Origin of the sequence: Halomonas sp. ISL-56 (genome assembly GCF_018612805.1) — a bacterium.
Taxonomy (GTDB): domain Bacteria; phylum Pseudomonadota; class Gammaproteobacteria; order Pseudomonadales; family Halomonadaceae; genus Vreelandella.
The window spans coordinates 229039-284924 of the sequence record NZ_JAGGRO010000011.1 but is presented as its reverse complement, the minus strand read 5'-3'; the positions used below and the strand labels follow the sequence as shown (position 1 = coordinate 284924).

54 protein-coding genes (2 of these 54 only partly in view) are annotated in these 55886 nt (G+C 55.9%); 32 read left to right on the top strand and 22 right to left on the bottom strand.

The window, feature by feature from the left end:
* Positions 1–610, bottom strand: partial view of a 2-isopropylmalate synthase gene (locus J7J49_RS09195; protein WP_064234316.1) — the beginning only. The gene continues 1076 nt to the left of window position 1, outside the view; 610 of the gene's 1686 nt are visible here — the first part of the coding sequence; its start codon is at positions 608–610; its stop codon lies off the left edge, out of view.
* Between the two features lie 212 nt (positions 611–822).
* On the opposite strand from J7J49_RS09195, the gene J7J49_RS09190 reads away from it, so the two are divergent.
* The gene (locus J7J49_RS09190; RefSeq protein ID WP_064234317.1) at positions 823–1308 is read left to right on the top strand and encodes an Lrp/AsnC family transcriptional regulator; all 486 of its coding nucleotides are present in this window, start codon (positions 823–825) and stop codon (positions 1306–1308) included.
* Positions 1309–1380: 72 nt separating this feature from the next.
* Positions 1381–1737 carry a RidA family protein gene (locus J7J49_RS09185; protein WP_215091961.1) on the top strand — a complete coding sequence of 119 codons (357 nt, stop codon included), beginning with the start codon at positions 1381–1383 and terminating at the stop codon, positions 1735–1737.
* Positions 1738–1769: 32 nt separating this feature from the next.
* On the opposite strand, the gene J7J49_RS09180 is transcribed toward J7J49_RS09185, so the two are convergent.
* From J7J49_RS09180 to J7J49_RS09165, 4 genes are all read right to left on the bottom strand, one after another.
* Positions 1770–2633 carry a MurR/RpiR family transcriptional regulator gene (locus tag J7J49_RS09180; protein ID WP_064234319.1) on the bottom strand — a complete coding sequence of 288 codons (864 nt, stop codon included), beginning with the start codon at positions 2631–2633 and terminating at the stop codon, positions 1770–1772.
* Positions 2633–4405, bottom strand: coding sequence for an EAL domain-containing response regulator (locus J7J49_RS09175; protein WP_215091959.1), 1773 nt, complete (start codon positions 4403–4405; stop codon positions 2633–2635). The genes J7J49_RS09180 and J7J49_RS09175 overlap by 1 nt, the downstream gene beginning before the upstream one ends.
* Positions 4402–6651, bottom strand: coding sequence for an ATP-binding protein (locus J7J49_RS09170; protein ID WP_215091957.1), 2250 nt, complete (start codon positions 6649–6651; stop codon positions 4402–4404). Before J7J49_RS09170 ends, J7J49_RS09175 begins: the two co-directional genes overlap by 4 nt.
* Before the next feature lie 88 nt (positions 6652–6739).
* The gene (locus J7J49_RS09165) at positions 6740–8095 is read right to left on the bottom strand and encodes an aldehyde dehydrogenase family protein (RefSeq protein WP_215091955.1); all 1356 of its coding nucleotides are present in this window, start codon (positions 8093–8095) and stop codon (positions 6740–6742) included.
* A gap of 212 nt (positions 8096–8307) precedes the next feature.
* Between J7J49_RS09165 and J7J49_RS09160 the strand changes: the two genes are divergently transcribed.
* The 12 genes from J7J49_RS09160 (at position 8308) to lpxL (ending at position 18990) form a co-directional block, all read left to right on the top strand.
* Positions 8308–9480 (top strand): GNAT family N-acetyltransferase, encoded by a 1173-nt coding sequence (locus tag J7J49_RS09160; protein ID WP_215091953.1) that lies wholly within the window; start codon positions 8308–8310, stop codon positions 9478–9480.
* A 158-nt stretch (positions 9481–9638) separates the two neighbouring features.
* On the top strand, positions 9639–9977 hold the full coding sequence (gene ftsB / locus J7J49_RS09155) for a cell division protein FtsB (protein ID WP_064234324.1): 339 nt from the start codon (positions 9639–9641) through the stop codon (positions 9975–9977).
* Positions 9974–10681, top strand: a complete 708-nt coding sequence (ispD, locus tag J7J49_RS09150) for a 2-C-methyl-D-erythritol 4-phosphate cytidylyltransferase (RefSeq protein WP_064234325.1) — start codon at positions 9974–9976, stop codon at positions 10679–10681. The genes ftsB and ispD overlap by 4 nt, the downstream gene beginning before the upstream one ends.
* Before the next feature lie 17 nt (positions 10682–10698).
* Complete coding sequence (gene ispF, locus J7J49_RS09145) at positions 10699–11187, top strand: 2-C-methyl-D-erythritol 2,4-cyclodiphosphate synthase (RefSeq protein ID WP_064234326.1); 489 nt, start codon at positions 10699–10701, stop codon at positions 11185–11187.
* Positions 11180–12211: a tRNA pseudouridine(13) synthase TruD gene (gene truD / locus J7J49_RS09140; RefSeq protein WP_215091951.1), complete on the top strand. Its 1032-nt coding sequence runs from the start codon at positions 11180–11182 to the stop codon at positions 12209–12211. The genes ispF and truD overlap by 8 nt, the downstream gene beginning before the upstream one ends.
* A 141-nt stretch (positions 12212–12352) precedes the next feature.
* Positions 12353–13099, top strand: a complete 747-nt coding sequence (gene surE / locus J7J49_RS09135) for a 5'/3'-nucleotidase SurE (protein ID WP_215091949.1) — start codon at positions 12353–12355, stop codon at positions 13097–13099.
* Positions 13086–13763, top strand: coding sequence for a protein-L-isoaspartate(D-aspartate) O-methyltransferase (locus tag J7J49_RS09130; protein ID WP_064234329.1), 678 nt, complete (start codon positions 13086–13088; stop codon positions 13761–13763). The genes surE and J7J49_RS09130 overlap by 14 nt, the downstream gene beginning before the upstream one ends.
* The gene (locus J7J49_RS09125; RefSeq protein WP_215091947.1) at positions 13760–14719 is read left to right on the top strand and encodes a DUF368 domain-containing protein; all 960 of its coding nucleotides are present in this window, start codon (positions 13760–13762) and stop codon (positions 14717–14719) included. Before J7J49_RS09130 ends, J7J49_RS09125 begins: the two co-directional genes overlap by 4 nt.
* A 7-nt stretch (positions 14720–14726) precedes the next feature.
* Complete coding sequence (locus J7J49_RS09120; RefSeq protein WP_215091945.1) at positions 14727–15800, top strand: peptidoglycan DD-metalloendopeptidase family protein; 1074 nt, start codon at positions 14727–14729, stop codon at positions 15798–15800.
* Positions 15801–15965: 165 nt separating this feature from the next.
* Positions 15966–16940, top strand: a complete 975-nt coding sequence (rpoS, locus tag J7J49_RS09115) for an RNA polymerase sigma factor RpoS (RefSeq protein WP_064234332.1) — start codon at positions 15966–15968, stop codon at positions 16938–16940.
* 22 nt (positions 16941–16962) lie between these two features.
* Positions 16963–18063 (top strand): alanine racemase, encoded by a 1101-nt coding sequence (gene alr / locus J7J49_RS09110; protein ID WP_215091942.1) that lies wholly within the window; start codon positions 16963–16965, stop codon positions 18061–18063.
* Between the two features lie 12 nt (positions 18064–18075).
* Positions 18076–18990, top strand: coding sequence for an LpxL/LpxP family Kdo(2)-lipid IV(A) lauroyl/palmitoleoyl acyltransferase (gene lpxL / locus J7J49_RS09105; RefSeq protein WP_215091940.1), 915 nt, complete (start codon positions 18076–18078; stop codon positions 18988–18990).
* A gap of 76 nt (positions 18991–19066) precedes the next feature.
* Here lpxL and speD read toward each other — a convergent pair whose 3' ends face one another.
* The 4 genes from speD to J7J49_RS09085 form a co-directional block, all read right to left on the bottom strand.
* On the bottom strand, positions 19067–19861 hold the full coding sequence (speD, locus tag J7J49_RS09100) for an adenosylmethionine decarboxylase (RefSeq protein WP_064234335.1): 795 nt from the start codon (positions 19859–19861) through the stop codon (positions 19067–19069).
* On the bottom strand, positions 19858–20286 hold the full coding sequence (locus J7J49_RS09095) for an OsmC family protein (protein WP_064234336.1): 429 nt from the start codon (positions 20284–20286) through the stop codon (positions 19858–19860). The genes speD and J7J49_RS09095 overlap by 4 nt, the downstream gene beginning before the upstream one ends.
* 77 nt (positions 20287–20363) lie before the next feature.
* Positions 20364–21023, bottom strand: coding sequence for an N-acetylmuramate alpha-1-phosphate uridylyltransferase MurU (murU, locus tag J7J49_RS09090; protein ID WP_215091938.1), 660 nt, complete (start codon positions 21021–21023; stop codon positions 20364–20366).
* Entirely contained in the window at positions 21020–22030 is a 1011-nt protein-coding gene (locus tag J7J49_RS09085) for an aminoglycoside phosphotransferase family protein (RefSeq protein WP_215091936.1), read from the bottom strand. Before J7J49_RS09085 ends, murU begins: the two co-directional genes overlap by 4 nt.
* Positions 22031–22100: 70 nt before the next feature.
* Between J7J49_RS09085 and J7J49_RS09080 the strand changes: the two genes are divergently transcribed.
* The 5 genes from J7J49_RS09080 to apaG are packed head-to-tail and all read left to right on the top strand — an operon-like array spanning position 22101 to position 27953.
* Entirely contained in the window at positions 22101–24551 is a 2451-nt protein-coding gene (locus J7J49_RS09080; protein ID WP_215091934.1) for an LPS-assembly protein LptD, read from the top strand.
* A 48-nt stretch (positions 24552–24599) separates the two neighbouring features.
* Complete coding sequence (locus J7J49_RS09075; RefSeq protein WP_064234448.1) at positions 24600–25625, top strand: peptidylprolyl isomerase; 1026 nt, start codon at positions 24600–24602, stop codon at positions 25623–25625.
* On the top strand, positions 25625–26725 hold the full coding sequence (gene pdxA, locus J7J49_RS09070) for a 4-hydroxythreonine-4-phosphate dehydrogenase PdxA (protein ID WP_215091932.1): 1101 nt from the start codon (positions 25625–25627) through the stop codon (positions 26723–26725). Before J7J49_RS09075 ends, pdxA begins: the two co-directional genes overlap by 1 nt.
* A gap of 26 nt (positions 26726–26751) precedes the next feature.
* A complete protein-coding gene (rsmA, locus tag J7J49_RS09065) occupies positions 26752–27579 on the top strand; it encodes a 16S rRNA (adenine(1518)-N(6)/adenine(1519)-N(6))-dimethyltransferase RsmA (RefSeq protein WP_064234340.1) in 828 nt (275 codons plus the stop codon).
* Complete coding sequence (apaG, locus tag J7J49_RS09060) at positions 27576–27953, top strand: Co2+/Mg2+ efflux facilitator ApaG/CorD (RefSeq protein ID WP_064234341.1); 378 nt, start codon at positions 27576–27578, stop codon at positions 27951–27953. The genes rsmA and apaG overlap by 4 nt, the downstream gene beginning before the upstream one ends.
* Here apaG and J7J49_RS09055 read toward each other — a convergent pair.
* Positions 27950–29398 carry an FAD-dependent oxidoreductase gene (locus J7J49_RS09055; RefSeq protein WP_215091929.1) on the bottom strand — a complete coding sequence of 483 codons (1449 nt, stop codon included), beginning with the start codon at positions 29396–29398 and terminating at the stop codon, positions 27950–27952. The genes apaG and J7J49_RS09055 overlap by 4 nt on opposite strands.
* Complete coding sequence (locus J7J49_RS09050) at positions 29398–29577, bottom strand: hypothetical protein (RefSeq protein WP_064234343.1); 180 nt, start codon at positions 29575–29577, stop codon at positions 29398–29400. Before J7J49_RS09050 ends, J7J49_RS09055 begins: the two co-directional genes overlap by 1 nt.
* 202 nt (positions 29578–29779) lie before the next feature.
* On the opposite strand from J7J49_RS09050, the gene J7J49_RS09045 reads away from it, so the two are divergent.
* Positions 29780–30592, top strand: a complete 813-nt coding sequence (locus J7J49_RS09045) for a symmetrical bis(5'-nucleosyl)-tetraphosphatase (protein ID WP_215091927.1) — start codon at positions 29780–29782, stop codon at positions 30590–30592.
* Positions 30593–30599: 7 nt separating this feature from the next.
* The gene (locus tag J7J49_RS09040) at positions 30600–31739 is read left to right on the top strand and encodes a tRNA nucleotidyltransferase/poly(A) polymerase-related protein (protein ID WP_215091926.1); all 1140 of its coding nucleotides are present in this window, start codon (positions 30600–30602) and stop codon (positions 31737–31739) included.
* A 12-nt stretch (positions 31740–31751) separates the two neighbouring features.
* Here the strand turns inward: J7J49_RS09040 and folK are convergent, their stop codons facing one another.
* The gene (folK, locus tag J7J49_RS09035) at positions 31752–32300 is read right to left on the bottom strand and encodes a 2-amino-4-hydroxy-6-hydroxymethyldihydropteridine diphosphokinase (protein WP_215091924.1); all 549 of its coding nucleotides are present in this window, start codon (positions 32298–32300) and stop codon (positions 31752–31754) included.
* Positions 32297–32677 (bottom strand): dihydroneopterin aldolase, encoded by a 381-nt coding sequence (gene folB / locus J7J49_RS09030; protein WP_064234347.1) that lies wholly within the window; start codon positions 32675–32677, stop codon positions 32297–32299. Before folB ends, folK begins: the two co-directional genes overlap by 4 nt.
* Before the next feature lie 103 nt (positions 32678–32780).
* Here folB and plsY point away from each other — a divergent pair, with 103 nt between their 5' ends.
* A complete protein-coding gene (gene plsY, locus J7J49_RS09025; RefSeq protein WP_215091922.1) occupies positions 32781–33353 on the top strand; it encodes a glycerol-3-phosphate 1-O-acyltransferase PlsY in 573 nt (190 codons plus the stop codon).
* A 38-nt stretch (positions 33354–33391) separates the two neighbouring features.
* Here the strand turns inward: plsY and tsaD are convergent, their stop codons facing one another.
* Entirely contained in the window at positions 33392–34435 is a 1044-nt protein-coding gene (gene tsaD / locus J7J49_RS09020) for a tRNA (adenosine(37)-N6)-threonylcarbamoyltransferase complex transferase subunit TsaD (RefSeq protein ID WP_215091919.1), read from the bottom strand.
* Between the two features lie 237 nt (positions 34436–34672).
* Between tsaD and rpsU the strand changes: the two genes are divergently transcribed.
* The 3 genes from rpsU (at position 34673) to rpoD (ending at position 39081) form a co-directional block, all read left to right on the top strand.
* Positions 34673–34888: a 30S ribosomal protein S21 gene (rpsU, locus tag J7J49_RS09015; RefSeq protein ID WP_008956349.1), complete on the top strand. Its 216-nt coding sequence runs from the start codon at positions 34673–34675 to the stop codon at positions 34886–34888.
* Positions 34889–35135: 247 nt separating this feature from the next.
* A complete protein-coding gene (gene dnaG / locus J7J49_RS09010) occupies positions 35136–37004 on the top strand; it encodes a DNA primase (RefSeq protein WP_215091918.1) in 1869 nt (622 codons plus the stop codon).
* Between the two features lie 226 nt (positions 37005–37230).
* A complete protein-coding gene (rpoD, locus tag J7J49_RS09005; protein ID WP_215091916.1) occupies positions 37231–39081 on the top strand; it encodes an RNA polymerase sigma factor RpoD in 1851 nt (616 codons plus the stop codon).
* 120 nt (positions 39082–39201) lie between these two features.
* Here the strand turns inward: rpoD and J7J49_RS09000 are convergent, their stop codons facing one another.
* Both J7J49_RS09000 and J7J49_RS08995 read right to left on the bottom strand, forming a co-directional pair.
* Complete coding sequence (locus tag J7J49_RS09000; protein ID WP_215091914.1) at positions 39202–40773, bottom strand: AbgT family transporter; 1572 nt, start codon at positions 40771–40773, stop codon at positions 39202–39204.
* A gap of 204 nt (positions 40774–40977) precedes the next feature.
* Entirely contained in the window at positions 40978–41625 is a 648-nt protein-coding gene (locus tag J7J49_RS08995) for a hypothetical protein (RefSeq protein ID WP_215091911.1), read from the bottom strand.
* A 188-nt stretch (positions 41626–41813) separates the two neighbouring features.
* Between J7J49_RS08995 and J7J49_RS08990 the strand changes: the two genes are divergently transcribed.
* Positions 41814–43181, top strand: a complete 1368-nt coding sequence (locus tag J7J49_RS08990; protein WP_215091909.1) for an L-serine ammonia-lyase — start codon at positions 41814–41816, stop codon at positions 43179–43181.
* Here J7J49_RS08990 and J7J49_RS08985 read toward each other — a convergent pair.
* A complete protein-coding gene (locus tag J7J49_RS08985; RefSeq protein ID WP_064234355.1) occupies positions 43178–44074 on the bottom strand; it encodes a LysR family transcriptional regulator in 897 nt (298 codons plus the stop codon). The two genes, J7J49_RS08990 and J7J49_RS08985, sit on opposite strands and share 4 nt — an antisense overlap.
* A 163-nt stretch (positions 44075–44237) precedes the next feature.
* Between J7J49_RS08985 and J7J49_RS08980 the strand changes: the two genes are divergently transcribed.
* The 3 genes from J7J49_RS08980 to mtgA all read left to right on the top strand — a co-directional run bounded on the left by J7J49_RS08980 (position 44238) and on the right by mtgA (position 47093).
* Entirely contained in the window at positions 44238–45347 is a 1110-nt protein-coding gene (locus J7J49_RS08980; RefSeq protein WP_064234356.1) for an S-(hydroxymethyl)glutathione dehydrogenase/class III alcohol dehydrogenase, read from the top strand.
* Positions 45348–45511: 164 nt separating this feature from the next.
* Positions 45512–46366: an S-formylglutathione hydrolase gene (gene fghA / locus J7J49_RS08975; RefSeq protein WP_064234357.1), complete on the top strand. Its 855-nt coding sequence runs from the start codon at positions 45512–45514 to the stop codon at positions 46364–46366.
* 10 nt (positions 46367–46376) lie between these two features.
* Complete coding sequence (gene mtgA / locus J7J49_RS08970; protein WP_064234358.1) at positions 46377–47093, top strand: monofunctional biosynthetic peptidoglycan transglycosylase; 717 nt, start codon at positions 46377–46379, stop codon at positions 47091–47093.
* A gap of 15 nt (positions 47094–47108) precedes the next feature.
* Here mtgA and J7J49_RS08965 read toward each other — a convergent pair whose 3' ends face one another.
* Together J7J49_RS08965 and J7J49_RS08960 are read right to left on the bottom strand one after the other, a co-directional pair.
* Positions 47109–47876: an EAL domain-containing protein gene (locus J7J49_RS08965; RefSeq protein ID WP_502793508.1), complete on the bottom strand. Its 768-nt coding sequence runs from the start codon at positions 47874–47876 to the stop codon at positions 47109–47111.
* A 49-nt stretch (positions 47877–47925) separates the two neighbouring features.
* The gene (locus J7J49_RS08960) at positions 47926–48846 is read right to left on the bottom strand and encodes a DMT family transporter (RefSeq protein ID WP_064234359.1); all 921 of its coding nucleotides are present in this window, start codon (positions 48844–48846) and stop codon (positions 47926–47928) included.
* 145 nt (positions 48847–48991) lie between these two features.
* Here J7J49_RS08960 and J7J49_RS08955 point away from each other — a divergent pair, with 145 nt between their 5' ends.
* The 3 genes from J7J49_RS08955 to J7J49_RS08945 all read left to right on the top strand — a co-directional run bounded on the left by J7J49_RS08955 (position 48992) and on the right by J7J49_RS08945 (position 52250).
* Positions 48992–49381, top strand: a complete 390-nt coding sequence (locus J7J49_RS08955) for a DUF4168 domain-containing protein (RefSeq protein WP_040480826.1) — start codon at positions 48992–48994, stop codon at positions 49379–49381.
* Between the two features lie 231 nt (positions 49382–49612).
* A complete protein-coding gene (locus tag J7J49_RS08950; RefSeq protein ID WP_215091907.1) occupies positions 49613–51523 on the top strand; it encodes a DUF294 nucleotidyltransferase-like domain-containing protein in 1911 nt (636 codons plus the stop codon).
* A 1-nt stretch (position 51524) separates the two neighbouring features.
* Positions 51525–52250: a 3'-5' exonuclease gene (locus J7J49_RS08945; protein WP_215091905.1), complete on the top strand. Its 726-nt coding sequence runs from the start codon at positions 51525–51527 to the stop codon at positions 52248–52250.
* Between the two features lie 90 nt (positions 52251–52340).
* Here the strand turns inward: J7J49_RS08945 and J7J49_RS08940 are convergent, their stop codons facing one another.
* The 3 genes from J7J49_RS08940 to J7J49_RS08930 form a co-directional block, all read right to left on the bottom strand.
* Positions 52341–53981: a BCCT family transporter gene (locus J7J49_RS08940; RefSeq protein ID WP_215091903.1), complete on the bottom strand. Its 1641-nt coding sequence runs from the start codon at positions 53979–53981 to the stop codon at positions 52341–52343.
* Positions 53982–54202: 221 nt separating this feature from the next.
* Positions 54203–55078, bottom strand: coding sequence for a glycine betaine ABC transporter substrate-binding protein (locus J7J49_RS08935; protein WP_215091901.1), 876 nt, complete (start codon positions 55076–55078; stop codon positions 54203–54205).
* Between the two features lie 121 nt (positions 55079–55199).
* Positions 55200–55886, bottom strand: partial view of an ABC transporter permease gene (locus tag J7J49_RS08930; protein WP_215091899.1) — the 3' portion only. Its footprint extends 144 nt past the window's final position; the window shows 687 of its 831 coding nt (coding positions 145–831); the start codon falls outside the window, past its right edge; it ends in the stop codon at positions 55200–55202.

Genomic DNA, 55886 nt, shown 5'->3' with positions numbered 1-55886 from the left:
TATCCGGCGTTGGCTGCCAGACATCCATCACCGCTTCGCATATCTCCAGCGAGAAATCGATCTCTGTACTGGAAAAACTCTCTGGGGTGTATTCGAAACACCATTCAATGTCTGGGTACTGATCGGCGTAGGTTTTGACCCAGGTGGCCCCTTGCACCGCGATATCGACAATCCCGGCGCGATCCATCTCAAACACCCGCTCGCGCTGAATGGTCGAGGTAGAGTTATACAAGTGAACAATGGCGCGCTTGGCGCCGACCAAGGAGGCAAAGGTCTTTTCGATCAGGTGTTCACGGCACTGCACCAGTACCGCAATGGTGACGTCATCGGGAATTTGATTCTCTTCGATCAGCCAGCGCACAAAGTCGTAGTCGGGCTGGCTGGCGGAAGGAAAGCCGACCATGACTTCTTTGATACCCACTTTAACGATCTGCTGCCAGAAGCGCTGCTTCTGCTCAACGGTCATCGGCTCAAGCAGCGCCTGATTGCCGTCGCGTAGGTCTTCGCTCACCCAGATCGGGGCGTGATCTAGATCACGATCCGGCCATTGGCGATTGAAGGCAGGCACACGGGGCGCAGGACGATATTTGCGATGATCGAAAGCAGACATTGTGAACTTCCTGAAAGTAGTGGTCTTCCTGAAATAACCGTTTTATGGATCGCGGCTGCTTGTGGCGGCCGTACTGAGTGATTGGCTGCTTTTGGCAACGGGTACAGTGTAAAGGGTTTGCTGCGCTAGGTTCTTGCGAAGATAGGGTGTGTAAGGCAATATTTGGCAGGAAGTTTCTTCTATATTTTATTTTTTGGCAGGAGATGCCTTTTATGTCGATATCGCCACTGGTGTTGGATCGTTTTGATCGCCATATCTTGGATATTCTCCAGCAAGAGGGGCGCATCAGTAACCAGGAGCTGGCTGATCGAATCGGGCTTTCGCCTTCGCCCTGTTTGCGCCGGGTGCGGGCCTTGGAGGAACACGGTTTAATACTGCGCTACCGCGCGGAGGTCGATACCCGCCAACTGGGCTACCAGCTAATGGCGCTTCTGCATATTTCCATGGACCAACACACGCCGGAGCGCTTCGATAATTTTGAACGCCATATTCGCGAGATACCTAACGTTGTCGAGTGCCTGATCATTACCGGCCAGGCGGCTGATTTTCAGCTCAAAATCCTGGTGCGCGATATGGACGACTATCAACATCTGCTTCTACATGTGATTAATCGTATCGAGGGCGTGACCGGCGCCCATACCAGTTTTGTATTGCGGCGGGTATTTGAACATCGTCCGGTACCGACGGATCGGGTTTGAAAAACGTGCCATAGCCAACCACCGGTGTGGCGGTTTAGACTGCTTTTTTTCAACCTGTTAGGAGTTTGCACTATGACTATTCAACGTCACGATACAAAAGCCCGCATGAGTCGTGCGGTAATTCACCAGGGCGTGGCTTATCTGTGTGGCCAAGTGACTGGCCCTGAGGCCCGTGACGGTGATATCACGGCCCAAACCGAAAGCATGCTGGCGCGGGTTGATGCGCTGCTGAAAGAGATCGGTTCAAGCCGTGAGCAGCTGCTTAGCGCGACGATTTATCTTAAGCATGGCAGCGACTTTGCCGCGATGAATGAGGTATGGGACAACTGGGTGCCAGAAGGCTACGCCCCAGCGCGCACTTGCGTATGCGCGCCACTGCCCGCTGAGGAGCTTAAAGTAGAAATTACCGTGACTGCCGCAGTGAGCTAGCCCCTCACTCCTCACCCCTCACTATTTTTCATTCACTTCCCAGGCTTTTCCACCGGAAAGCGGGTATCGCGCAGGCTGTCTTTGATTTTCTTGAGGTGGGGTAAAAAGTCTTCACCGCGCCTCAAGGTCACCCCAGTAGCCAGCGCATCAATCAGGGTTAGCTGAATCACTCTCGAAGTCATCGGCATGTAGTGGTCGGTGTCTTCGGGAGTGGCGACTTCAAGCGTGGCGGTACACTCGCTAGCCAGCGGTGAATTGGGCGCGGTAATACCAAGAACGACCGCCCCGGCATCCCGCGCCAAACGGGCGATATCCACCAGCTCCCGGGTGCGTCCGGTGTAGGAGATAATCACCACCACATCCCCGGTATGGCAGGCGGCGGCGACCATGCGCTGCATCAACACATCAATATAGGCCATCACCGGCAGGTTGAAGCGGAAGAACTTGTGCTGGGCATCCTGGGCCACCGCCCCGGAGGCGCCCAGGCCAAAAATGTGGATCTGCTTGGCCTGGGTGAGGTAGTCGACCATACGTTCGACGGCGCCCATATCGATTTCGCGCTGGGCTTCATCAAGCGCGGCGATGGTGGCGCCAAAAATTTTGTGGGTGTACTGGGTGGCAGAGTCACCGGGCTCCACCGCACGGGTTACATAGGGCGTGCCACCGGCTAAGCTCTGGGCCAGTTTAATTTTGAAATCGGGGTAGCCTTTAGCGCCAAAGTTACGGCAAAAGCGGTTAACCGTGGGCTCGCTAACGCTGGCCGCCTGGGCGAGGCTGGCAATGCTTAGGCTGGTGGCGACCGTCGGGTCCTCAAGAATTACATTGGCGACTTTACGCTCCGAGCGGTTGAGTTCTTCTAAACGTTCGCGTAAGCGGTCAAGTAAGTCATGAGCCATTAACGGTCTCCGAAGGGGGATATGGAAAGTGGAGGTGTAGAAAGCAGTGGTTTCCACTCGCTACACCAGGTCACAAATGCCTCAGCGGGCAGCGGGCGGGCGTAGAAATAACCTTGCGCGGCTTCGCAGCCGATAGAGCTTAAATAGGCCGCCTGGGCTGAGGTCTCGATGCCTTCCGCCACCACATCACAGCCCACGCTGTGGGCAAGCTGGGTAATGGTGTGGGCCAGTTGGCGGTCAATCGCGCTGGTTTCCAGATCCATCACAAAGGCACGATCGATTTTTAGCGTCGAAAACGGTAGCGTTTTAATATACGCCAGTGACGACTGACCGGTACCAAAATCGTCGATGGCGACGGCAATATTCATTTCGGCTAATTGGGCAAGCTGCTGGCGAGCGTGATTCATATCGCTCATCAGCCCCGATTCGGTCACTTCCAAGGCCAAAAAGCGTTGGGGAATTTGCCGCTGCTCTAGGCGAGCAAGCAATTGATGGGCAAAGTCTTTGCGGCTCAATTGGCGCGCGGCTACATTCACCGCGATATGAAAATCGTCATTGAGCAGCCCTTGTGCCCGCCAGAGGCTGATATAGCGCATGGCTTCATCTAGCACCCAGTCGCCGATCGAGAGAATATCACCACTGGCCTCGGCCAGCGGAATAAATTCGCCGGGAGAGATAAGCCCGAATTCCGGGTGCTGCCAGCGCAGCAGCGCTTCTGCGCCCAGAATTTTGTGGTCAGCTAGCGATAGTTTGGGCTGGAAGGCGAGCGACATCTCGCCGCGCTCGGTGGCACCGCGAATCGCCTGTTGCAGCTGCAGCCGGTGGCGTTGCTTGGTCTCAAGCGCCGGCGTGTAGAGTTGAACCTTGAGCGATTCCAAAGACGGCAGCGCTAACGCCGCCATATGTACCAACCGTTCTGTCTCAAAATAGCCTGCTTCGGCGCTAATGCCGATACGTGCACTGAGGGGAAGTAAAAGCTCCTCCAGCGCCTGATCCTGATCGAAACAGTCAAGCAGTTTCTCGGCCAGGTGCAGCAGCGTGGTTGGGTTTGCTGTGGGGGAAATGACCAGCAGCTCGCTTCCCCCCCATAAGCCGAGCAGATACTCGACGTCGAGCTGTTGACGAAGCCGTTGGCTAATGAGTCGCAGCAGTTGATCGGCCACCCGGTAGCCATGCAAGCGCACCACATCATCGAGCTTATCAATAGCGATAAACAGTAGCCCAGTGCCCGAGGCCTGGAGGGCAGCAGCGTACAGCGCCTGGCTTAACCCACGTCGGTTGGGGAGCTGGGTAATGGGGTCGGTGCGAGACTGGCGGTCTAACTCTTGGGTGCGCTTGGCAACCATTAGCTCTAGGGTGTCGACCTGCTTCTCGCGCACCTGATAGCGGTGCTCAATGTTTAAGGTGTTGCGTATGCGTTGTAATACTTCATCCTGCTTAAACGGTTTGGTGATGAAATCACGTACGCCCATACTCAGGGCCCGCTGGCGGGTTGTGTCATCAATTTGCGCCGTTAGCACGATAATCGGCGGCATCTGCTCGGCGAAGTATTCACTTAACTCTTCAATCACCGCATAGCCGTCTAGGTGCGGCATACGGATATCCAGCAGCAGTAGATCCGGCAACTGCCGCTGGCAGTGAGCAAGCACCTGACGTGGGTCATTGATACCGTGAATGTTCTCGAAGCCATACTCGTCAAGAAGATCAAACATGAGCTCAATGTTAACCGTGCTGTCATCCACTATGAGCAGGTGTTTTTCAGTAAGGCTCATGGTTCCTTCCCCGACGCGGTCTGCATAAACTGAGTAATGGTGGCTTCTAGTTTATCAAGTTCAAGCGGTTTCGTGAGGTAAGCATTAAAGCCCGCTTCCAGACCGCGCTTGATGTCGCCAGGCATGGCATTGGCCGAGAGGGCGATCACCGGCAAGGTTTGCAGCTGTGGGTCGCGGCGCATTGCTTCTAATGTCTGGTAACCGTTCATACCCGGCAGGTGGACATCCATGAGTACCAGGGCAGGCGAGCAGTGACGCATTATTTCCAGGCCAATTTCAGCGCTGGACGCAATCTGCAGCGTTATCTCGCCCATCTCTTCAATGATATCTTCCATTAGCCGCTGATTGGCGGGGTTGTCCTCAATATACAGCAGTGTAAAGGCGTTGCTGGGCTGAGCATGAATCGGATGGGTCGCAGGATGCGCGTCGGCGCTAGTGTCTGCGTTAGCGCCTGGGCTAGCAGTGGGCAAGGTAAACCAAAAGGTGGCGCCTTGGCCGGGCTGGCTGTCTACCCCCAGCTCGCCGCTCATGCGCTCGACTAGCTCGCGGGTAATCGCCAGGCCAATACCGGAGCCTTCTATGCTGCCCCCTTCGGCATCCAGGCGATTAAAGGGCTCAAATAGTTCGTGCTGGCGTTCCGGGTCAATGCCAGGGCCTGTATCGGTTACGCTGATACGCACATGATCGACTAAATGCGCCACGCTAATATCGATTGAGCCGTTGGGGCTGTTGTACTTAATCGCATTAGAGAGCAGGTTTAAAAGAACCTGTTTGGTGCGCGTGTAGTCGGCGTTTACTTGCCAGCGATCATTTGGCGAGGTGTAGCGAAGCTGGATGCCTGCCGCCTCGGCGCAGTCTTCTAAAGTGGAGCACGCGTCGTTAAACACATTGGCGAGAATGATCGGTTCGATGGAGAGCGTCATGTGACCTGCTTCGATTTTAGCCAAATCAAGTACTTCATTAATCAGGCTGAGCAGGTGCTGGCCGCTTCTCTCGATTTGAGAGACCTGGCGTTGCTGCTTAACGCTAAGTGGTTCGCGGCGGCTATTAGCCAAAATCTGCGAGAACCCGATAATCGCATTTAGTGGGGTGCGCAGTTCGTGGCTCATCGATGAGAGAAATTCACTTTTCGCCCGGCTGGCGGTTTCCGCCTGGTCGCGGGCGGCGGCCAGATCGAGCATGACCTGTTCGCGCTCGGCCATTTGGCTGTAAAGATTAATCAATAGCGAGCAGGTGTCGGTAAACGGCTGTAGCCAATCCAGCAGCGCCTGGTTCAGTGGCTGCTGGCTATTGGCGATGGCGTACATACCAATCAGATGTTCGCCGCTGAAAATAGGAACGCCGAGGTAGTTATGGAACGGCGTGTCCGCGATGGGAAAACCACTGCGTTTAATATGAGGGGCAATGTCGTCGGCAATGATCACTTCACCATAGGCAAAAACACGCCCTAACATTGAATCTGGGTCGGTGAGTTTTAAACTGCCATTACGCAGTTGGTCTACCAGACTACGTGATTCTTCGTTCCAAGTGAGGTGGGTAATCGCATGAACTTTAAGTGCGTTGGTGGCGTTGGACGGCAATACCTCGCCAATCAGTGCGTAGTCACTATCGGTGAGCTCACGCAGCGCTTCCATCAAAAATACCCAAAGCCGTTTTTCCGACATCAGCGCCTGATAGTCGGTAATACCTTGATGGAGAATTTTGAGCAACTGCTGCTCTTTTTGCATCATGCTAGCGGTCTGGTTGAGTTCCACCTGCAGCTTGTGTTGGCGGAGTAGCTCTTCAACCTGTCCCGCTAAACTGCCCAGTCGCTTTAAATCACGCTCGCTGAACTGACGCGGCTGGTGGTCAATAATGCACAGGGTGCCAATGGCTATGCCTTGGAGTGGCCGTATGGGGAAACCCGCGTAAAAACGGATGTTCGGCGAGTCTATGACCAGTGGGTTGTCTGCAAAGCGCTTGTCCTTATGGGTGTCTTCGATGACCAGCGGCCCATCGATGACGATGGCATGGGCGCAGAAAGAGAAGGCCCGGTCGGTTTCACACACCTCAAGCCCTTGGTGTGATTTAAACCATTGCCGTTCTTGGTCTATTAACGACACTAAGGCGATAGGCACATCGAACAGGTCGCGGGCGAGTTGCGTCATGCGCTCAAACGCCTTGTCACTGGGCGTATCGAGTATCTTTAAATCATGCAAGGCCGCCAGGCGCTGTGTTTCATTTTGAGGGATGTCTGGGGCTTGCATGGCCATTCCAAAGTAGAGAATTATTAAAATATTCTAAAAGGTCGTTAGACCAATAGGTAATTACCTATCGGTTATTAATCTATCAGCTTTAGCCAAGACCTATAAGTTTTATTAGCCAGCGTCGGTAAGGTGGGTAAAGTAGTCGGCTCGTGGCTCGTTTAGCCTGATAAAAAACGCCGCGCAAGTGGCTAAAACGCTCAAAGCCGTGGCGCCCATGGTAAGCCCCCATGCCGCTCTCACCGACGCCGCCAAAGGGCAACGAAGGCACTGCGTGATGGAGCAGCGTAGCATTAAACACCAGCGCACCAGAGCGAGTTGCTTGCAGCAACTGCTGCTGTAAACCCTTTTTATGTGTGAAGGCATACAGCGCAAGGGGGTGAGGGCGGGCATTCACATAGCGTATTGCCGCGGCCATGTCACTAACGCCAATCACCGGTAGGCAGCGGCCAAAAATCTCCTCGCGCATCACCTGAAGCCCCTGGTGGGGGTCGATAATCAGCGCCGGGGCATAAGAGCCGTGATCAATAATTCTGCAGCCGTGGTCATGGGCTTCTTGTAGCATGGCATCCAGCCGTTGCTGATGGGCCGCATTAATCGCATGGGTGGCCGCGTTGGCAGAGGGGCGCTGCTGTTGAATAGCCTCGCTTAACGCTTTAACCAAGGCACTAATATGGCGGCTCTCAACCAGCACGTAGTCGGGGGCGATACAGGTTTGTCCGCCGTTCATGCCTTTCCCGAAAATAATATCCGCTGCCGCTTTAGCGAAATCTGCATCGCCTGCCACAATAGCAGGTGACTTTCCGCCCAGCTCTAGTGTCACCGGGGTTAAATTCGTGGCGGCCGCCTGGGCGACTTGGCGGCCCACCGCCTTAGAGCCAGTGAATACCAAGTGGTCGAATGGTAGCTCGCTAAAGCGACGTGCTACTTCTATATCGCCTTCGATTACTTTGAACTCTTCATGGGTGAAGTATTGCGGCACTAGGCGCTTTAGCAGAGCGCTGGTGGCGGGGCTGTGCTCGCTGGGCTTTAGCATTACCACATTGCCCGCTGCAAAGGCATCCACGACCGGCATGAGTGCCAGGCTCCAGGGATAGTTCCAGGGCGACATTACGCCGACCACGCCCAGCGGTTGAGGTGCGATGCGGGCCCGGGCAGGCATTAAACGCCATGGCATACTGGCTGATCTAGGGCGCATCCAGCGCCATAGATGCAGTCTGGCGTGGCGAATAGCGTGGAGCACCGCGCTGATTTCAGCCATGCGTATTTCCACGTCGCTGCGCTGACCAAAGTCCGTTTGAATCGCGCGGATAATCTCAAGCTGATGATGCTTGGTCATGCGCGCTAGGCGGGCTAACCGTTCACGCCGCAGCGTTAGCGTCGGGTAGGGCATTTGATCGGCAGCTTGGCGCTGCGTTTGAAAATCACCGGTCAGATCGCGCGTCATGGCCTTTCCTTATATGCCGTTACCGGCATGGCGTTAACGTTTAGTACGGCAGTTCAATCGCCGCATCTGCTTTCGTTGGCATAGCCCGTTAATCTAGCCCGTTGATTTAGCCCGTTGATCTAGCCAGTGGGTATAGATGATGAGTGTAAACGGTTTATATAAACAGTTAGTGTAAAGTGGTCTTTTCGCTTCTACACGCTCGGGAAGGTGCTATGCCGTTACCCCCACTGTCGATCACTATTCTACCCACCATTGAGGCCGTTACGGCAAGCCAGTGGGATGCACTGGTAGATGACGATCAACCTTTTTTGCGTCACGCGTTTTTACACGCCCTGGAGGCCAGTGGATCTGTTAGCGAGACCACGGGTTGGGAGCCTTGTCACCTGAGTGTATGGCAAGACGCACAGCTGGTCGCGGCGATGCCGATGTATCGCAAGCATCACTCCTATGGTGAGTATGTGTTTGATTGGGGGTGGGCGGAAGCCTTAGAGCGTGCTGGCGGCCGCTATTACCCCAAAGCTCTCAGCGCAGTGCCGTTCACGCCGGTGCCCGGCGTTCGTACGCTCATCGCCAAGCACGCCGATGCCCGAGCCGTTCGCGCTCTGCTGGCCGACGCTTGGCGTGAACAGTGTGAAAGCCTTGATCTGTCTAGCTGGCACTTGCTGTTTGCCGATGAAGCGGACGTCGCCGCCTGGCAGGCCCAGTGCCCCGAGCTGATCAGTCGTGAAGGTGTGCAATTTCAATGGCGTGATCGCGGCTTTGGTGACTTTGAAGGCTTTCTGGCCAGCCTTACCTCGAAACGGCGTAAGATGATCAAGCGCGAGCGGCGCTTGGTCGCCGAGCAAGGCTTGAAGGTTGCCTATGTAGAGGGCGATGCGATTACCCCAGCGGATATAACGCATTTCTATCGCTGCTATGCGATTACCTACCATGAGCGTGGTCGCCCACCTTATTTAAACCATGACTTTTTTGAACGCCTGCGCCAAACCATGCCCGAGGCAATGGTGCTGGTGCAGGCCTATATTGAAGATCGCCCGGTGGCGGCAGCGCTCTATTTCCGTGGCACTGAGTCGCTTTACGGACGTTACTGGGGAAGTGAAGTGGTGGCTGACTGCCTACACTTTGAGGCGAGTTACTACCAGGGCATTGAGTACTGTTTGCAGCATGGCTTAGCGCTATTTGATCCGGGTACCCAGGGTGAGCACAAACTGGTGCGCGGCTTCGCTCCCCAGCGGGTGCGTTCGCTGCACTACATTCGCCACCCTGGGCTGGCTGCCGGTGTCGCCCAGTTTTGTCATCAAGAAGGCGAACATGTCAGCGCCTACCGCGAAGCGGCCCATCAAGCATTGCCATTTAAGCTGTTATTTGAGCTGCCATTTAAATGACGCGCGGCTCGCTGGTGTTGCGCCTTGATGGCATAATGCGCGCCAATCAGCGCGTCTAGTGGAAACAATTGCTGTTTTAATACGTCTTTTTTTATATTCAGCCTATTCAATCAGTTCTAAGGGATAGGCTGGAAGAGATAGGTTATCGGAGAGCAGTGATGCGCAAATGGTTAGTAATGACATTGCTCGCTGTCTTGGCGCTGCTTCAATACGAGCTGTGGTTAGGCAACGGTGGCTGGCGCGATTTGCAGCGCGTGGAGCAGCGGGTGGCAGTGCAAGAGGCGGCCAATGTGCCTATGCGCGAGCGCAATGCGCGGCTGGCGGCCGAAGTAACGGATTTAAAAACCGGTTTAGACGCGATTGAGGAGCGGGCGCGAAGCGATATGGGCATGGTTCGCACCGACGAACAGTTCTTCTGGGTGCCGGGAGTCGCGATTCAAAATGAGCTGATCGGCATCAATGCCGGGTTGGTCGCACCCCAGGGGCCGCGTCAATGAGCCAAACCTGGCTAATTGTTCCCGCGGCGGGTCAAGGTCGCCGTATGGGGGCCGATAAGCCCAAACAGTACCTGAGCTTAGCCGACGAGCAGCCCGTGCTGGCGCATACCTTGGCGCGTCTTCATAGCGCTTTTCCAGCCGCTCGTTTGATGCTCTGTTTAGACGCCAGCGACCGCTGGTTTTCGCCACACTGGGTGCCTTTCGCAAAGTGGCAGCGGGTGCCGGGTGGCAGCGAGCGAATGGACAGTGTATTGAATGCGCTGCATGCCATGGCGGCTGCAGACGATGACGTTGTGATGGTGCACGATGTGGCCCGCCCCTGTATTACCGTGGGCGACCTTCAGGCGCTTTATCAAGCTGTGGCGACACACCCTGCGGGCGCGCTTTTGGCGATGCCGGTCGCTGATACCATGAAGCGTGCCGATGACCAGTGCCTAAGCGCGCGAACCGAACCCCGGGATGGCTTGTGGCACGCGCTAACGCCCCAAGGCTTTCGCTATGCACTGCTGCGACGAGCCCTGGAAACCGCTCGCCAGAAGCAAACGCTGGTGACCGATGAAGCCTCGGCGGTTGAAGCCTTGGGCGAGCATCCGCAGTTAATAAGCGGGCGCCGTGACAACCTTAAAATTACCCACCCGGACGACTTGGTGCTAGCAGCCGCGATTATGGCGGCCCAAACCGCTAACACTCCCGGCGGGCTTTAATCACTAGGAGCTTAGTAATGCGTATCGGCCACGGATTCGATGTACACCGCTTCGGCCCCGGTGATCATTTAATGATTGGTGGCGTTAAGCTGCCGTTTGAACACGGCTTCGTCGCCCACTCCGACGGTGATGTACTGCTCCACGCGATTAGCGATGCGCTGTTGGGAGCCTGCGCGCTGGGCGATATTGGCCGCCACTTTCCCGATACCGACCCGACGTGGGCCGGCGCCGACAGCCGCGAGTTGTTGCGTCATGTGGTCACGCTGGTGCAAAAACAGGGCTATGGAGTCGTCAATATCGACACCACGCTGATGGCCCAAGCACCTAAAATGGCGCCGCATATCGAAGCCATGCGGGAAGTCATTGCCGCTGATTTAGGCGTTACGCTTGGTCAAGTCAATGTTAAAGCCACCACCACCGAACGATTAGGTTTCACCGGGCGTGGTGAAGGCATTGCCGCGGAGGCGGTGGTACTGCTTAACCGTGCTGAGGCGCTTAATGATTAATATGCCTGAGTGGCAGCGCTGCCTGGATGCTCATTTCGGCCCACCCAAACCGGGCCAGTACCGTGCCCAGCCGGAGGACTTCTGGGTCGATGAGCAGCTTGATTTTACTCCGGAGGCACACGGTGAGCATCTATGGTTGCGCGTTGAAAAGCGCAATCAAACCACGTTAGATGTGGTTAAGACCTTAAGTCGGCTTTGCGGCGTGACGCCCCGTGATATTGGTTACTCGGGCATGAAAGACCGTATTGCCGTCACCCGCCAGTGGCTGAGTGTGCATTTGCCCGGCCGTGACGCGCCGCCTGAGCTTGAGCAGTCGCTTGCGGCGCTGGGCATCACTATCGTTGAGCAGGCACGCCACCCCCGTAAGCTGAAACGTGGCGTTCACCGCACTAATCGGTTTGTTTTGCGCCTGAGCGGTGAGGCCGTTGAGGCTGAAGATTTTGTCGGCCGCTGGGAAGCCCTCTGTCAGCATGGCGTGCCTAACTATTTTGGCCCCCAGCGCTTTGGTCTTGAAGGACGTAATCTTCAGCGTGCCGAAGCACTACTTAACCGAGGTTGGCGCAAGCGCGACGATCGCCAGGGTATGATGCTCTCCACGGCGCGCAGTTTTCTGTTTAATGAACTGCTTAGCGCGCGAATAGTGGATGGCACCTGGGCGCAGCCGCTGGCGGGCGATACGTTAATGCTGGACGGCACGCAAAGCGTGTTTCGTATTGACGCCTGCAATGCGACGCTACTGGCCCGCGCCGCTGAGCTAGATGTTCATCCCACCGGTGTGCTCTGGGGCGTTGGCGACGCTGGCGAAGGCGACGCTGCTGGTTATGAGGCGCGTTTGTTGCAGCACTACCCTGGGCTATGTAATGGCTTAGAACGTAGCGGGGTCAAACAGGCGCGCAGGGCGCTGCGCATGCGGTTGCTGGATTCCCAGATTAGCTGGGAACCTGGGGCTGTCCGGCTTTCGTTTTCACTGCCGCGGGGCAGTTTTGCCACCGCCGTGCTGGGTGAGCTGATGTTAGCAAACTGATGCTATGAGCTGATTTTTGAGAATTGATAGCGGTGGGCTGATCCAGTCGTTAGTGCCTGTTTAAATAATAAGGCCTAGAGGTTAGTAAAAGTGATGGATATAAGCCGCCTCGTTACGAGCTTATGATCAAGGAGACCCGCCATGCGGCGACTACTGCTTTCAAATGATGATGGTGTGCACGCACCTGGACTGCGTGCGCTGCACGATGCGCTGTTGGCCCATGCCAATATTCGCGTAGTGGCGCCTGATCGAGACCGTAGCGGTGCCAGCAACTCGCTAACTCTGTCACGGCCACTCTCGCTGACAGCATTAGATAACGGCTTTTATAGCGTCGATGGCACGCCCGCGGATTGCGTCTATTTGGGCGTGCATGGGGTATGGGACGAAAAGCCCGATTTAGTCATCTCAGGTATTAATCACGGCAGTAACCTGGGGGACGATGTGCTTTATTCAGGCACCGTCGCGGCGGCGATGGAGGGGCGCAACTTGGGAATGACGGCGATTGCCATGTCGCTATGTGGCGAGCGCCATTTTGCCACTGCCGCTAGAGTGGCCGCTACCTTAATCGGTGCTGCGGATCAGCTCTCGCTACCGCCGCGGACGCTGCTGAACGTCAATGTGCCCGATGTACCCTGGGAGGAGATTAAAGGCGTTAAAGTGACTCGCTTAGGCTATCGTGGGCCGGCAGAAAAACCGTTAGCAGTGCAAGACCCGCGGGGGCGCACGCGCTACTGGATTGCGCCGGTAGCGGCCAATGCTGATGACGGTGATGATACTGATTTTGCTGCTGTCGAGGCGGGCTATGTGTCAATTACCCCCCTTCAAACAGACCTAACGCGGCACCCCGCGCTTAACGATGTGCAGGATTGGTTGGATGTTTTTGCCTGATATCTCTCCAGGAGAGCTGCGCGGTCGCGGCATGACCTCCCAGCGCACTCGTGACCGTATGGTCGAACGCCTCATGCAACAAGGCATCAGCGATGCCCGGGTACTGGAGGTAATGGCGGGTGAGCCGCGTCACCTGTTTGTTGATGAAGCGCTGGCCCATCGCGCTTACGAAGATACCGCGCTACCGATTGGCTTTAGCCAAACGCTGTCGCAGCCGTTTATTGTGGCGCGGATGACCGAGCTTGTGTTGCGGGCCTCGCCGCGCCGCGTCTTGGAGCTGGGTACGGGGTCTGGCTATCAGACGTTAATACTGTCGCGATTGGTAGAAGAGCTCTACTCCATCGAGCGCATCAGCGCGCTACACGAGCGTGCGGCAGAGCGGTTAAGACGGCTAGCAGCACCTGCCACGCTGGCGGTGGCTGATGGCGGCTATGGTTGGCCTGACGCCGCACCGTTTGACGTTATTTTGCTAACCGCTTGTGCTCAGACACTGCCGACAGCGCTGCTAGAGCAATTGAGCCACGACGGGGTGCTGATCGCCCCGTTAGAGGAGCCTGACGGTAGCCAGTGGCTTACTCAGGTAAAGCGCATCGGCAGTGCCTTTGAAAAGCGTCGGCTTGAGCCCGTGCGTTTTGTACCCTTACTGCAAGGAGTAGTGGATTGAAGCGGCAACCCTTAGGAATATTTTTACGCGGCGCAGGGATGGGCGCCGCCGACGCGGTGCCTGGCGTGTCGGGAGGAACAATTGCGTTTATTAGCGGTATTTATGAAGAGCTGATTAACACCATCAAACAGTTTGGGCCCAGTGCTATTGGCGTATGGCGTCGGGGTGGCTGGCGGGCCTTGAGCCAACATTTAAACCTCGCCTTTCTGGTGCCGCTGCTAGCGGGGGTTGCTGTTAGCCTGTTTAGCGTGGCGCATTTAGCGCTCTGGTTGATGGAAGCGCACCCGCTGATGCTGGATGGATTCTTTTTTGGCCTGGTGGCCGCCTCTGCACTGGTGGTAGGGCAGGCGAGTAATGGCTGGAAACTGTGGTATTTAGTGCCGCTATTGGTCGGGCTGTTACTAGCTCGAGCGTTGCCAGGCATGATGCCGTTGGTGTTATTAATGGGTAATGAAGCATTGGTAGTAATGGTGGCAGGCTGTATCGCCATTAGCGCCATGCTACTGCCGGGCGTGTCAGGCAGCTTTCTATTGCTGACCATGGGTCTCTACGGCACCATCATGGGCGCAATTCGCAGTTTCGATTTGGGCATTATCGTGCTGTTTGGCATGGGCTGTGTAGTGGGCTTGGCGCTGTTTTCACGGCTGCTGTCCTGGCTGTTACGGCGCCACCACACCCCAACGATGCAACTGCTATTGGGGTTTATTGTCGGTTCGCTACCGGTTCTCTGGCCATGGCGGGAGCTGTTACGCTACCAAATAGGGCCAGAAGGGCAAATGATTCCTCTGGAGTACCGCTATTTATTGCCCGCTGACTATGCCGTATTGACCGATGCTTCGGCTCAAGTGGTCGGTGTTGTCGCGCTAATGGCCGTGGGCGCACTGATTGTCGTGTTACTCAACCGACATGCGGATCGTCGGCCAATCGATACCCAGCTTGGCGCTGAAAAGGAGTAAGGTTTTTATGTGTAAAGGTTATCTACCTAAAGTACTTATGATGTCGGCGCTGGCACTCGCAATTGCTGGCTGTGCCAGCCAGCAAGGCGGAAGTCCCCAAGTGCGGGATTTAAGTCAAGCACGCCAGGCAGTGGAAAACTCGCCCCAATATACGGTCAAAGCAGGCGATACCCTGTATGGCATCGCGTGGCAGCACAATTTGGATTATCGCCAGCTCGCGGCGATGAATAACATTAATCCGCCTTACCAAATTCGGCCAGGGCAAACCATTGCTCTGCGCGAAGGCGCCGCGTCAGTGGCCAGCAGTAACCAGCCCGCTACGAGTACCTCCGGTGGCAGTGGCGCTGTGGCGAGGGGGCTGAGCCCACAGACCGCTTCGGTGGCGAGTGATGACCAGGAGCTGGATTGGCTGCTGCCCGATGAATCGGCAATTCAGCGCAACCAGCGCCTAACGGCTGAACGCAATGCTGCAGATCAGGATGCGTCGTCCTCAACGCCTCAGCCTGAAGTGGTCGCGGCGGCTGATCCTGAGCCCGCCCAACAGCCCACACCTCAACGATCACCAGAACCCGAACAAGCGCCAGAGCCGCAGCCAGTATCGGAACCTGAACCAAAACCCGAGCCGAAACCTGAACCGCAGCCCGAAGCTGCTCCGGCTCAACAAAGCGCCAGCGTAGACCGCTCTTCGCGAACCTATACGCCCGCTGAAACCATCGCCTGGCAGTGGCCTGCGAACGGCAATGTGGTCGGGGCATTTGGGCAAGGTAATAGCATCACCGCCGGGATTGATATCGCCGGTGAAAAGGGGCAACCTGTTAAAGCAGCAGGCCCTGGCATCGTGGTCTATGCGGGCAGTGGCGTCAGGGGCTATGGCAACCTCATCCTGCTCAAGCACAACGATCAATTCCTGAGTGCGTATGCCCATAACGACAGCTTACGAGTCAGTGAAAATGACGTGGTCGAGGCTGGCGAGGTGATTGCCACAATGGGGGATAGCGACGCAGAAAACGTCAGGTTACATTTTGAGGTTCGCCGTGATGGGCAGCCTCAAGATCCCATGGACTTTCTGCCTTCCCGCTAGTGCACTCACCAAAAGAGTGAGCAAACAGCGTTTAACTTGGACGTTGCCCGAATGGCTGTATTCGAGCGTCATATAACAATCGTCACATAACAATAGGGTGTGTGTCCTAGAACGCACCCCTTTGATTTTTAAATGGCGGGTAGGCGACAAACGAGGGGTAAGGCCATGAGTATGTTGGAGAAGGATCTACAGGAGGTTGACCTGGATGCTGTTGAGGAGGCGCTTGATGAAACCGATGACGACATCACGGTAGAAGAAGACGCTTTCGAGAAAGCACTAGGGCGTGAGGATCGTCAATCGACTCAAAGCTTGGATGCGACGCAAATCTACCTCAACGAAATCGGCTTTTCGCCACTGTTAACGCCAGAAGAGGAAGTCTACTACGGCCGCCTGGCCCGCAAGGGCGACCCATTGGGTCGCTCGCGGATGATTGAGTCCAACCTGCGGTTGGTAGTGAAGATTGCCCGCCGCTACCTCAACCGCGGCTTAACGCTGTTGGACTTGATCGAAGAGGGCAATTTGGGCTTGATCCGCGCGGTGGAGAAATTCGACCCCGAGCGGGGCTTCCGTTTTTCAACCTATGCAACGTGGTGGATTCGTCAGACCATCGAACGGGCGCTGATGAACCAAACACGCACGATCCGACTGCCTATTCATGTGGTCAAAGAACTCAATATTTACCTACGTGCAGCGCGGGAATTAACCCAGAAGTTTGACCACGAAGCCACCGCCGAAGAGATCGCTGATCATCTCGATAAACCGGTCGATGTGGTCAAAAAGATGCTGGGCCTTAATGAGCGAGTGTCGTCGGTCGACTACCCCATGGGAGGCGAGAGCGATAAGCCGCTGATTGATACGCTGGCTGACGATGAAGTGCAGGGCCCAGAAGCGCGCCTGGTGGATGGTGATGTCAAAGAGCATGTGGATCTGTGGCTTGATGAGCTGAGCGAAAAGCAGCGCGAAGTGGTGGTGCGCCGCTTTGGCTTACGCGGCCACGAGTCGGCTACCCTGGAAGAAGTGGGCGCCGAAATCGGTTTAACCCGTGAGCGGGTGCGCCAGATCCAAGTCGAAGCACTTAAGAAACTGCGCCGTTCACTGGAAAAGCAGGGTCTTTCTCTGGAAGCTCTGTTCGAGACCTAAAGACACATAAGCGAGACCACGCATGCGCCCCCTTGTGGCTGATATTGACCTGGACGCGCTGCGTCATAACTATCAATTGGCGTGCCGCTGCGCGCCACACAGCCGCTCAGTGGCGGTGATTAAAGCCGACGGCTACGGGCATGGAGCCTTGGCCTGCGCCCAAGCGCTGGAAAGCCAAGCACCGGCGTTTGCTGTCGCCTGTATAGAAGAGGCCCTTACGTTGCGCCAGGGCGGCATTAACCGCCCCATTATCCTGCTGGAAGGCATCTTCAGCGCTGACGAACTGGCGCTAGTCGATGCCCATGGCTTTTGGGTCGCGGTACACAGCCAGTGGCAGGTTGATGCGCTGCTAGCCGCCACACCTCAGGCGCCTATTCCGGTCTGGTTAAAAGTCGATTCAGGGATGCACCGTCTGGGGTTTGCCATCGACGAAGCCGCCGCCATCTGGCGCCAGCTCAGTGATTCGCCGAGTGTGTCCTCGCTCCATCTGATGAGCCATTTTGCCAGCGCCGACGCCCAAGACAATCGCTACTTCAACCAGCAAATGACCCGGCTCAAGGGGCTGGCCAGTGAGCTAGACGCGCCGCTGTGTCTGGCTAACTCACCGGCTACCCTGGCGTGGCCGGTGTCCCACGGCGACTGGAACCGACCGGGCGTGATGCTCTACGGCAGTGACCCTTTGGAGGTGGCCAATGACATTACTCGGCAGCTGCAGCCGGTAATGACCCTGCGCTCGCAAATTATTGCCCTGCGCGAGCTGGAAGCGGGTGAACCCGTGGGCTATAGCGGCCGCTGGCGAGCGCCACGACGTTCACGTATTGCCGTGGTCGCCTGTGGTTATGGCGATGGCTATGACCGTCATGCCCGCGATGGTACGCCGGTACTGGTCAACGGCCAACGTTGTGCCATTGCCGGTAAAGTCTCCATGGATATGCTCACCGTTGATGTCACGGACGTCCCCGACGCAGTGATTGGCAGCGACGTTGTGCTGTGGGGCCGGGCCAGCAACGGCGAAGTGCTGCCGGTGGATGAAGTGGCCCGCTATTGCGATACCATCAGCTATACGCTGCTAACAGGGGTGCTGCCCCGGGCGCCGCGACGTTATCATGAGCGTTCTGTTTAAACGGTTGTTTGCATGTCGAAATCACGTTATCCGCGCTCTTTCGCCCATCCGCGATATTGGCCCACCTGGCTGGCTATTGGTTCGATGCATGTTGCTGCCTGGCTGCCTTGGCGATTGAAAATGGCCACCGGTAAAGGCCTTGGTTTACTTGCCTGGCGGTTTGCCAAACGGCGTCGGCGTATTACTGAAACCAATATCGCGCTGTGCTTTCCCGAAAAGAGCCCAGAACAACACCATCAGTTGGTCAGAGATACCTTTATTGCCAATGGCATCGGCCTGATTGAAACCGCCACTGGCTGGTGTCGCGATGGCGAAAGCCTGCGTCACCGGGTTGCTTACATCGGCGAGGAGCATATGGCCCGCGCCGAGGCCCAAGGCAAAGGGGTAATTGTCGTCGGCGTTCACTTTTCGACACTGGACTTAGGTGGTGCTCTTCACGCGCTGTTTTTCTCTGCTGATGCGGTCTATCGCCCGCATAATAACCCGCTATTTGAGCGCTTTATGACCCGCGCCCGAGGGCGCAACTTTGGCGACGCCATTGACCGTTACGACCTGCGTGGCGCGGTGCGTCAGCTCAAAAAAGGTCGCATGGTGTGGTACTCACCGGATCAGGATTTTGGCCGCGATGTGAGCGTATTCGCGCCACTATTCGGCCAGCAGGCCGCTACCATTCGTTTAACGGCCAAGCTGGCGCGTATGACCGGCGCGCAGGTGGTGCCGATGATGTTTCACCGCAACCCGGATAATGCGACGTATACGATTGAAAGCCTGCCCGCCTTGGAAGGCTTTCCCAGCGGCGATGAAGTAGCCGATGCCAAGCGGATCAACCAGTTTATTGAACTGGCCATTCGCAAGCACCCCGAGCAGTACCTGTGGCTGCATCGGCGTTTTAAAACCCGTCCTGAAGGTGAGCCCAGCGTTTATTAAGTAATAGCCGCCATAAAAAAAGCCAGCATTAGCTGGCTTTTGGCGTTCTGGTACTGCGTTTGGTTTAGATTTGGGCTTAGTCCAGATTACGGGAGTAGAAAATTTCCAGCATCTCTTTACGCAGACGGCCTTCAATGTCGCGGGCTTCTTCAAAGGTTATGTCGCGACGCGACGTGCCGAACAGGTAGTTATCCAGCGCAAAGTCTTTGAGCAGCATTTTGGTGTGGAACATGTTTTCCTGATACACGTTGACGTCCATCATCTGATACGCATGCTTGGTGTCTTCAGCAAGGTAGTCTTGGATGGAAGTAATACCGTGATCGATAAACAGTTTTTTGCCATCCACATCGCGGGTAAAGCCGCGCACCCGGTAGTCCATGGTGACAATATCGGAGTCGAAACTGTGAATCAGGTAGTTCAGTGCCTTTAAGGGGCTGATATGACCACAGGTGGAGACATCGATATCCAGACGGAAGGTGCTGATGCCGTTGTCAGGGTGTGACTCAGGGTAGCTATGCACGGTGACGTGGCTTTTATCCAAATGCCCAACCACCGTCTCCGGCAGCGGGCCAGGGCCCGGCTTAACTTGCTCAGGAGCCGCCTCGTCAAGCTCATGCTCGGCAATCAATATCGTCACGCTCGCGCCATGGGGCTCGTAGTCCTGACGGGCGATATTAAGCACATGGGCGCCAATAATATTGGTGACGTCTTTCAGTATCTGCGTTAAGCGTTCGGCATTGTAGAGTTCATCGATATAGTCGATGTAAGCTGCTGTTTGCTCTTCAGTTTTGGCATAACAGATATCGTAAATATTGAAGCTTAACGAGCTGGTTAGGTTGTTAAACCCGTGGAGTCGGAGATTGTCGGTCACGTCCGAACCTCGTCAATAATCTCAAAGGAGTGGGTGATCTTAACGCCGCCGTTAACAAGCATGATTGATGCACTGCAGTACTTTTCAGCGGAGAGTTCAACTGCGCGGGCCACCTGTTTCTCTTTCAGCGCGCGTCCAGTGACCACGAAATGGACGTGGATCTTGGTAAATACGGCGGGCACCTCATCGGCGCGTTCGGCGTCTAGCTCAGCGACGCAGTCGGTCACATCGGCACGTGCTTTATCCAGAATATTCAAGATATCAAACGCGGTGCAACTGCCCATGCCCATCAGCAGCATTTCCATTGGGCGAGGCCCTGTGTTGCGGCCACCGTGGTCGGGCGGGCCGTCGATCACAACGCTGTGCCCGCTGCCGGATTCCGCCACGAATTGGCGGCCTTCTGTCCATTTTACCCGTGCTTTCACGTTGCTCTCCTCATCTAGGCGACGAAAGGTAAGTCGCGCAGCATAACATTTCTTGGCCTATGCGCCCCACCAATTGCTCAGCCCTGTAGCTGGCTTTCCAGCGCGGCTAGGCGTTCAGGGGTTCCCACGTCGACCCAGGGCCCTGTGTAACGTTCACCGCTTACCCGTTGGTTATCAATAGCGGCTCTGAGCAGTGGCGCCAAGGCAAAGGCACCCTGTGGCTGACCGGCTAACAGGGCAGGGTGAATCACACTGATGCCTGAATAGGTCAAACGCTCAGTGCTGGTTTGATTAACGCGCCCTTCCACTAGGCCAAAATCCCCATTCGTGTGGTGTGGCGGATTTTCCACCAGCACCAGGTGCGCCAGGTCGTCGCCTTGCAACGCCTGTGGGCCAGGAAGCGCTGCGCACCAAACGTCACCGTTGACGAGCAGAAACGGCGCCTCGCCCAGCAGCGGCAGCGCTTGCTGAATACCGCCGCCGGTTTCCAGTGGTGTTGTTTCCCGACTCCAGTGAATGCGCAGCCTGTAGGCGTCACCATCGCCGAGTGCTTCGATAATCTGCTCAGCACGGTAGCTAACGTTGATGACTACCTCATGAATACCCGCCTCGCGAAGTCGTTCCAGATGGTGCACGATTAGCGGCTTACCCGCGACGGGCAGTAGTGGCTTAGGGCAATGGTCGGTGAGCGGGCGCATGCGCTTGCCCAGGCCTGCGGCTAAAATCATCGCTTTCATGACGGCATTTCCGCTAGTCGTTGCATGATGGCAGGCCGTAATGTGAGCTTCACCCACTCAGCAAACTCAGCCTGGTCGGTCAACAATGCAAGGCTGTCTTCCAGATGATCCAGGAAGTGCGGTAAGCGCTCTAGGTAGCCACTTTTTTGATCGCGCAGGGTTAAGCGGCAGAAAATTCCCAGCACTTTTAGCGAGCGCTGGGCGGCCATGGCGTGGCACTGGTTCAGAAAAGTGGCAAAATCTACGCTGCCGGGCAAACGGCCATCGCTGCGGGCCTGGTGATAAAAGGCATCAACAAAGGCGGCGAACTGCTCGCTGCTAAAGCGGCAGTAGCGCCCACGCAGTAGCGAGATAACATCGTAGCTGATTGGGCCCGCCACCGCGTCCTGAAAGTCGATCATAAACAGCCGTTGGTCATGCACCATCAGGTTCATGGCATCAAAATCACGGTGCACAGTGACCACCGGCTGCGCTAAAGCGTGCCGGATGAGTTGCTCGCGAACGGCGTGCCAGCTAGCTGGCGGTGGCAGCGTTAACCAAGCGCTGAGACACCACTCGGGAAACAGATCGAGCTCGCGGCCCAGCAGTGCCGTATCATAAACAGGCAGTGACTCAGGGCCTGCACGGTTTTGCAGCTCGGCAATCAGCGTGAGAGCCTGGGCGTGATAAGCCTGTGTGGTAGCGTCGTCGCTAAATAAACGCTGCAGCGGCGTATCGCCCAAGTCTTCAAGCAGCAGAAAACCATCCGCCAGGTTGGTCGCGTGCACCTTGGGAACCGGCAGCCCGGCGCTGCGCCAGCGCTGGGCGATCGCCACAAACGGCTGGGAGTCCTCTTGCTCAGGCGGGGCATCCATGACCACTTGGGTGGTGCCGTCGGGCAGCGTGAGGCGAAAATAGCGCCGAAAACTCGCATCGCCCACGGCGGATGAAAGCGAAATATCGGCCTTGGAAAGGCCATTTTGTTGGGCAGCCCACATGGTGAGGGCGTTAATCCGATATGAGGACATGCAAGCTCCTTGCTGGTCGGGCATCATGCGGGCTGTATAATACCGATTCTGGATGCCAAGGATAACGAACATGGGCAAGCGATTTTCGCGCACCTTGCCGGTTGCGCATACGCTGATGGGCAGTTTGCTTGCTGGCGCCTCGTTTACGGCGGTGGCTCAGGGTCAAACCATGTCCGCTGAAGCGTTGGATTGGCAACCCTGGGGGGAAGAAGAAGCGGCTAACCAATTGTGCCGTGGGCGCTACGTCATGCCTAGCTACCGCTTGCCAGCGGAGGATAACCCGGAAACGCTCTCGCTTGAGGCCAGTGACGTTGATTACGCCGCCAATGGCGAGGCGTTGCTGCGTGGTGATGTTGTTCTGCGCCGCGGTAATGAAGAAGTGGAAGCGGAGCGGGTCTTTTTACCCGCTGACCGCCAGCAGGTCGATGCTGAAGGCAATATCGCCATACGCGATGGGCGTGCTCTAGTACGTGGCGAGCAGGCGATGCTACGGTTAAACGAAGACCGGGCTACGCTGGGCAACAGCCACTTTGTGCTCTACGAGCAACATTTGCGGGGCCAGGCCAGTCAGCTAGAGCAGACCGGAGAAAATGAGTACCGCCTGCAAGACGCCAGCTTTACCACCTGCGACCCGGGGGCCAATAGCTGGCAATTAGTCAGCAGTGATATTCGCTTGAATCAGGCCGAAGGGTTTGGCACCGCGCGGCATGCCCGTTTGGAGGTGAAAGATGTGCCGGTATTTTACTGGCCTTGGCTACGCTTTCCCATCGACGATCGTCGCCACACGGGGCTGCTGTCCCCGTCGATTGGCTTTTCAACGGACGGTTTCGACTACGCCCAACCGTTTTATTGGAATATCGCCGCTAACCACGATGCGACGATCACACCGCGCTGGATGAGCGATCGCGGGCTGCTAATGAACGGTGAGTACCGCTACTTGTTTGAGGAGAGCGCGGGTATCGTTGAAGGCGGCTATTTAAATAGCGATGACGGCGGCTCTGGCGGCGGAGAAAATCGCTTTGAGGGCGAGGATCGCTGGTACGTGGATGCTCGTCATGCAGGGCGTGTGAGTGAGCGCAGTAATTACCAACTGCGCTATGGGGCGGCCAGCGACGGGCGCTACTTTGATGATTTTGGTGCTGAGTTTGGCGACAGTGACCGCGCCAGTATGGAACGTTTGGCCCAGGTCGATTACCGCGGCCAGCGCTGGCAGCTAGACGCCCGTGCCCAGGGGTTCCAGCGTTTGGAAGACCCGCTTAGCGATAGTGATAAACCCTTTTATCAACTGCCGAGTTTGAGCGCGAATGCCAATTGGCAGTTCGACAACGGGCTATATACCCAGTGGCGATCAAATGCGACCTATTTTTGGCGCGATGTGGATGAGCGCCGCGTGCCGGAGCGTGAAGCGGCCACCGGTAGCCGTTTGCATCTATCGCCTGCGGTTGGTTGGCGTTTTGAACGGCCCTGGGGGTACCTTGAGCCGCGCACCGAGCTGTGGAATACCGCCTATGAGCTGGATTACGGTGAGCGCGACACCCAGCGTAGTGATTCGCCCAGTCGCAGTGTTGCGCTGACCTCCATTGACAGTGGGCTCGTCTTTGAGCGTGAGCTGGCACTCGGTGGGCGCGACTACCGCCAAACGCTAGAGCCACGCTTGAACTACGCCTACGTGCCGCGCACCGATCAGACTGAGCTGCCCGACTTCGACAGTCGCGAACGGGCTTTCTCCTGGGATCAGCTCTGGTCAGCCCAGCGCTTTTCCGGCACTGACCGGGTGGGTGATCTCAATCGACTCTCTTATGGCGTGCAGTCGCGCTTATTGGAAGATGCGTCTGGCCGTGACCGGCTCTCATTCGGGGTAGGTCAAAGCGTTTACTTCGCTGACCGCCGAATCGATAGCGAAGGCGATGCTGATACGCTGCCGGATCGACCGGAAGACAACGCTAGCGTCAATCCGGAAAGCCGCTACCAGGCTACCCGGGATCGTTCGCCGCTGGTGACCCGTCTTGACTGGCAGATCAATGATCGTTGGAGCAGTGGCGCAGAATGGCTCTACGATGATCACCGGGAACGCACCGAACGTTCAAGCGTTGACGTAGGTTATCGGCACCCTGAAGGGCACGTAGTGAACCTTGGCTACCGTTGGGAGATCGAAGGGTTCGACCCAGGCGTATTGCCGGGCGATGATGGCTTTCGCGACTATAACCGCGAAGAGTGGGATCTCTCGTTTGCCTTGAAAGCCACCACCAACATTGATTTGATTGGCCGCTACCTGCACGATCAAGCCAATGAGCGCTCCCTGGAGCAATTGGCCGGCGTGCAGTGGAACAACTGCTGCTACGGTCTGCAGTTGGTGTGGCGCGAATGGGTAGACGACAATGACACCGCCCGCATTAATGATGACTTTAATGATCGTGGGCTATTTTTGCGCTTCGTTTTCCGTGGTTTAGGCGGCGTTGGTCAGGATGCGGATAGCTATTTTGAACAGACCATTCCTGGCTATCGTCCGACTGCCCTGTAAATGACTTCCATCTAATGGCGAATGAAGCTAATGAAAGAGACGTTTGATATGAAAATGAGAAAGCCCCTGCTAGGCCGTATGAAGCAGCTCTCTGCTGGTAGCCTGCTCGCGTTGTGTCTAGGTGCAGGCCTTGCGCTGGCCCCACTAACGGTACAGGCGCAGAACTTCCAGTCCACTCAGCGCCAGACGCTAGATAGCATTGTGGCTGTTATCAATGACGGTGTGATTATGCGTAGCGAATTAAATGATCGCATGACGCAAATCGAGCAGCAGGCGCAAGCCCAGGGCGGCAATCTTCCGCCGCGCTCCCAGTTGGAGCGGCAGGTGCTCGAGCGCATGGTGATGGAAGAAATTCAGCTGCAAATGGCCAAAGATGCCAATTTGAGCATTGATGATACCGAGCTCAATGGGCAGGTTCGCTCGATTGCCGAATCCAACGGCATGACACTGGACGAGTTTGCCGATGCTGTTGAAGCTGATGGTATGACATTGGCCGGCGTGCGCGAAGATATTCGCCGCGAAATGCTCATGCGTCAGGTACAGCAGCGCCAGATTAGCAACCGGGTATCGGTCAGCGACCGCGACGTTGAGCGCTTCCTAAACCAGCAGCCCGGCCAATCCGGCGAGCAGAATTTTATTGAAGAGACCCGTGCCCGCCACGTGCTGATTGCACTGACCCCTAATCGCGATGAGAACCAAGCCCGTGCGCGAGCGGAAGAGGTACGTCAGCGTTTGGCACAAGGCGAGGATTTTGCCTCGCTAGCGCGTGAGATGAGCGACGATAGTGGCACTGCCCTCAACGGCGGTGAGCTGGGCTGGGTTCGCCCAGGGCAGACCGTTCCTGCCTTTGAAGAAGCGATGCGCGAACTAGGCGTTAACCAAGTATCTCAGCCAGTTCGCTCTCAGTTTGGCTATCACGTGATTGAAGTGGAAGAGCGCCGTCGTCAAAACGTCACTCAAGAGAGCCAGCGTGAGCAGGTGCGTCAAGCGATCTTCCAGCGTCGCGCTAACGAAGAGTTAGAGACATGGCAGCAAGAGATCCGCTCACAGGCCTTTGTTGATATTCGTCTCTAATGGTAGCGGGCGCTTTATCATCCGGCAGCACTTTGCCTGATAGTACTTTGCCTGATAGTACTTTGCCGGTGGTCGTCACCACCGGTGAACCGGCAGGTATCGGCCCGGAGTTAACGCTGATGCTGGCGGCTCATGGCCAGCTCCCAGCGAATACGGTGGCGATTGGCGATCCTGCCATGCTGCGCCAGCGGGCAGTTGCCTTGGGGCTTAATGTCAGCGTGGTGGAGTGTGCACCAGGCGAGTTTCCAAACGGCGCCAAGGGCTTGCCGGTTTGGCCGGTTAAGCTGAATCAACCGGCTACGCCGGGCGTTCTCGATCCGGCTAACGCCGATTATGTCTTGGCCACTCTGTCGCTGGCTGTCGATGCCTGTCAGCGGGGCCTCGCTGCTGCCATGGTTACAGCGCCGCTGCACAAAGGCGTCATTATCGAGGGCGGCCACCCAGGCTTTACCGGCCACACCGAGTGGCTGCGCGATGCCTGCGGCGTCGATGAGGTGGTGATGATGCTGGCCACCGACGCGGCGCTGCATGCCAGCGCACCAAGCTGGCAAGGCAGTGGCGATCTGCGTGTGGCGCTGGTGACCACCCACTTGCCGCTGCGCAACGTTGCCGACGCCATTACTTTTGGGCGGGTAACGCGTATCAGCCGACTGCTAGAGGCCGATTTGCAGCGCCAGTTTGGGATTGCCAAACCACGCATCGCAGTGTGTGGTTTAAACCCCCACGCCGGTGAAGATGGCCACCTGGGGCGCGAAGAGCTGGATGTGATTATTCCCGCCCTTGATGCGCTACGCGCGGATGGTATGGATATCCTTGGCCCGTTGCCCGCTGACACGCTGTTTACTCCTAGGCACTTGGCAGGTGTCGATGCGGTATTGGCGATGTATCATGACCAGGGTCTGGCGGTGTTAAAATACGCGGGCTTTGGTCAGGCCGCTAACATTACCCTGGGCTTGCCATTGGTACGCACTTCGGTCGACCATGGCACCGCGCTGGATCTAGCCGGTAAGGGCGTGGCAGACCCCGGCAGCTTAAAAGTCGCTATCACCCTTGCTCGCCGTTTGGCTGTCCAGCGGTTGTCTGTAAAATCTCCCGATTGAATCCGCACTCCAAGGAACACCGTTTGATGTCTACTGTGCCCCAACACCGCGCTCGTAAACGCTTTGGTCAGAACTTTTTACGCGACCTTGGCATTATCTCGCGGATCGTTCGCGCCGTTGGCCCGCGCTCGACGGATCGTCTCGTCGAAATTGGCCCAGGCCAGGGCGCGCTGACCGAGCCGCTGCTAGAAGCCGCGGGGCATTTAGAAGTGATTGAACTCGACCGCGACCTGATCCCGGGCCTGAGAGTGCAGTTTTTCAACTACCCCGACTTTGTGATTCATGAAGGCGATGCGCTGAAGTTTGATTTTGCCGCGCTGAAAGGGGATGGGCCAGCGCTACGTGTGGTGGGCAACTTGCCCTATAACATCTCCACACCGCTGATTGTGCATCTGTTAGCAGCAGGCAGTGCCATAGAAGATATGCACTTTATGCTGCAAAAAGAGGTGGTTGAGCGCTTAGCGGCAGAGCCCGGTGGCACGGATTGGGGGCGTCTGTCGGTGATGGCCCAGTACTACTGCCAGGTCGAACAGCTGTTTATCGTGCCACCGGAAGCCTTCGTGCCACGCCCCAAGGTCGACTCGGCCATCGTGCGGCTAACCCCCCATGAAACGCTGCCCCATACCGCGGATGATCCAGCGCTGCTGTTTGAACTGGTCAAGCTCGCCTTTGGTCAGCGACGTAAAACGCTGCGCAATAATTTCAAAGGGCGGGTGAGTGCAGATACTTTGGAAGACCTGGGCATTGACCCCATTCGCCGTCCGCAAACCTTGACCGTGGCGGAGTACGTGACCATTGCCAACCGTGTCGCTGCCGACGAGCAAGCGAGCGGTGAGCGGGGCAGCCAAACGTGAGTGACCTGGCGATCAATATAAGCGTTGTGCCTAGCTATCGTGCCGATGAGTCTAACGACGGCGAGTCGCGCTACGTGTTTAGCTACACCGTAACCGTGCACAATCAAAGCCCCCACAGCGTTCAACTGATGGCGCGTTACTGGAAAATCACCCAAGGCGGAGGCGAGTACCAAGAAGTGCGCGGCAAAGGCGTCGTCGGCCAGCAGCCGCTGATTGGCCCTGGTCAAAGCTTTCGCTACACCAGCCGGGCGATTCTCCAGACGCCGGTGGGGGTTATGGAAGGCGCCTATACGCTGCTAGACACCTCCACCCAGCGTGTTTTTGAGGCGGAGATCAATCCATTCAGGTTGGCCGTGCCAATGCAACTGCATTAGGCACTCTGCGTTAGTCTATCCTCCAGATGGTCGCAAAGCCGCAGCGCCAACTGCACAAGGGTTAACGTGGGGTTGGCGTGCCCCGCGCTGGCAAAAACGCTGGAACCCGCCACGTAGAAATTATCCTGGGCAAACAGGCGGCAGTCAGCGTTAACGATACCTTCCTCGGCATTTAAACTCATGCGCGTGCCGCCCATATGGTGACGCCCGGCAAGTTCGCCGTCGGTGGGCAGCTGCACCGGCGTATCGGCGAGCCAATCAGCCAACTGCAGCCTACCCACCTCGTTATCGCGCAGATACTCTCCCAGTAGCAGCATACTTTCGCGAATAGTGCGGCGATCCAGCTCAGATTGCCGCCATACCAAGCGGCTTCTTGGTACCCCTAATTTGTCCAACTCATCGCTCAGCTCAATACGGTTATCATAGCGCGGTTCCTGCTCCCAGGCGGCTCTAAGTACTGCGCCGTGGATTACCCGACCTTGGGCCTGCCAAACACGCAGTCGGCCAGCCAGCGTTGGCGCCTGATCGGCGAGCTCGTCAACCAGCTCCTGAGTAGCCTCTGGGTTCATGCGGTGCAAGCGCAGTCCGCAATTCAGTATTTGCCGTGCGTTGATGGCGTCAGCGGTGGGGGAGAGGAACACATTGTACTCGTCGTCCAAGCCCAGTGCTGCGGGCTCGAAAAGCAACGCTTTACCCACCGTGGCGTGGGGGTGCTCCATCCAGTAACGCCCAAGGGTGTCGGCTTGAGGTATTAGCTGGCCATTTAACTGCTGGTTGCACCACAGCAGCAGGCGCGAGTTTTCGATGCCGCCGCAGGCGAGCACGAAGCAGCGTGCCTGCACTTTGCGATAGTCGCCCTGGTAATTGCTGAAAGTAGCATTGGTGACCGCGCCGTCATGGGTTTCCAGCGCCACCAAGTTAGCCGTAAGGCAGCACTCAAGAGTGGTCGAATCTCTCAGCGTAGCGGCATGCTTCTCCTTCATGCGGGTGGGGTGGCCCAGCGAAAAATAGATGCGCTTGAGCCCTGCGTCAGGGATCAAATGATCGTCGGGGGTAGGCTCCAGACCGAGCGTGTTAACGGCTGCGCTGTAGTAAGGCGCTAGCGCATCTCGGCCTATAGGCCAGGCCGTTTCGCTGGCGGCTGCTTTGGCATTGAAGTCGTAGCGATCCAGGGGGCGACAAATGCCGCCCCAGTGGTTGGTCGACCCGCCCAAATGGCGCAACCGAGCGCCATACAGGGGTATGTAGGGGTCGCCGACGACATCGCCTTTGTAGCACTCTTGGGAGCGTTCGCTGTAGTCCGCATCACCACCTTCGCAGAGCAGTACGCGGTGCCCCCGCTCCGCCAGGGTAACCGCCATAGAAATGCCCGCGGCCCCCGCGCCGATAATGCAGACATCCCAGGTGTCGGTGTGTTCGCTGATATCCTTAAAGTCGATATACATCAGCGGTCACTGCTGCGCAGTAGCCAACCATTAACCGTCACCGCAACGGGCGGCGGGGCAAGCTTGGGAACGGCGGCTTGCGCGCTTGGTAGTAGCGCTGTGCCAGGCAGTATGAGTGCGCCAAGGCCTGCCAGCGTTGCCGCTCGCAGCAGCCCGCGTCGAGAATGATCCATTGTCATAGGCGTATCGTTTTCCTTAACAGTGATGGCGAGGTGGGTAAGTTGGCGAGAGGCTTAATAGCGCCAAAGCGTACTTTTATAGTGATCCAGGTTGGTCATTTTCACCAGCGTTAATCATCAACATAAACTGCCAATGACAGGCAGAGGTTGTCGCTGAGGTGTTAGTATTTCGCCTACTCACTTTATTGAAAAGGCCTTACGCATGAGCACTTATGCGATCGGCGATCTGCATGGCTGCCACGCCGAATTTTTAGCCTTGCTTGAAAAGCTCAGTTTTAACCCTACACAGGATACGCTATGGCTAGTGGGCGATTTGATTAATCGGGGCCCAGGGTCGTTAGCGTGCCTGCGCGAAGTACGCGCGCTGGGTAGCGCCGCACGCAGCGTATTGGGCAACCACGATTTTCATTTGCTGGTCGTGGCGCGCGGCGGCGGAAAGCTGAAAAAAAACGACACCCTGAGCGATATTCTTGACGCCCCAGACCGCGAAGCGTTACTGGATTGGCTACAGAGCCAGCCGCTTAGCGTGTTTGAAAACGCTACACTAATGACCCACGCCGGGCTGCTTCCCCAGTGGAGCGTTCCCCAGACGGAGGCGCTTGGGCGGGAAGTGCAGGCGGCGCTTGCCAGCGAAACATCCGGTGAGTTTTTAACCCAGCTATTTGGCAACCAGCCGGATGTCTGGCGTGACGACCTCGACGGCATGGATCGCCTACGTCTGATTGTTAATGTACTCACCCGTATGCGCTTTATTGATGGCCAGGGGCGTTTAGATTTTGCCGCCAAAGAGGGCCTGGATAGCGCCCCAGAGGGCTTTCTGCCCTGGTTTCAATACCCGCGTAGCGATGACGTCCAGTTGCTCTTCGGCCACTGGGCGGCGTTGGAGGGGCGTACCCCCGAGGCACAGGTGCCCGTTGAGGCACTGGATACGGGCTGCGTTTGGGGCGGTCGATTAACCGCACTCAATCTAGATAGCGGCGAGCGAACCAGTGTGCCCAGCCAACAGGGAAGATAAAATCGTAATGGAAAAAAAAGTTACTCAACAAGACGCTGATTCTCGCTTGGCGGGACTAAACGTCTATCGGGTCGGCGGCGCCGTGCGCGACGCGCTGCTGGGCTGGCCGGTTTACGACAATGACTGGGTCGTGGTGGGCGCCACGCCAGATGCTATGCGTAAGCGCGGCTTTAAACCGGTGGGGCGTGACTTTCCGGTCTTTCTGCATCCGGATACGGCCGAGGAGTACGCTTTGGCCCGAACCGAGCGTAAGTCTGGGCACGGTTATGCTGGCTTTGAGGTTCACGCCAGCCCCGATGTGAGCCTGGAAGAGGATCTACTGCGCCGCGATCTAACCATTAATGCCATAGCCCAGAGCCCTGAGGGCGAATTAACCGACCCATTTAATGGCCAAGGCGATATCGAACGGCGCGTGCTTCGGCATATTTCAGCCGCCTTTAGCGAAGACCCGCTGCGGGTGCTGCGTACCGCGCGCTTTCTGGCCCGCTATGCCTCGCTGGGCTTCACCATTGCCCCTGAAACCCTGGCGCTGATGCGCCAAGTGAGCCAGAGTGGCGAACTTGAGCACCTGGCCGCCGAGCGGGTGTGGGTCGAAACCGAAAAAGCGCTAGGCGAGCCAAGCCCCGCGATCTATTTCACCACCCTTGAACGCTGCGACGCCCTCTCCGTATGGTGGCCAGAATTGCTGGGCGGATCGCTAGAAGAGGGCCTGGAGGCATTAGCTCAAACGCCTTCCAGCAGTGCTCCGGCGTTGGCCCACTGGCGCTATGCGCAGCTGGTATCGCCGCTAAGCGCTGAGCAGCGTGATGCCCTGGCGCAACGACTCAAGCTACCCAATGCCGTTGCTCAGCTTGCCCGCCATACCGCGCTGACACATGCGCTATTGGCCGTTGGGTTAGAAGGTTCGAAGGTGTTGCATTGGCTGGAGCGTTTGGATGGCTGGCGTAAGCCCGAGCAGGTCGAGGCGCAACTGGCGTTAGTCAAGGTGTTGGCGCCTGATCAGCTTGGTCAGCTTGAAAGCGCTTGGCAAGCTGCCCTAAAGGTTAGCCCCCAGGTGTTGATTGCCGAAGGGTATCAAGGCGCGGCGTTAGGAGAAGCCTTGCGTGAGCGCCGCGGGCAGGCGGTAACGACTGCGCTAGCGGATTAGTCGTCGAGAGGTTTATCGGCGTGCCGCAGCCAGTAGAGGTTGTTGATCTGCTAGCGAGATCCAGCGGCCACGCCAGCTGAAATCCACCGCCCAGAGGCGTTGACTGCCTAGCTCGAAGGCGCTCCATAGCGCGGCATAAGGGGTGCCGCAGCGAGGGTGGCGCTGCTCGGGCAGCAGCTCCGCAAGTGGCTGTAGTACAAAGGCGTTGTGGGTAATTTCGCTGCGCGGTAGGGCAATGTCGTTAACAGTGCCGCAGAGGCTGCCCACGGTGAGCAAGTCGATGTCCAGTGCGCGGGGGCTGAATTTGGCAATATCGGGCAGGCGACCATGCTCAATTTCGAGCTGTTTGCCCCACGCCTGCAGTTCGCCTGGCGTCCAGGTGCTGCGAAACGCCACCACCAGATTATAGAAATTGCGGTTGTCGGTGAAACCCACCGGCTCGCTTTCAAACACCCGGGATATCTGCAGGGGCCCGAAGGTATCGGCAAGCGCATCGAGGCAGCAGCGAATATGCCGTGTGGGGTGGATATTGCTGCCTAAACTGACCGTCACCAGGTTCATGCGCTGACCTCCTGGGTTGCCTCCGGCAGGCTGCCGCGGGTAATTTCTAGACCGACACTGGCAGCGTTGGGGACTGCCCCTGGTTTGCGCACAGTTAAGCGCAGCCAGGTGATCGGGAACTCCGTGCGCAGGCACTCCGCGAGGCGCTCGGCAAAGGTCTCTACCAGGGCGAATTGATGTGCGTCGGCAAATTGCTGGATGCGCTGGCAGATAGCGGCGTAATCCAGGGTAAGGCGTAAGTCGTCGGTGGCTGCCGCCGAACGGATATCGGTCGCCAACACCAAGTCTAGGCTTAGCGACTGTTGAATCGAGCGCTCCCAATCGTAGACACCAATGACGGTGTCGACACTTAACGCTTCAATAAAAATACGATCCATCCAGCTTCCCCCTACGGTAACAAGCGGGCGATTGTACGTTAGGATGGGGCTAAACGACAGTAAGCCGGGCTATCGAGACGGCCTATAATGCGAGCATATAGCCATGGGTTGGATAGTGGTGGGGTATTTAAGCGGCAGTTGGCTGGCAGCGTTGAGCGTTTGCCGCCTGGCTGGCGTGGGCGACCCCCGCCAAAATGGCTCGCTTAATCCCGGCTTTTCCAACGTGTTACGCCTGTATGGCCCCCGCTTAGCGGCAGCGACACTGCTATTAGACGCCTTAAAAGCGATGCCCGCGGTACTGGGTGCAAAGTTGACGAGTTGCCCGGTATGGCTGCAGGGACTGGTGGGATTAGCCGTATTGCTAGGTCACAGCTTTCCGCTGTGGCATGATTTTCGGGGCGGAAAGGCGGTCGCCAGTGCCTTTGGTGTGCTGCTGGTGTTAGTGCCCTATGTAGCGCTATTAAGCGCGGCTGTTTGGTCGCTGCTGGCATGGCGGCTAAAAACCGCTGCGCTGGCCTCACTAGCGAGTGCGCTAGTAGCGCCCCTGGCCTGTGGCTGGTTGGCGCCGGAGTATGTCATGGTGGTCGGAGGATTTAGCCTGCTGGTGTTAGCCCGCCACGGGCTTAATATTCGCCGACTGCGAAGCGGTAAGGAGCCGCCGTTTCGCGGCTCCTAAGCCCATAACCAGATTAACCGCGCTGTTAGCTGCCAGAGTCAGCCGGGGGGGGTTAGTTGATCAAGCGGCCAGCGGGGCGTCGCCTGCATCAAGCCGGGAGTATCGCATTCGCCCGCCGCCAAGCGTTGAGCGCCCACATAGGCAATCATGGCGCCATTGTCGGTGCAGAAACGCCCACGTGGGTAGTAGGCGCGGGCTTGGCGTTTTTCACACTCAGTTTGCAACCGTTCGCGCAGACGATGGTTGGCGCTCACTCCCCCTGCGACTACTAAGCGCTTTAATCCAGTTTGATCCAACGCTCGACGGCACTTAATTACCAATGTATCGACCACCGCCTCTTCAAAGGCGCGGGCAACGTCGGCGCGGGCCTGGGCGTCGAGTTCGTCGGCTGTTTCCAGCTGACGAATGGCCGTCATGGTGTGGGTTTTAAGCCCTGAAAAACTAAAATCCAGCCCTGGCCGGTCGGTCATGGGGCGCGGAAAACGAAAGCGCTTGGGGTCTCCCTGTTCCGCTAGCTTGGCGACCTGAGGGCCGCCAGGGTAGGCCAACCCGAGCATCTTGGCGGCTTTGTCAAACGCTTCACCTGCCGCGTCATCCACCGATTCGCCGAGCAGTTGATAACGCCCCAGCCCCTGCACTTCGACGAGCTGGGTATGGCCGCCGGAGACCAACAGCGCCACGAAAGGGAACTCGGGTGGCTCATCTTCCAGCATGGGTGCCAGCAGGTGACCTTCCATATGGTGTACGCCGAGCACCGGGATGTTTAGGGCGCGGGCCATGCCGTGCGCGGTGCTGGCACCCACCATTAATGCACCGACCAAACCTGGCCCGGCGGTGTAAGTGATACCATCCAAGTCGCGGCGTGTCAGCTTGGCATCGCTGAGCACTTGCTCAATCAACGGCAGCAGTTTGCGAGTGTGATCGCGCGAGGCGAGTTCGGGAACCACGCCGCCAAACTCAGCGTGCATGGCGATTTGGCTATACAGCGCGTCGGCAAGCAGCCCCTTGCCACCGGTTAACGAGGTGTCATAAAGCGCGACACCCGTTTCGTCGCAAGATGTTTCAATGCCCAGAACTCGCATAAAAAGGGACTCTCAAAGGCTATTTTAAAAGATGAAAAAGTGAAAAACACAACCGCGCTAGTTTAGCATTGTCACTGCAGTTCAGCGTAAGCATTTGCAAACAGGGTCAACGACGACTAAACTACTGTGCGCTGTAAAACTGGGTCGTACACCGCTTTGTTAGTCGCAATATGAACCGCGATATCGCAGTGTACGTACTATCCGAACTCAAGACTCCTTAAGGTAGGTGAGTGCTTAATGCCTTCTGTAAAAGTACGTGATAACGAGCCGTTTGACGTCGCCCTGCGTCGCTTCAAGCGTTCTTGCGAAAAAGCCGGTGTTCTTTCTGAAGTACGCCGCCGCGAGCACTATGAGAAGCCGACTGCTGAGCGTAAACGCAAAGCGGCAGCTGCCGTAAAACGCCACGCTAAGAAAGTGCAGCGTGAGCAAAAGCGTTTCGAACGGCTCTATTGATCCGTACCCGAGGGGGCCGGAGCAGTTAGCTGGTCGTCTCAAGAGGGATGCCAAGCGGCCGCCACTAGGTGGCCGTTTGTTTTTGACTGTTGTTTTTAAGCCGTCGTTCAAGACCGTCGCTGTTTATGATGATCTGATCTGGTAATGGGTCTGATGACCTTAGGCAGTGTTTTTAAACTGGTTTTGAAATATAGCTTTTAAAAACAGTCTCGAAAGTTAGCGCCTTGCGCGAGGATGCCCGTAGTTCATGGCAGGCCAAATTCCACAGCGTTTCATTGATGACCTGTTAGGCCGCGTTGACGTGGTCGAGGTGGTTGGTGAGCGTGTGCAGCTTAAAAAGGCTGGCCGTAACTACTCGGGGCTATGTCCCTTCCATCAAGAGAAAACCCCTTCGTTTACCGTCAGTGCTGATAAGCAGTTTTATCACTGCTTTGGCTGCGGAGCTAATGGTAATGCACTACGCTTCTTGATGGAGTATGACAAGCTGCCGTTTCCTGAGGCGATAGAGCAGCTAGCCGGGCGCTTGGGGATTGATGTGCCGCGTAAGGGCGCTGATGACCCGCGTGCTCAGCAGCGTGAAAAAAAGCGCAAAGAGGGCGTTAACCTGCTCGAACTAGCCGCCAGCTTTTATCGCGAGCGATTAAAGATGCAGGAGGGGCAGTCCGCCCAGCGTTATTTGTCGGGTCGTGGACTCTCGGACGACGTGATCAAGACCTATGGCATTGGTTACGCTCCGGCAGGCTGGGAGGCGCTGAAACAGCACCTCAGCGAGCGCGGTATTGGTGAGCCGGTTCAGGTCGAGTACGGCCTGTTGATTCACCGCGAAGATACCGGACGTACCTATGACCGTTTTCGTGATCGGGTAATGTTCCCGATTCGCGATTTGCGTGGTCGCACGATTGCTTTTGGCGGCAGGGTGATGGGTGATGATCAGCCCAAATACCTGAATTCGCCGGAAACGCCCGTGTTCCATAAGGGCCGTGAACTATACGGTTTGTATGAGGCGCGCCAAGCCTCCAGCAAGCTTGAGCAGCTGGTCATGGTCGAAGGCTATATGGATGTAGTGGCGTTGGCGCAGTACGGTATTCATAACGCTGTAGCGACACTGGGTACGGCCACCACGGAAGACCATTTGACCCGCCTGTTTCGGCTAGTGAGTCGCGTAGTGTTCTGCTTCGACGGTGACCGTGCGGGAAGGCAGGCGGCTAGCCGGGCATTAGAAACCGCGCTGCCGCAAATGATTGATGGCCGAGAGGCGCGCTTTCTGTTTCTGCCCGAAGGTGACGACCCGGACACCCTGGTGCGCCGTGAAGGCACTCAGGCGTTTCAGGATCGCGTCACGTGTGCCATGCCGCTGTCGGAGTTTCTATTCGAGCAAGCCGCCCAGGGGCGCGACTTAAAAACAGTGGAAGGGCGTGAGCGATTTGCCAGTCAGGTGCTTGAAGCATTGAACAAAGTGCCCGAAGGAATGCTCAAATCGTTATTGCTGGAGTCACTGGCGCAGCGTAGCGGGCTAGCGCAAGAGCAGTTAAAAGTGTTGCTCGAAAAGCGTGCCCAGTCATCGCAGCGGGCTTTATCCAGGGGCGATGTTTCCCATGGGCAGGCAGAGCAGGGAGAAGTTGATCCGGCGTCATCCGCGATGTCCGGCGCTGTTTTGGCAGCGCCAGCTCAGACGTCGCGTTCACGCTCTCGGGCGCTCTCCCCGGTTGGGCGTATTGTGCAGCTGTTGTTGCATGAGCCCAACCTGGTGGCCACGCTCCCTGAGCAGATGGAGTGGTTGCCGGAAGATGACGATGCGCCGCTATGCCGGGAGCTGATTGAGTTGCTCAAGGCGGGGCGCTACCGCAGCCCACAAGTGGTGTTGGCGCATTTTCAAGGCAGCCAGCAGGGGCAGGCCTTGGCAGCCTTCGCTAAGCGCGAGCTGTTAATTCCCAAGGCCGACCGGGAAGCGGAGCTGAAGGGCTTGGTGGAACACTTGCAGTATGTTCAGCGTCAGCGTTCTCCCCAAGAGGAGTACACGGCGTTGCTGGCGCAGGAGCGCGCCGGGCAAAAGTTAGATAAGGAGCAGCGCCAGCGTTTGGCAAGTTTGGTAATGGAGCTTGCTCAGCGTCAATGAGGCGGTGTCTTGGGCGATGGGGGTTGAATTCCTAGCGTTTTAGCACCAGATATAGGGCTAGCCACCGAGCGCTGGCCTAACCGAACAAACTAACACACCTGAATTACCGCGCAAATACGTCTAGCTGGAAAAATTCCTGCTATTTACGCTATACTGTACGGCTTGTTGAGTTTAATCGATTCAGCGCTCCAGGTGTTTCATTCTTCTTCGTCGAGATAGGGTTTCTATGGCTGGAAATGCGCAGCAGCAGTCGCGTCTGAAGGAGTTGATCGCTCGAGGCAAGGAACAGGGTTACCTGACCTATGCCGAGGTCAACGACCATCTACCTGAGGATATCGCCGACCCGGATCAAGTGGAAGACATCATTGGCATGATCAACGACATGGGTATAAGTGTCGCTGAAGAAGCGCCAGATGAAGACACTTTGATGATGTCGGATCAATCCACGGACGAGTCCGCTGCGGAAGAGGCCGTAGCGGCCCTTGCCGCCGTGGAAAGCGATGTAGGCCGCACCACTGACCCCGTTCGCATGTACATGCGAGAAATGGGCACGGTTGAGCTTCTGACCCGTGAAGGCGAAATTGAAATCGCCAAACGGATCGAAGAGGGCACCCGTGAAGTGATGTCGTCTCTGGCCTATTTGCCGGGGGCCGTCGCGTCCATTCTGGACGCCTATGACGCCACCCAGGACGAAGAAGCGCCAGGGCGTCTTTCGGATCTGTTTTCTGGTTTCATCGATCCTGATGAGGGCATCCCCGGCGTCGCCGAAGCAGAGGTGCCCGAGCCAGAGCCTGAAACCGACATTGACGACGACGTTGAGAGCGACGGCGACGATGAAGACGAGGATGCTACGGCCAGCGAAGGTGGCCCGGATCCCGAAGAGGCGCGTGCGCGCTTCGAGCAGATTCGCGAGCAAAACGCTTTAGTCGAAGCGGCGTTTGCCAAGCATGGCCGTGGCAGTGCCGAGCTAAAAGCGGAACAAGCGCGTTTAGCCGTGTTCTTCTCGCCGATCAAGCTGGTGCCCAAGCACTTTGAACGCCTGGTGGGTCAAGTGCGTATCAGCGTTGAGCAGGTGCGCGCCCAAGAAAAAGCGGTCATGCAGCTATGCGTGAAGAAAGCTAAAGTGCCGCGCAAGACGTTTATTAAGTCGTTTCCGGGTAACGAATCGAGCAAATCATGGCTCGATGAATTCCAGGCAGCGCAAAGCAAGTATGCCGACCGCCTTGAGCCGCTGCGCGCTGATATCGCCCGTGCCCAGCGCAAGATTGCCTTTGAAGAAGATATGGTGCAGCTATCTGTTGCCGATCTCAAAGAGGTCAATCGCAAGCTCTCTATTGGTGAGGCGAAAGCTCGCCGCGCCAAGAAAGAGATGGTTGAGGCTAACCTGCGCTTGGTGATCTCGATTGCCAAGAAGTACACCAACCGCGGTTTGCAGTTCTTGGATCTCATCCAGGAAGGCAACATCGGCTTGATGAAAGCGGTCGACAAGTTCGAATACCGCCGTGGTTATAAGTTTTCAACCTATGCTACTTGGTGGATTCGTCAGGCAATCACTCGCTCGATTGCTGACCAAGCGCGCACCATCCGTATCCCGGTGCATATGATTGAGACCATCAACAAGCTCAATCGCGTATCACGCCAGATGCTGCAGGAAATGGGCCGCGAGCCGACGCCTGAAGAGCTCGGCGAGCGTTTGGAGATGCCCGAAGATAAAGTACGCAAGGTGCTCAAAATCGCCAAAGAGCCGATCTCCATGGAGACGCCGATTGGTGACGACGATGATTCACACCTGGGCGACTTTATCGAAGATGGCACTATGCTACTGCCCATCGATATGGCCACCGGTGAAGGTCTTATCGAAGCCACGCGCAACGTGTTAGGCGGCTTGACCGCCCGTGAAGCGAAAGTGCTGCGCATGCGTTTCGGTATTGATATGAATACCGACCATACGCTGGAAGAGGTGGGCAAGCAGTTTGACGTGACGCGTGAGCGAATCCGTCAGATTGAAGCCAAAGCGCTGCGCAAGCTGCGCCACCCCAGCCGCTCGGAGCCGCTGCGCTCGTTCCTCGACGAGTAAATGGCGTGATTGGTGAGTAGTAAATGATGAATAGAGAGCGGTAAGTAAAAAGTAGTCGCCGCTAAGATCAAAAAGCCCGCCGTTCTATGAACGGCGGGCTTTTTGCGTTATGCCATACTCCTATAGCGTGTAATAAGTGGCAGAGCCTGGGCCAACGGGTAGCCCAAGCACGAACACCCACACGAAGAACAGCAGGCTCCAGCCAATCAGCATAAACAGCGTGTAGGGAAGCATAAGAGCAACCAGCGTGCCAATGCCCATATCTTTCCGGTAACGGCTTGCTACAGCTAGGATCAGGCCAAAGTAACTCATCATGGGGGTGATCAGGTTGGTGACTGAATCACCAATACGATAGGCTGCTTGAATGACCTCCGGAGCGTAGCCCATCAGCATTAACATGGGCACAAAAATAGGCGCTGTTACCGCCCACTGTGCCGAAGCGCTGCCCAGCGACAAATTGACGAACGCACACATAATAATGAACAGAGCAAACAGGCCTGGGCCGCGTAGCCCTATAGACTCCAGCAGATCCGCCCCAGCTATCGCGGTCACGGTACCAAAGTTACTCCAGTTGAACAGCGCCACGAACTGAGCGGCGAAGAACACCAGGACGATATATAAGCCAAGGCTACTCATGCTTTTAGCCATGGCGTTTACCACGTCGCGGTCATTGTGCATGGTGCCCGCTAGGCGGCCATAGACGAAGCCTAATAGGGTGAATGACACCGCTACAATCACAACAATTCCGCGTAAAAACGGCGAGCCGCTTATTAGCCCCGTTTCAGGGTCGCGTAGTATGCCGCTTTCCGGGACTACCATTGCGGCGACTAGCGCGATTAATGCCAATGTGGCTAGGCCGGTGCCTTTTAGGGCGCGTTTTTCCGTTGCTGAGAGACCACCCATACTTTGATGGTTAATATCGCTATCGGCTTGTTCAGAGTCGAATTTGCCCAGCTTGGGTTCTACGATACGCTCGGTGACTAAGCCACCAATCAGCGTCACAAAGAAGGTGCTGGCGAACATAAAGAACCAATTAGCTTCGGCGCCCACTATATAAGCAGGATCGAGAAGTCGTGCCGCTTCCTGGGTAATACCTGAAAGTAATGGGTCAACTGTGCCGATTAGCAGGTTAGCGCTGTATCCTCCAGAAACACCACAGAACGCAGCAGCTAGGCCCGCAAGGGGATGCCGGCCCAGCGAATGGAATATCATAGCGGCAAGCGGAATCAGTACTACATAGCCAAGCTCTGCAGCCATATTAGACATAATGCCTGCAAAGACTACTGCGTAAGTAACAATTCGGGGTGAGCGGTTGAGCACTAAGGCGCGCATGCTTGCGGAGAGTAGTCCTGAATGCTCGGCAACGCCTACGCCCAGCATAGCTACCAACACGGTGCCAAGTGGGGCGAAGCTGGTGAAATTGGTAACCATTTCAGTGACTAGTCGGCGTAAACCTTCGGCATTAAGCAAAGAGTTAACGGCGATCCATTCGCCTTCATTAGCAGGCCGAGGGTCAGCCACGGAAATCCCAAAAGCTGCCGCGATCCCGCTAGCAACAACTACTAATACGCACAGTATTGCAAATAGAGTAACGGGGTGAGGAAGCAGGTTGCCTAGCCACTCAACGCTATCTAGAAAACGGGTGAAAAAACCACGCTGCAGGTTTTTTTCATCTTGTTTGATTTTATTCATGAGGTTTATGTCGTCAATGTAAGGGTTTTTGGTAAAAGATATTGCTTTGAAGCATAGCGAGCGACACTACGTTGAAGCGCAGCGGGTCGCAAACGGCTTTTTGCATAACGAGATTTGAAAAATGAAACGCCGCCTTGCTACGCAAAGACGGCGTTTGTCAGTGATTATCTGGGGGAGGGGCCAGCAAGCGGGAGTAGGTGGGTGTTAAGACGACGTTTGCCGAGCTTTGTAAATACGCCGGGCCAGTAGCAATAGCTCCAGGGTGGCAATCAAAATTAAGCTGTAACCGAGCAGTTCAACGACTTCCTCAGCTACGCTTTTGAAGGTACCCGAGTAGCTGTCTTCCAGAATGGCTTGCCAGAATTCCTGCCGTCCATATAAGCGCGAGAATATATAAGTGGTCAGCACGCCAGCTGCAAACAAACCAAAGGCGAAGGTGTTGCTGTAATGGGTGAACTCCTCAAAAAAGCGTTGGCGTTGTTTGATCACCCAGAAAAGCGAGGGGAGAATAATCAGCGCAACAAGTACTTTCCAGGTATTGTCAGCGACATAGGTATCTAAAAAATGATCTTGCTCACGCACTAGTGAGGCGGCCAAAAACGCTAACAGTAGCAGCGTGACGTTGGGCCAGACTCTAAGCACCTGGCGAATATAAATCAGCATGGTACAGCAGATGGCCAGCATCAGCGTTTGGGTAAATTCAGTGAAGCCCCACTCGGAAAAGCGTACTGAGGACAGATAAAGAGCTTCTAGATAGGTTCCTTGGGTAATCGCAGCGATAAACAGTACGTAGAGTACGGCACGCACTAAGAGGGTTCGAAAGCCGATAGGCCAGGAAGGGGGAGGAGACATACCAACATCCTTTGTGGGTAGGCAGCGGCGCTGTTCGCAGACACAAACATGCATGGGTGAATGTTCATTATATCGTCACAGTTATTTGTTAGCACGTCGATATTGCGGTTAAACACTCGACGTTTGGTCATCGGCGCTGCAAAGTGACTAATTGGCAGGTAATAACAGCGTTGTGAGGCGCAAAAGATATGGCTATTAGTGTGTTTGATCTTTTCCGAATTGGCATCGGGCCATCAAGCTCCCACACGGTAGGGCCAATGCGCGCGGCGCGAGACTTTACTTTGGCCCTTGGCGATATCCGCGTTACCCGGCTGGTGGTAAGGCTACATGGTTCACTTGCCGCCACTGGGGTGGGGCACGGTACTGATCAGGCAGTGATCATGGGGCTAATGGGCGAAGCGCCAGAAAGTATCGACCCGGATACGATAGCGTCGCGCTTAAAACAACTTGCTGAAGGTGAACCGCTGCTATTGGCCACTGGGCAACAGATTACTTTTGACCCCTCTGTTGATGTGGAGTGGGATGATACCTGCCTGCCGTTTCACCCCAACGCCATGGTATTGAGCGCTTATTGTGATGATGCACTGGTGGCGACCAATACCTTTTACTCCCTTGGCGGCGGTTTCTATGTCGATCAAGCAAAAGCAGATCAAGGTGAGGTTGGCGAAGACGCCACTGAACTACCTTTCCCCTTCAATACCGCCGCTGAGCTGCTCGCCCTATGCCAGCAGCACCAGCTGCGCATTAGCCAGTTAATGTTGGAAAATGAGAAAGCCTGGCGTACTGAAGCGACCATTCGTGAAGAGCTGCTAACCATTTGGCACGCCATGAGCGACAGTATCGAGAATGGCCTACGTGCGACGGGTCATTTGCCCGGCGGATTAAATGTACGTCGGCGTGCACAGCTACTCCATCAGCAGTTGCTTCACCCGCCGGAAAACCAGCGGCTGATTGTGTCGAGTTTTACCGTAATGGATTGGGTCAACGTGTTTGCGCTGGCGGTGAATGAAGAGAACGCCGCCGGACGACGCATGGTCACTGCACCTACCAACGGTGCGGCAGGTATCGTCCCTGCGGTGTTGGCGTATTACCTAAAATTCGAACCTGACGCCAGTGAGAGTGATGTGGTCGATTTTCTGCTTACCGCGGGGGCGGTGGGCATCCTATGTAAAAAGAACGCCTCCATTTCCGGTGCAGAAGTTGGCTGTCAGGGCGAAGTGGGCTCTGCCTGCGCCATGGCGGCCGCTGGGCTTGCTGAGGTGCTGGGCGGCTCGCCGGGGCAAGTGGAGAACGCCGCCGAGATTGGCTTGGAGCATAACCTGGGGTTGACCTGCGACCCGGTAGGCGGACTCGTTCAAGTGCCCTGCATTGAGCGCAATGCGATTGCCTCCGTCAAAGCCATTAATGCCGCGCGTATGGCGATGCACGGCGATGGCGAGCACTTTATATCGCTGGATAAAGTGATCCGCACCATGCGCGATACTGGCCGCGATATGCAGGACAAATACAAAGAGACCTCTAAAGGCGGGCTCGCGGTCAATGCTATCGAGTGCTAGGCAAGCGGATTGCTGGGTAGCAGGGTGTCTATATGAGCGACCAGGTAGTCGACCAGCTGGCGGATTTTGGGTGACAGGTGGCGGTGGCGGGGGTAAACCGCCCAAACGGCGGTATCGTGGTGCTGAAAAGGTTCAAGCACGGCCACCAGCTCACCGCTGGCCAAGTAGGGAGTAACGTAGTAGTCCGGCAGTTGTGCAAGGCCAAGGCCTTTGCGTGCCGCATCCAGCAGCGCTGGGCCAGAATTGCCCGTCCAGCAGCCCTCGACACGCACTTCACGGCGTTGCCCGTTGACTTCAAATAGCCAGTTGTGCCGTGAGCCAATCAGGCAGCGGTGCTGGCTAAGCTCTGCCAAGGTGTGGGGGCGCGGGGCTTGGCGAAAGTAGCTTTGCGAGCCGACGATATACTCGCGACGGTCGCATAGGCGTCTGGCGATCAAGCTGGAGTCCTTTAATACCCCCATCCGAATGGCAATATCGTAGCCCTCTTCGATAAGCTCCACGGGGCGGTTAGTGAAGTGCATATGAACATCCAGCTGCGGATGCAAACACTGAAAGTCATTCACCAGCGGGGCGATAAAGCGCTCGCCAAAGGTCGTGGCCGAGGTGAGTTTAAGTAGCCCGCTGGGTTTGGCCTGGAGTTCGCTAAGCGCCTGCTCGGCATCCCGCAGCCCGTCAAATAGATGGCGGCAGTGCTCCACGTAGGTGGCACCCGCATCGGTTAAGCGGATCTGGCGGGTAGTGCGGTAGAGCAGCTGTACACCTAACTGGTTTTCGAGCTGACTAACCAAACGGCTAATATGCGAGGTCGACACCTTCAGGTGACGGGCCGCAGCAGAGAAGGTGCCTAATCGCACCACTTCAACAAAGGCTTCGATACGGCTCCAGTGCTGCATGCTAACTCCTTGGTCACGAGCAATTGTTGCTGTGTGGCAATAATCTTATGAGTGTATCCCGGTTTATCAAGAGCGCCTAGCTGGCCTACACTGCAACCACTGAAAACATACCGAGCAGCAGGGGAATGCCTGCTGCGGGCGATGCAAAAAAGGAGCAGGCTTAATGAAATCACGCGCAGCTGTAGCATTAGAGGCGGGTAAGCCGCTAGAACTGGTTGAGATTGATGTGGAAGGCCCGAAGGCGGGGGAAGTGCTGGTTAAAATGGCCGCCACCAGCGTCTGCCACACGGATGCCTACACACTCTCCGGCGCTGATCCGGAAGGTAACTTTCCTGCCGTGCTGGGCCATGAAGGTGCTGGTGTCGTTCAGGAAGTAGGCGAAGGCGTTACTAGCCTTAAGCCGGGTGACCATGTCATTCCGCTTTACACCGCTGAGTGCGGTAAGTGTAAATTCTGTCTGTCGGGTAAAACCAACCTGTGTGGCAGCGTGCGCGCTACCCAAGGTAAAGGGGTAATGCCCGACGGTACCTCGCGGTTTTCACTTGATGGCAAGATGCTGCATCACTATATGGGCACTTCTACCTTTAGTGAGTACACCGTATTACCCGAAGTCTCCCTGGCGGTCGTCTCTAAAGACGCCCCCATGGATAAAATCTGTTTGCTGGGCTGCGGTGTGACTACCGGTATCGGTGCGGTGCTCAATACTGCCAAAGTAGAGCCGGGCGCCACGGTGGCGGTGTTTGGTCTCGGGGCTATTGGTTTGGCCGTCATTCAAGGCGCGGTGATGGCCAAGGCGGGGCGTATTATTGCCATCGACGTTAATGCCGATAAATTCGAGCTTGCCAAACAGTTTGGTGCCACGGATTTTGTGAACCCGAAAGAGTACGCAGATCCGATCCAGCAGGTGATTGTCGATATGACCGACGGCGGTGTTGACTACTCCTTTGAGTGTATCGGCAACGTCAATGTGATGCGTTCGGCGTTAGAGTGTTGCCACAAAGGTTGGGGCGAGTCGATCGTGATTGGTGTTGCTGGGGCCGGTGAGGAGATCTCCACACGGCCATTCCAACTGGTTACCGGGCGGGTCTGGAAAGGCTCTGCTTTTGGTGGCGTAAAAGGACGCAGCGAACTGCCGGGCTATGTTGACCGTTATATGAACGGTGAAATCAATATCGACGATTTCATTACTCATGATATGCCGTTTGAGAAGATCAACGAAGCGTTTGAGCTACTGCATGCGGGCAAGAGCATTCGTACCGTGCTGCATTACTAGGTTTTGCACGGCTAAGTGCCAGGGCAGGTTTACAGTCAGCCATTTGCTCTGTGCGTTAGCATGACTAGGCCTAGCATTATTAAGTAGTATACAAAGCGCGTTTGAAACGCTAAAACGCGGTAGGGTAGACCTGCCGCGTTTGCTGCATTTAAAGGAACCTGCCCATGAGCATGAGTGAAACGCTAGAACTGGTGTCCGCCAACCGTAGCTTCGGTGGCTGGCATAAACGCTACCGCCACTACTCCCGTGCGCTGGACTGCGACATGATCTTCGCCGTTTACTTGCCACCCCAGGCGGAAAACGAGCGCGTACCGCTGTTGTGGTGGCTCTCGGGGCTGACCTGTAACGACGAAAACTTTATGCAGAAAGCCGGTGCTCATCGTATCGCCGCTGAGTTGGGGGTGGCCATTGTTTGCCCTGACACCAGCCCACGGGGCACAGACTTGCCCGGTGAACACGAAAGCTTTGATTTGGGCTCCGGGGCTGGGTTTTATGTCAACGCCACCGAGTCGCCGTGGAAGTCGCACTACCGCATGTACGATTATGTGATTGAGGAGCTGCCTTCCGTGGTGCGTCAGCACTTTCCGGTCAACGGCCGCGAATCAATCAGCGGGCACTCCATGGGTGGGCATGGCGCATTGATTCTGGCGCTGCGTCATCCTGGGCGTTTCCGCTCGGTATCGGCGTTTTCGCCGGTGGTCAACCCGATGAATAGCCCCTGGGGGCAACAGGCGTTTACCGCTTACCTAGGTGACGATCAGTCTCGCTGGCGCCAGTACGATGCCTGCGAACTGGTGGCCAATGGTGCTTCCCGCCAGCGGCTGTTTATCGACCAGGGCGAAGCAGATCAATTCCTGGAAGAGCAGCTTCAGCCTGAGCGTTTAGAGGCCGTTTGTGAACAGCACGATCATCCGTTAACGCTGCGTCGTCAACCGGGCTACGATCACAGTTACTTCTTCATTGCCTCGTTCATTGAGGATCATCTGCGCTATCATGCAGACCACCTCATGAAGCGTTAAGGATAACGGGATGCTCAATCGCTCGCTGCGCCGTTTTATGCGTCTGCTATGGCGGATTATTTGGCGTGGCGTCTTAGCCTTTGTGCTGCTGTCAGTCGCGCTGGTACTACTGTTTCGCGTCGTTCCGCCACCGGGGTCGATGGTGATGGTCGAGCGCAAAATACAGAGCTGGATCAACAGTGAGCCGATTCGTATACAGCGCGAGTGGCGAGGCTGGGATTCGCTCCCCGTTAACGCCAAGCTGGCAGTGATTGCGGCAGAGGATCAGCGCTTTCCCCACCATAGCGGGTTTGACCTTGTCGAATTGCAGCGTGCGTGGCAGGCCAGCCAAGATGGGGGGCGGTTGCGCGGTGCCAGCACCTTAAGCCAGCAAACGGCCAAAAACGTTTTCCTATGGACAGGTCGCAGTTGGACGCGGAAGGGGTTAGAAGCGTGGTTTACGCTACTGATTGAGATACTCTGGAGCAAGCAACGTATTCTGGAGGTCTATCTGAATGTCGCCGAGTGGGATCGCGGTGTATTTGGCGTAGAAGCCGCTGCCCAGCACTATTTTGGCGTCTCTTCCAGTTCGCTGACTGAGCGACAGGCAAGCCTGCTTGCGGCTATATTGCCCAGCCCGCTGACGCGCAGTGCCGCCCGTCCCGACGCCCAGGTTGAGCGACGAAGCCAGTGGATACGCCAGCAAATGCGCAATTTAGGCGGTGCTGATTATTTGCAACATCTGTAGCAACTTCCATCCACGCTAGTCGTATTTGGCGTCGTCAATTTCCGCAAGCGCTTCCAGGTTCGGGCGGGAAAAGTAAAAGCCTTGCTGCATAGGAATACCCAGTGCTAGCAGGCAGCGCGACTCCTCGCGGGTTTCCACACCCTCAGCGATCAGCTGTGTTTCTAATGTACCTGCTAACGCCACCAGGCTACGTAGTATGGCCTGGCGGCGCTTGTTGCTGTCGCACGCCATTACCAAGTCGCGATCGATTTTCAACGTATCCGGGCGTAGATCGGTTAGTAGATCGAGGTTGGCATAACCGTTACCAAAGTCATCCAGCGAGGTGGTAAAGCCCATCTCGCGGTAACTCTCGATAATAGTGCGCATATGGAGGCGGTCTTTGACCCGCTCGGTTTCGATAATTTCGAAATTGAGCCGCTCGGTGGGCCAGCCAACGCGGTGGGCTGCTTCGAGAGTCGCTTGAATGCACGCCTGAGGCTCATAAACTGCATTAGGCAGAAAGTTAATTGAAAGTCGTTCTTGCATGCCCAGTTTGCTGGCTAGTTCTATGGCTTTGATACGGCATGCCTGGTCAAAGCGATACATTAGCTCATCCGTTACTTGGCCAAGTATTGAGAAAGCGGATTCACCATTGGGGCCACGTACTAATGCCTCGTAGTAAATAATTTTCCGTTTACTCACATTCACTATTGGTTGAAACGCCATCGTAAAGGTAAAAGGTACCGGTGAATCACAACGATTACAGTGGTCGTTGACCCTGGCACAGTGATGTTGTGCTGACATGTTATCCAAGCCCTGTTATGCAAATCTCGTTATCGTCGAGTCGCCTTAATTAGGCGGGTTTTCGAATAACCATCACCACCCCAGTGATGGCGACCAACATCCCCACAAGCCCTAGCAGGGGAAGACGTTCGTCAAATAGCCACCACGCCTGAAGCGCCGTGACCGGCGGCACAAGATAAAAAAGACTCGCCACACGCGAGGCTTCCCCCTTTTTAATCAAGGCCATGAGTAACAGGATAGCGGCAATTGAGAGAATCAACACCAGCCAACCCAGCGTCAGCACAAAGGTGCTGCTCCACTCCACTTGGCGAGTTTCAAACAGCAGGGCGCCTATCCCGAGCAGAGCGACCGCCGCCACGTACTGAATAACCGCCCCAGAAAGCAGTGGCATACTGGTGCAATATCTTTTCTGATACAGAGTGCCTATGGAAATACCGATCAAAGCGGCGGTGACACACAGCAGAGCACTAATCCCGAAGCCATCAAAGAGTGACTCACCAATCTCAAGCTTACTGCCGAGCACTAAGCTGATGCCAATCAGCCCCAGACCTAAACCGAGCCACTGGCGCCAGGAGAGCTGCTCACCTAATAACGGCCCGGCAAAGGCCGCGGTCAGCAGTGGCTGAAGCCCCACCAGTAATGCCGCTAAACCGGCCGGCATGCCAAGGTAAATACCGTAGAAGACGCCACCTAAGTAAGTGCCGTGGACTAGAGAGCCTGATATGGCGATGTGTGTCCATAACCTGGGTGATGTAGGCCAGGGTATACGCATAACGATGACCAGTGGGATCAGTAGCAGCAACGTGAGGACAAAGCGAATAAACAAAAACGTAAAAGGTTCTGCATAAGGCAGGCCAAATTTGGCGCCGATAAAGCCCGTACTCCAAAGCAGCACAAAAAGTATGGGCATGGCGGCCAATCCTGCCGAGGATAGATCATTGGTACGTAACTTGTTGAAAAAGCTTGGCATGTCGTTTCCATAGTAGAGTAATTTAGCTATTTTTCTGATACATAAAGTTCTTATTGTTACTATGTTTTACATAATAAATTGAACCTGCTTGAATTAGGCGCGTCACAGTGGGCACATACATAACGCAATATTGAGGTTTCTTACTATGCAACGTATGACTGCTCTGTTCTCCGCTGCCCTGCTCGCCACTGGTCTGATGACGGCTACTGCCCACGCCCAGGAAGAGCAAGGCGCTGCACAAGATCCAATGGCAACCCAGCAAGCGCCCGCCCAGGATTTTTCTGATGACCAGCTCCAGCAGTTTGCCGATGCTTCTCAAGAAATTGCGGTTATTTCTCAGGAATATACCCAGCGTCTGCAGGAAGCGGAAGATGAAACAGCGCAACAGGAAGTGCGCACTGAAGCTAACGACCGCATGATCGAAGTGGTCGAAGATAGCGGCCTAGATGTTGATACTTTCAACGCTATCGGTCAATCCATTCAGCAGGATCCAGAAATGATGCAGCGTGTGCAGGAAATGGCTAGCCAATCGTAAGCCATATCGCTAACAGTGTCTGATTTAGGTTTTGCTAATGCAGTAACTGTTATTTAGCAGAGTGACTATCAGCATGGCTTCGGCCAGCAAGGCCCGGTGCATAACTGCACCGGGCTTTTTTTGTAGCTCACTTAGCCAACGATTCGTTTTATTATGCTTAATGGGGTTTACCTAACTTAGCCTTCCCGCCACACTTTAGGCTATCTTCCCCGACACGCCCGAGGAGTCCGTATGGATGTCGAACTGTTAGAAATACGCCAGCATATGGGCCGGTTCCCCCCGTTTGATGGGCTGTCGGATGATCTTCTCGATGCCATTGCTGAACAGGTGGAAGTGAGCTACTTCAAAACCGGCAGCAGCATTTTAGCCCTAAACGATATCCTCAATGATCTATGTTATATCCGCAGTGGCGCTGTGGAGGTCTATCGCAGCCAGGGGGAGCTATATAACCGGTTAGGTGAAGGCGATATTTTCGGCCATTTCAGCCTGCTGCGGAATCATAAAGTGCGCCTCCCTGCGAAGGCGATTGAAGATACCTTGCTCTATTTTATCCCTAAAGCGGTCTTCCAAAGGCTGTGCGATGAGGATGAGCATTTTGCCGATTTTGTCGAGTTGGAGCGGCCGCGGCTAGAGAGCGCCGCCGAGCAGCAAAAGAAGTCCAACGACATGATGGTGACGCGGATACGTAAGCTGCTGACCCGCTACCCGGTAATGGTGGAAACGTCTACCAGCGTTCAGCTTGCCGCGCAGCAAATGAGCGACGCCCAAGCCTCCGCGCTGCTGGTAATAAAAGAGGGCAGCGATAACCCGCGCTACAGTTTTAAAGATAGCGAAGGCCAAACCTGGCAAATGTGCGGGATTTTAACCGACAGTGATTTTCGTACCCGCATTGTCGCCGAGGGGCTATCGCCACAAACCTCGGTCGGCGAGGTTGTTTCCTCGCGGCTAATTACCATTCAATCGGACGCCTCTGTTTATGAAGCCATGCTGACGATGCTGCGCAGTAATGTGCATCACCTGCCGGTGCTTTATCGTCAGCGCCCGGTGGGCGTGGTGCACCTTTCCGATATTATCCGCTACGAAACCCATAGCGGTCTTTATTTGGTCAGCAATATCTTCAATCAGTCCAGCGCCCAAGGGCTGGCGCGTTTAGCGCCGGATGTACGCGCGGCGTTTGTGCGCATGGTGCAAGAGGGCGCCAATTCTCAGATGGTAGGTAGCGCGCTCTCTACCATCGGGCGTAGCTTTACACGCCGGTTGCTGGAAATGGCTGAAGCCGAGCTCGGGCCGCCGCCGGTGCCTTACTGTTTTATGGTCAATGGCTCCATGGCGCGCAACGAGCAGAGCATTGTCACCGATCAGGATAATGCGCTGATCCTCTCCGACGAGTTTAATCCTGAAGAGCATGACGACTACTTTTACGCTCTGGCAAAAATGGTTAGCGATGGCTTGGACGCCTGTGGCTATACCTACTGCAAAGGTGATGTCATGGCGACCAATACGCAATGGCGTCAGCCGCTCAGCGTTTGGAAGGGGTATTTCCAGGATTGGATGGCCAACCCCACGCCCGAACGGCTGCTGCACAGCTCGATTTTCTTTGACCTGGATAGCTGCTATGGCGAAGACCTCTTTGTGGAAACGCTACAGGATTTGATTGCCGAGACAGCGCCAAAATCACCGCTATTTTTAGCCGCCATGGCGCGTAATGCCTTAAACCGTACGCCACCGCTAGGGTTTTTCCGTACCTTTGTGATGGAGCAAGATGGTAAGCACAATAACTCCATCAACTTGAAGCGCCGCGGTACGGCGCCAATGGTGGATTTGGTGCGGATTCATGCCCTGGCCTGCGGCTCCAAAGCGCAGAACTCCTTTCAGCGTTTGAATGACATCAGCAAGACCCAGCTGTTGGCGACCGGCATGAGCGACAAGCTAAGCTATGCGTTTGAGTTTTTATGCATGTCGCGGGTTCGCCATCAAATGATCGATCTGCAAGAGGATCGACTGCCGGACAACAATATCGAGCCTGAAAACGTTGCCGATAGCGAACGGCACACCCTTAAAGACGCTTTCCAGGTGTTGAGCAACGCGCAAAAGTTTCTCAAATACCGCTACCCTATGCCCGTTCAGCGGCAGGGGCGTTAAGATGTTCGGTATACGCCCACGTCAGAAAATTACCCAGGCCGACTGGCAGGGTTACATGGCCCAGCGGGCGCAGCGGGGGAAAAATCCCGCCATCCAACAATTTTTTGGGACGCCGCTGCCTGACCCTGAAACACCTATTTCCGAGGTGCCTATGGTGGCGCTGGATATGGAGACCACCGGGCTGGATGAGCGGCGTCATGGGATTGTCAGCATTGGCGTTGTGCCGTTCACGTTAAGCCGTATCAAGTTGGCCGAGCGACGCTATTGGGTAGTCAAACCGCCCAGGCCTCTTGATGAAGCCTCGATTGCTTTCCACCATATTACCCACTCTGAAATCGCCCAGGCGCCGGATCTAGACGAAATCCTGGATGAACTACTGGCTCAGCTAGCGGGGCGATTGGTGGTCGTACATTTTCGTAATATCGAACGGCCCTTTTTAGATGCAGCGGTCAAAGCCCGTCGTGGGGAAGGGGTGCTATTTCCGATGATTGATACCATGTCATTGGAAGCGCGGTTGCACCGCCAAACGCTATGGGCGCGGTTTCGCCGCTGGCTGGGACGTCCGCCGGTTTCCATCCGCCTCAATGCTAGCCGCAGACGCTACGGCTTGCCCACTTATCAAGGGCATCATGCTCTGGTGGATGCGCTGGCGACCGCGGAGTTGTTGCAGGCGCAAATTGCCACCCACTATCAGCCTGAAACGCCACTGAAGGATATATGGTGTTAAAGGCTATCTTTCAACATATCAACAAAAAACGGGCAACCCAGTGGGTTGCCCGTTTTGCTTACTAAACCAAAAGATCGGCTTAAAACAGCACTAGACGGCTTTGGGTTCGCTCATCAGTCCCTTGATGATGGCATAGCAGGCCACCAGCAAGATGATGGTGAACGGGAAGCCGGTAGACACCGCCATGGTTTGCAGCGCGGTTAGGCCACCGCCGAGCAGCAGAGCAATCGCAATCGCGCCTTCAATGATCGCCCAGAACACACGCTGTGGCGTTGGTGCATCGACCTTACCGCCTGCGGTGATCGAGTCGATGACCAGCGAGCCGGAGTCAGATGAGGTAACGAAGAATACAATTACCAGCACAATGGCGACGAATGAGGTGATCTGTGACAGCGGTAGCTGCTCCAACATGACGAATAGCTGCAGGTCGACACCGGCTTCACGTACCGCTTCAATGCCCTGACTCACATATTGGTCGATCGCCGTGCCACCAAAGGTGGTCATCCATAGTACTGATACGGTGGATGGCACCAGCATGACCGAGACCAAAAATTCACGCACTGTACGGCCACGGGAAACCCGCGCGATAAACATACCGACGTACGGAGACCAGGAGATCCACCATGCCCAATAGAAGGCTGTCCAGCCTTGGCTAAAGTTGGCGTCTTCACGGCCAAACGGATTCGACAGCGCAGGTAGATGAACCGCATAGTTCCACAGGTTTTCAAAGAAGCCCGTGGCAATCATTAGGGTGGGGCCCACCGCAATCACAAAGAAAAGTAGGATTGCCGCAAGGACAATGTTGATTTTGGAGAGCAGCTGTACGCCCTTATCAACGCCCGCAATGATAGAACAAATGGCAATCATCGTAATGCCGATGATCAACAGGATCATGGTGATATCACTTTCCGGCGCGCCAAACAGGTAAGTTAAGCCCGCTGCAGCCTGGGTGGCACCTAGCCCTAGAGAGGTAGCCAAACCAAACAGCGTTGCAAACACGGCCAGGATATCGATCACGTGACCTGGCCAGCCCCACACGCGTTCCCCCAAAATGGGGTAAAACACCGAACGCATGGAGAGCGGCAAGCCCTTATTGAACGAGAACAGCGCTAGCGAAAGCGCCACGACGGCGTAAATCGCCCAGGGGTGTAGGCCCCAGTGGAAGATGGTGGCCGCCATAGCCAGTGCCATCGCACCGTCAGCATCGCCTTCCGCGCCTGCTAACGGTGCCCAGCTGCCGCCGTCAAAGGATGTGCCAAAGTGGGTCAGTGGCTCATTGACGCCGAAGAACATCAGGCCAATGCCCATGCCCGCAGCAAATAGCATCGAAAACCAACCCATATAGGTAAAATCAGGTTTGGCATCGGCGCCACCAATGCGGATTTTACCTAATGGAGAGAAGATCAGACCAATACACAAGATGACGAATATATTCGCCGCTAAGATAAAGAACCAGGACAGATTTCCGGTTAGAAAGCTGAAAATATTGTCATAAATAGGCGCGATAGTGTCTTGCAGTGCCAGCGTCAGTACCACAAACAACAGCACGATAACGGCTGATATGCTAAATACCTTGCCGTGCAGGTCTAGATTGAGACCCATGGTATTGGTGGTGATGTTGTCTTGGCCGATGACATAATCGGTATCAATCAGATTCGCCGGGCCATCTGGAGCAGGTATGCCCTCAGAGACCTGCTCTTCAGGGGGACGTTTATCGTCGTGGTTATCCACAGTAGCCTCTCTATTTCGAGCAAGAAGTGTCGATCAGAAAATGTTGAATAGAAACCCGAATGTGGTCATCAACCAACATTACGTGGCTCGCGTTAAGGCGCTCACAATAGCAAATCTGTTAAGAAAGCCTTCAACGTAGTGTGAACCTATTCGTTAAAACATTGCGTTTATAACGACAACAGAGGGCCGAAGCCCCCCGTTATAGTTACTGCACAGGTCGTTTAGCTATCGAGCCACTGCTCAACGACGTCCTGGTTATCTTCAACCCACTGCTTAGCGTTCTCGTAGGGATCGCTGCCATCTTCCTGGTTCATTAGCATGACTTCGCCCATCTGCTCGGGCGTCCACTCGAAAGCGTCGAGAATGGCATAGGCTTCCGGCATGTCATCTTCCAAGCCGTCACGAACGACCGTATGGATCTGCTCTGCACCGCCATAAACGTTTTCAGGATCTTCTAGATATTTGACATCAAAACGAGCAAACATCCAGTGAGGCGTCCAACTGGTAACAACGATATCTTCTTCGTTATTGATGGCACTCGCCAGCGCCGCTGTCATGGTGGCACCGCTGCCGCTGCGCAGGTCTAGATCAAGGTCATAGGTATCCACAACCTCTTCAGTGAGGCTCATCAGGCCTGCACCGGGGTCAATACCGATGATCTCGCCATTAAACTTATCGGCGTTATCGTTAAGGTCGGCAATGGAGTCGACGTCGGTGTATTCAGGTACCACGAGACCCAGCTTGGTGCCGTCCAGGTTTTGGCCGAGATCTTCAACGTTATCACCAACGCGTTCCATATAATCGGCGTGGGTGGTTGGCAGCCAAGCAGCAACGATGGCATCCGCATCGCCAGTCGAGAGTGCCTGGAACATGGCAGCCGCCGAGAGTGACGTTAGGTCGACCTCGTAACCCGCTTGCTCAAGTACCGCAGCAACGACGTTAGTTGAAGCAACCTCGGAAGACCACTCTACGTAGGCTAGGTTAACCGTGCCTTTTTCTTCTTCGGCCTGGGCCGCGCTGCTGACGGCAACACCGGCACCCGCTAACAGTGCTAGTGAAGCAAGACGGATACGGAGGTTCAATGTGCGATGTTTCATTCACTTTCTCCCTTGGGTATAAATTTTAATGTGGTAAATGCTTGCTGCTCAATACAGCATGGGTAGCCAGAAGCGACTTCGCAAGCACGTGGCTCAACGCTGCCGCTTCTGTTGCTTTGCTTTATTTGCGCGTTTTGCGTAGTGATTGCGTTAAACGATCCAACAGCATCGCCAATATAACCACCGCGATGCCCGCTTCGAAGCCATCGCCCGGGCGCAAGCGTTGAATCGCGCGCCATACTTCGCTGCCCAAACCATCGGCACCAATCATGGCAGCGATGACCACCATGGAGAGAGCGAGCATAATGGTCTGGTTGATACCCGCCATTACCGTGGGCAGCGACAGCGGTAGCTGCACTTTGAACAGCTTCTGACCACGGGTAGCACCGTAGGCATCGGCGGCTTCGATCAGCTCTACCGGTACTTGACGAATGCCGAGTGTGGTAAAGCGAATCGCCGGGGGCATCGAAAAGATCACCGTAGCAAAAATCGCAGAGACCGAGCCAATACCGAAAAATGGAATAGCCGGAATCAAATAGACGAACGCGGGCATGGTCTGCATAAAGTCCAGAAGCGGCATAATGACCCGGTAAAGCCGGTTAGACAGCGCCGCGGCAATACCCACCGGTAGCGCGATAACGACTGCCACCAGGGTGGCAAACACCACCAATGTGAGCGTCTCAATCATGGGCTCCCACAGGCCCAGGTTCCAAATCAATGCTAAGCCCGCGATGGCACCAATAGCTAAACGGACGCCGCCTAACCGCCAGCACAGTAGGGCGATCAAGCCTAGCAGTGCCCATTCAGG

Bases quoted from the DNA above. Each gene is read 5' to 3' on its own strand.
- J7J49_RS09190 (WP_064234317.1), top strand. From the start codon at position 823: ATGTCGATATCGCCACTGGTGTTGGATCGTTTTGATCGCCATATCTTG.
- J7J49_RS09185 (WP_215091961.1), top strand. From the start codon at position 1,381: ATGACTATTCAACGTCACGATACAAAAGCCCGCATGAGTCGTGCGGTA.
- J7J49_RS09180 (WP_064234319.1), bottom strand. From the start codon at position 2,633: ATGGCTCATGACTTACTTGACCGCTTACGCGAACGTTTAGAAGAACTC.
- J7J49_RS09175 (WP_215091959.1), bottom strand. From the start codon at position 4,405: ATGAGCCTTACTGAAAAACACCTGCTCATAGTGGATGACAGCACGGTT.
- J7J49_RS09170 (WP_215091957.1), bottom strand. From the start codon at position 6,651: ATGCAAGCCCCAGACATCCCTCAAAATGAAACACAGCGCCTGGCGGCC.
- J7J49_RS09165 (WP_215091955.1), bottom strand. From the start codon at position 8,095: ATGACGCGCGATCTGACCGGTGATTTTCAAACGCAGCGCCAAGCTGCC.
- J7J49_RS09160 (WP_215091953.1), top strand. From the start codon at position 8,308: ATGCCGTTACCCCCACTGTCGATCACTATTCTACCCACCATTGAGGCC.
- ftsB (WP_064234324.1), top strand. From the start codon at position 9,639: ATGCGCAAATGGTTAGTAATGACATTGCTCGCTGTCTTGGCGCTGCTT.
- ispD (WP_064234325.1), top strand. From the start codon at position 9,974: ATGAGCCAAACCTGGCTAATTGTTCCCGCGGCGGGTCAAGGTCGCCGT.
- ispF (WP_064234326.1), top strand. From the start codon at position 10,699: ATGCGTATCGGCCACGGATTCGATGTACACCGCTTCGGCCCCGGTGAT.
- truD (WP_215091951.1), top strand. From the start codon at position 11,180: ATGATTAATATGCCTGAGTGGCAGCGCTGCCTGGATGCTCATTTCGGC.
- surE (WP_215091949.1), top strand. From the start codon at position 12,353: ATGCGGCGACTACTGCTTTCAAATGATGATGGTGTGCACGCACCTGGA.
- J7J49_RS09130 (WP_064234329.1), top strand. From the start codon at position 13,086: ATGTTTTTGCCTGATATCTCTCCAGGAGAGCTGCGCGGTCGCGGCATG.
- J7J49_RS09120 (WP_215091945.1), top strand. From the start codon at position 14,727: ATGTGTAAAGGTTATCTACCTAAAGTACTTATGATGTCGGCGCTGGCA.
- rpoS (WP_064234332.1), top strand. From the start codon at position 15,966: ATGAGTATGTTGGAGAAGGATCTACAGGAGGTTGACCTGGATGCTGTT.
- alr (WP_215091942.1), top strand. From the start codon at position 16,963: ATGCGCCCCCTTGTGGCTGATATTGACCTGGACGCGCTGCGTCATAAC.
- lpxL (WP_215091940.1), top strand. From the start codon at position 18,076: ATGTCGAAATCACGTTATCCGCGCTCTTTCGCCCATCCGCGATATTGG.
- murU (WP_215091938.1), bottom strand. From the start codon at position 21,023: ATGAAAGCGATGATTTTAGCCGCAGGCCTGGGCAAGCGCATGCGCCCG.
- J7J49_RS09085 (WP_215091936.1), bottom strand. From the start codon at position 22,030: ATGTCCTCATATCGGATTAACGCCCTCACCATGTGGGCTGCCCAACAA.
- J7J49_RS09080 (WP_215091934.1), top strand. From the start codon at position 22,101: ATGGGCAAGCGATTTTCGCGCACCTTGCCGGTTGCGCATACGCTGATG.
- J7J49_RS09075 (WP_064234448.1), top strand. From the start codon at position 24,600: ATGAAAATGAGAAAGCCCCTGCTAGGCCGTATGAAGCAGCTCTCTGCT.
- pdxA (WP_215091932.1), top strand. From the start codon at position 25,625: ATGGTAGCGGGCGCTTTATCATCCGGCAGCACTTTGCCTGATAGTACT.
- rsmA (WP_064234340.1), top strand. From the start codon at position 26,752: ATGTCTACTGTGCCCCAACACCGCGCTCGTAAACGCTTTGGTCAGAAC.
- J7J49_RS09055 (WP_215091929.1), bottom strand. From the start codon at position 29,398: ATGTATATCGACTTTAAGGATATCAGCGAACACACCGACACCTGGGAT.
- J7J49_RS09050 (WP_064234343.1), bottom strand. From the start codon at position 29,577: ATGACAATGGATCATTCTCGACGCGGGCTGCTGCGAGCGGCAACGCTG.
- J7J49_RS09045 (WP_215091927.1), top strand. From the start codon at position 29,780: ATGAGCACTTATGCGATCGGCGATCTGCATGGCTGCCACGCCGAATTT.
- J7J49_RS09040 (WP_215091926.1), top strand. From the start codon at position 30,600: ATGGAAAAAAAAGTTACTCAACAAGACGCTGATTCTCGCTTGGCGGGA.
- folK (WP_215091924.1), bottom strand. From the start codon at position 32,300: ATGAACCTGGTGACGGTCAGTTTAGGCAGCAATATCCACCCCACACGG.
- folB (WP_064234347.1), bottom strand. From the start codon at position 32,677: ATGGATCGTATTTTTATTGAAGCGTTAAGTGTCGACACCGTCATTGGT.
- plsY (WP_215091922.1), top strand. From the start codon at position 32,781: ATGGGTTGGATAGTGGTGGGGTATTTAAGCGGCAGTTGGCTGGCAGCG.
- tsaD (WP_215091919.1), bottom strand. From the start codon at position 34,435: ATGCGAGTTCTGGGCATTGAAACATCTTGCGACGAAACGGGTGTCGCG.
- rpsU (WP_008956349.1), top strand. From the start codon at position 34,673: ATGCCTTCTGTAAAAGTACGTGATAACGAGCCGTTTGACGTCGCCCTG.
- dnaG (WP_215091918.1), top strand. From the start codon at position 35,136: ATGGCAGGCCAAATTCCACAGCGTTTCATTGATGACCTGTTAGGCCGC.
- rpoD (WP_215091916.1), top strand. From the start codon at position 37,231: ATGGCTGGAAATGCGCAGCAGCAGTCGCGTCTGAAGGAGTTGATCGCT.
- J7J49_RS09000 (WP_215091914.1), bottom strand. From the start codon at position 40,773: ATGAATAAAATCAAACAAGATGAAAAAAACCTGCAGCGTGGTTTTTTC.
- J7J49_RS08995 (WP_215091911.1), bottom strand. From the start codon at position 41,625: ATGTCTCCTCCCCCTTCCTGGCCTATCGGCTTTCGAACCCTCTTAGTG.
- J7J49_RS08990 (WP_215091909.1), top strand. From the start codon at position 41,814: ATGGCTATTAGTGTGTTTGATCTTTTCCGAATTGGCATCGGGCCATCA.
- J7J49_RS08985 (WP_064234355.1), bottom strand. From the start codon at position 44,074: ATGCAGCACTGGAGCCGTATCGAAGCCTTTGTTGAAGTGGTGCGATTA.
- J7J49_RS08980 (WP_064234356.1), top strand. From the start codon at position 44,238: ATGAAATCACGCGCAGCTGTAGCATTAGAGGCGGGTAAGCCGCTAGAA.
- fghA (WP_064234357.1), top strand. From the start codon at position 45,512: ATGAGCATGAGTGAAACGCTAGAACTGGTGTCCGCCAACCGTAGCTTC.
- mtgA (WP_064234358.1), top strand. From the start codon at position 46,377: ATGCTCAATCGCTCGCTGCGCCGTTTTATGCGTCTGCTATGGCGGATT.
- J7J49_RS08965 (WP_502793508.1), bottom strand. From the start codon at position 47,876: ATGTCAGCACAACATCACTGTGCCAGGGTCAACGACCACTGTAATCGT.
- J7J49_RS08960 (WP_064234359.1), bottom strand. From the start codon at position 48,846: ATGCCAAGCTTTTTCAACAAGTTACGTACCAATGATCTATCCTCGGCA.
- J7J49_RS08955 (WP_040480826.1), top strand. From the start codon at position 48,992: ATGCAACGTATGACTGCTCTGTTCTCCGCTGCCCTGCTCGCCACTGGT.
- J7J49_RS08950 (WP_215091907.1), top strand. From the start codon at position 49,613: ATGGATGTCGAACTGTTAGAAATACGCCAGCATATGGGCCGGTTCCCC.
- J7J49_RS08945 (WP_215091905.1), top strand. From the start codon at position 51,525: ATGTTCGGTATACGCCCACGTCAGAAAATTACCCAGGCCGACTGGCAG.
- J7J49_RS08935 (WP_215091901.1), bottom strand. From the start codon at position 55,078: ATGAAACATCGCACATTGAACCTCCGTATCCGTCTTGCTTCACTAGCA.